The following is a 56345-nucleotide window of genomic DNA, read 5'->3' as shown; positions in this document are numbered from 1 at the left end:
CCGCCCGGGCGACCTGCACCGCATCGACCTGGCCGACCTCGCCGACCCCGCCGATCTGCCCGCCGCCTGACCACCCGTCCGTTTCACAGTGAGGACCACCATGGCACCCGACCACACCCCGAGCGTCGCCGTCATCGGCGCGGGCGTCTCCGGCATCTCCGCCGCCTACCATCTGCGCGACCGCGCCCGGATCACCCTCTTCGAACGGGAGGACCGGCTCGGCGGGCACGCGAACACCGTCGAGATCGAGGAAAACGGCCGCGTTCTCGGGATCGACACCGCCTTCGTCGTCTTCAACCGCCCCGCCTACCCCAACCTCTACGGCTTCTTCGACGAGCTGGGCGTGGACGCGGTGGAGCACCTCGGCGGCTTCAACTTCTTCGACCTGGACTCCGGCCTCGAGTACGGCACCGAGGAACTCGACCTCGGCGAGGACGAGGTGAGGGCCCGCTACGCCGGCTCCCCGGAGTTCCTCACCATCTGGCGGGAGGCCCGTCGCTTCCACACCGAGGGCCGCCGCGACTTCCTGCGCCGCCGCACCGACATCCCGCTCGGCGAGTACCTGGACCGCGGCGGCTACAGCCAGGAGTTCCGGCACTCCTACGTCATCCTGCTCTGCTCCGCCGTGTGGTCGGTCCCCGCAGAGCTGATCTGGGAGATCCCCGCCTCCACCGTGATCGCCTTCTACATGGGCCACGACGAGGGCGGCCTGGGCGGGCGCCGGGTGGACTGGCGCACGGTGGGCGGCGGCTCCATCTCCTACGTCCGCAAGGCGATCGCCGCCATCGGCCCCGACATCCGCACCGGCGCGCCGGTCACCGGTGTCCGCCAGGAACCGGACGGCGTCACGGTGACCACGGCCGGCGGCAGCGAGCGCTTCGACTACGCCGTGATCGGCGCGCACGCGGACGAGGCTCTGGCCATGCTGGAGAACCCCACCGAGCGGCAGCGGACCGTCCTGGGCACCGTGCGCTACAACTCCTCCGACGTGGTGCTGCACACCGACGACACGGTGATGCCCGCCGACCGCGAGCGCTGGGAGGCGTGGAACTACGGCAAGGTCTCCGTGGACGGCCGGGCCCACACCTACGTCGCGTACTACATGAACAAGCTGCACGGCTTCACCGCCGAGCAGGACTACTTCGTCACCCTCGACTACCCGCGCGAGGTACGTCCCGAGACGGTGATCGCCCGCTTCCCCTACACCCACCCGATCATCGACAACCAGGTCCGCGAGCTGCAGAAGGACATCTACGACGTCAACGAGGGCGTTCGGGTCAAGCTCTGCGGCTCCTACTTCCACTCCCGCAAGCTCGGCTGGGACCAGATCGGCTCGCACGAGGCCGGCTTCTCCTCCGGCGCGGAGGCGGCCCACCGGCTGCTGGAGGAGCTCGACGGCCCGGGCGCCTGAGCCTCACTCCTTGTGGCGCTGCGCGGACTCGTGCTCCTGGGCGAGCCTGCGCAGCGCCATCAGGGCGGGCTCCAGCAGGGTGGTGAGGACGACGGCGCGCTCGGCCAGCTCCAGGGGGTCCGTCACGCCCTCCAGGTGGTCGAGATCGAGCCGGGCCGTCTCCTCGGCCAGCCGGGCGTAGGGGAGCAGGGCGTGCCAGTCCAGGGCCATCCCGAACTGCTGGAGGCTGGCCAGTGTCTCGGCCAGCAGGCCGCGGGCGGGAGCATCGCCGTGCACCTGCCAGCCCAGCTCCTTGAGCAGCGCGTCCACCGCGGCAGGGTGCTCGGACTCGGCCGGGGACTCTTCGGTGAGCCGGATCGCGCCGAGGGCCAGACCGAGCACGAGGTGGGGGTGGGACTGCTCCTCGGACAGGGCCCCCAGCACCTGCCGCGTGGCGTCCACGGACAGCCCGCGCACCCCGATCAGAGCCCGGATCAGCCGCAGCCGGCGCAGATGCTGCTCGTCGTACTCGGCCTGGGTGGCCGAGGTGTGGCGGCCGGCGGGCAGCAGCTCTTCGCGGATGTAGTACTTGATCGTGGGCACGGACACCCCGCTCTTCCGGCTCAGTTCAGAAATGCGCATCGGCCCTGGCTCCTTCTGTTCATCTGGTAGCTTCACTGTCTATGGTGGATAGTGTCAGTATCCATAGTGGCACTATCCATTATGCCCGCGGGCGGCTTCCGCAGGTAGGCGGCCCTCTCAGGAAGAAGCACCGACATGCCCACACTCCCCTGGACCACCCCGAACGAGCCGCGGCCCGGCGTCACCACCGCGCTGGTGATGGCCTCGCGCCTGGAGGTGCGCTCACTCAAGGACGTGCCGCGGTTCTTCCTCCAGTCGCTCGCGGCCTGGAAGCAGGTGCGCGGCGCACAGGGCGCGCTCGGCGCCTCGCTGATCGCCGACCCGCTGCGCCGCACCTTCTGGACCCTGTCGGCCTGGGAGAGCCGTGAGCAGCTCTACGCCTACGCCAAGGCCGAACCGCACCACACGATCGTGAAGGGCCTGCGCTCCACCATGCGCCAGTCGGTCTTCACCTTCTGGGAAGTCCCCGTCGGTCAGCTGCCGATCACCTGGGCGGACGCCAAGCGCCGCATCGCCGAGCAGCAGGCCGCCGAGGCCCGTTCCTGAACACCGTCACCACCGACCGATCCGTTCCGTCCGCCCTTCCCCGACGAACCGCCGAGGAGACCCCCATGCCCAAGCCCGATACCCGGTCGGCGCCGCTGTGGCTGTCGATCGTGGCCTCCAGCGTCCCGATGTTCATGGTCGCGCTGGACAACCTGGTCGTCTCGACCGCGCTGCACACCCTGTCCACAGAGCTCGACGCCTCCACCCAGGACCTGCAGTGGTTCGTCAACGCGTACGTGCTCAGCTTCGCCTGCCTGCTGCTCACCGCCGCCGCGCTCGGTGACCGCTTCGGCCGCCGCCGGGTCTTCGTCCTCGGCATCACCCTCTTCACCGTCGCCTCCGTCTTCTGCGGCCTCGCCACCACCAGCGGTGAGCTGATCGCCGCCCGGGCCGTCCAGGGCATCGGAGCCGCGGCCGTGATGCCGCTCTCCCTCACCCTGCTCTCCCAGGCCGTGCCGGCCCGCAAGCGCGGCCTGGCACTCGGCCTGTGGTCCGGCATCAGCGGCCTGGCCGTGGCCATGGGCCCCGTGGTCGGCGGCGCCGTGGTGGACGGACTGGACTGGCAGTGGATCTTCTGGGTCAACGTGCCGGTCGGCATCGTCGCCGTCCCGCTGATCCGCTTCGTCCTGCGGGAGAGCCGCCTGGAAGGCGGGGGACTGGACCTGCTGGGCATGGTGCTCGCCTCGGCTGCCCTGTTCGCCGTCGTCTGGGCCATCGTGCACGCCTCCACCGACGGCTGGACCTCCGGCACCGTGCTCGCGGCCTTCACCGCCGGGGCCGTACTGCTCGTCCTCTTCCTGCTCTGGGAGCGCCGCGCCCCGCAGCCGATGCTGCCGCTCTCCTTCTACCGGGTGCGCGCCTTCACCCTCACCAACCTCGTCTCCGCCAGCATGTACTTCGGCGTCTTCGGCTCGCTCTTCCTGCTCGCCCAGTACCTGCAGATCGCCCCGCCGCGCACCCCCTTCGAGGCGGGCGTGCGCACGCTCGCCTGGACCCTGATGCCGATGTTCGTCGCCCCCGTCGCGGGTGTGCTGACCAACAAGGTCGGCGGCGGACGCCTGATGGCCCTCGGCCTCTTCCTGCAGGGCGCCGGCCTGGCCTGGATCAACGTGATCGCCGACACCGACACGTCCTACGCGACCCTGGTCGCCCCCATGGTGGTCGCCGGTATCGGCATGGGCTTCGTCTTCGCGCCCACCGCGGCCGTGGTGCTCGGCTCGGTCAGCCAGGAGCACGCGGGCAAGGCGTCCGGTGCCAACACCACCGTCCGCGAGGTGGGCGGCGCGCTCGGCATCGCCGTACTGAGCACCGTCTTCGCCGGCCACGGCAGCACCGCGTCGCCCACGGACTTCGTCGACGGCATGCACCCGGCCGTGTGGGTGGGCGTCGGCGTCGTACTCGCCGGCGCGCTGTGCGCCCTCGGCATCCCGCGCCGGCCGCAGGCCACCGCCGACGTCCCGGACACCGAGTCCGAGGCAGCGGCCTCCGACGTGGACCGCACCCCGGCAGCCACCGCCTGACCACCCACCCCCCGACCGGCGCGGGTGCCCGAACCCCCGCGGGCACCCGCGCCACCTCGTGCCAGGAGAAGTCATGGAACCCTCACTCGACGGCTGGGACATCGCCCGCACCGACGGCGACCACCAGCTCCCGTGGATCCCCTGGGGCAGCCAGGGCAAGGCGCGGGCCAGGATCGCCGCCCGCGCGGACGGCTACCACGTGGCCATCGTCGAGGCCGAGCCCGGCTACCGGACGGAACCGCACACGCACCGGCACGCCGAGTTCCTCTATGTCATCGAGGGCACGTGCACCAACCAGGGCCGCACCATGACCACCGGCGACGTCTTCGCCGCCGCGGCGGGCTCCGCACACACGCACTTCATCGCCGAAACACCCCTGAGGTACCTCTCGATCTTCAAAACCGAGGGTGACGAGGACAAGAACTGACACCGCGCACTCGGCACCCTCACCGAACCGAGGATTCCCATGATCGTCGAATCGTCGTCCGACAGCGCCCGCAAGATCTTCTTCCGAGTCCTGGGGCCGTTGCGGGTCTGTCTCGGGAAACGGGAGGCCGTCCTCCCGGAAAGTCGTCAACTCACCGTCCTGGCCGTGCTGGTGACGGAGGTCAACAAGGCGGTGCCGCTCGGCAGGCTGGTCGACGCGGTGTGGGGCGACACGCCGCCGGTCACCGCGGACAAACAGATACAGACCTGTGTGTGGCGGGTACGCAAGGCATTGGTCCAGGCCGGCTCGCGAGCCGACCTCATCGAGACCGTCCGCGGCGGCTACCGGCTGCGCCTGCCCGACGGATGCGTGGACACCCAGCTCTTCGAACAGCTCAGGGAGCGCGGCCGGGCCCGGGCACGGGCCGGTGATCCGGTGGGCGCCGTCGGCGACTACCGCGCCGCGCTGGCCCTGTTCCGGGGGGAGCCGCTGGCCGGGCTGGCGAGCCGGGTCCTCGAGCCGGTCGCGGCGTACTGGGCGGAGCGCCGGCTCACCTTGCTCGAGGAGTGCTTCGACGTGGAACTCGCCCTCGGCCACCACCGGGAACTGGTCGGTGAACTGAGCCTCCTGGTGGACGAGCACCCGTTGCGCGAACAGTTCCGCTGGCACCTGATGGCGGCGCTGTACCTGTCCGACCGCCGGGCCGACGCCCTCGCGGTCTACCACGCGGGCCGGGCCGCACTGATCAGCCACGTCGGCCTCGACCCCTGCGCGCGTCTGCAGGACCTGCACCAGCGGATCATCGCCGGCGACCCGGTCCTCCAGCCCGAGACCGTCGCGTATCCGGGGCTCGTCCTGCGGGGTGTGTCCTGAGCGATCGCCGGCGTCACCGGACACCGGCCGCTGCCGCCTCCTCAGGCTGTACGAGCTCCCCGGCGAGCGTCTCCAGCGCGTGCCGGAGCACCTCGACGGCCTTCGCGTACTCGGTGAGATCGATGTGCTCCCGGTCGGTGTGGTCGAGCGCGGAGTCGCCCGGGCCGTAGACGGCCATCGGCACGTTCCAGTGCGGCTCGACGATGTTGAGGTCCGCCGTGCCCGTCTTGAGCTTCAGCGTGGGACGCGCGCCCTGAGCGCGTATCGCGGAGCACAGGGCGCGCACCGCGGCGCCCCGGGTGTCGACGCGCACCGCCGGGGTCCGGTCGTCGATCTTCAGCACGGCGTCGCCGGCGGCGTCGGCCAGGAACCGTTCGAACTCCGCCAGGTCGAACCCCGGGGGAGTGCGGCAGGCGACGGTCATGCTCGCCTCCTCGATCGTGCCGCCCATCTCCGTCAGCGTCGGGACGGGCCGGTCGAAGGCGCGGGTCCCCTCCGCGCGCGCCTCGCAGTAGGCGACCACCTTGTTCCAGAAGGCGGCGGCCGCCTCGGTGGCCTTCTCCTCCGGGCTGGCCGTGTGCACGGCGGGACGGCGCACGTCGTACCGCACCACGACCCGTCCCTTGTAGCCGATGCCGACGCCGGACCACCCGTTGGGTTCCCCGACGAAGGCGACGTCGGGCCGGTGCCCCTCGAGGAGGTGCGTCGCACCCCGTCCGAAGGTCTCCTCCTCGACCACCCCCGCCACCACGAGGCGCACGGGGCCGACGTCGGCGGCCGCGGCGGCGCAGATCATGGTGGCCAGCGGTCCCTTGGCGTCCACCGTGCCACGCCCGTACAGCAGGGTGCCCTCCCGTCGCACCTCCACCTGGCTCGGCACGGTGTCCATGTGGCCGATCAGCATGATGGTGGGGCCGGAGTCCGGGCCGCGCCCGGCGATGACGTTGCCGACCTCGTCGAGGTGCGTCTCGAAGCCCCAGTCCTTCAGCTCGCGGGCCAGGAAAGCGGCCAGTTCGGCCTCCTCGCCCGACGGCGAGGGGATGTCGACCATGCGGCGCAGCAATGACTCGGCACGTGTACTCATCGAAACTCCTTGCGTGGAGAGTGGGGTCCCGCGAGGGGAGAGGACTTCCCGGCGTGCAGGGCGCAGCGCAGGCCTGCGGGCTCCCTGCACGGCGGGGAGCAGGTCAACGGGACCCGCGGACGAACGTCGTGCCGGCCCCGGCCCGCGCGGCGAGCACCGGGGAGTCCAGGCGGCCGTCGGCGAGGACGACATGCGGGACCCCGGCCTGGAAGGCCTCACCCGCGCTGCGGAGTTTCACCTTCATGCGCCCGCCCGCGCCGTCCAGGTAGGGGCCCAGCTCCTCGCCGGGCACCTCGGCCACCAGGCTGGCGGGATCCGCGGGGTCGCGCAGCAGCCCGGGCACGTTGGACAGGATGATCAGCCAGTCGGCCGCCAGGGCCACCGAGAGCCGTGCGGCGAACCGGTCGGCGTCGACGTTGAGCATGCCGTCGGCCGGATCCCGGGCCGGAGGCGACACCACGGGGACGAAACCGCCGTCCAGGAGCGTCAGCAGCAGCGCCGGATCGACCTCGTGGATCCGCCCGGAGAAGTCGTCCCGGACGACCCGCTCGACCCCGTCGACCACGGCCCTGGCCGGCGGGGTCCTGCGGGCGGTGACCAGGGATCCGTCGATCCCCGACAGGCCGACGGCGCGCAGTCCCGCCCCGGTCAGCTCCGCGACCAGCTTCGGTTTGACGCGGCCGAGCATCGCCATGACGAGCGCGTCCAGCGCGGGAGCGTCGGTGTAGCGGCTGTGCCGGCCGTTGGGCGCGGTCATGGTGCGGACGGGCCGGCCGAGTTCGGCGGCGAGCCGGTCGGCCTCGGCCCCGCCGCCGTGTACGACGACGACGTCGGCGCCCTGCTGGGCGAGACGGACGATGTCGGCGCACGCGCGGGCCATCTCCGCGCCGAGCGAACCGCCCACCTTGATCACGAAACGCTCAGGCCGGGTGGAGCCCGGCGAACCGCAGTCCCGCGGACTCGTCGTGGCCCGCGGCGATGTTGAAGCACTGGACGGCATTGCCGGCACCTCCCTTCACCAGGTTGTCGATGGCCGCCACGACGATGAGGTGATCTCCCTCCGCGTTGAGCGACAGGCCGATGTCGCAGTAGTTGGTGCCGCTGAGGATCTTCGGATCCGGTATCCGGCGCAGGGCGGACCGCTCCCTGACCAGTCGTACGAAGGGTTCGTCCTGGTAGGCGGCGCGGTAGAGCGCCCACAGCTCGCGCTCGGTGACGGTCCGCGACGGGGTGATGTGGCAGGCCACCTGGATGCCGCGCACGGCCTCGATGCCGGTCACCGTCATGTGCACGGGTACGTTGCAGGCCTGTTCGATCTCCGCGGTGTGCCGGTGACCGTGCGGTTTGGCCATGCGCAGGGCGCCGCTGCGCTCGGGATGGTGGCTGCCCTCGTCGGGGGTCCTGCCACCGCCGCTGGAGCCGGTACGGGCGTCCACCAGCGCCGTGCCCGCGACCAGCCCGGCCGCGGCGAGCGGATGCAGGGCGAGGATGGCGGCGTTGGCCATGCATCCGGGCACCGCGATGTGGCTCGCCCCGCGCAGCCGTTCGCGGTGCAGTTCGGGGATGCCCGGCTGGAAACGCGTCAGCCAGGACTCCTGCGGCGCGGGGCCGGAGTAGAAGCGTTCCCGCCGGACGGGGTCGTGGAGCCGGAAGTCGGCGCTCAGGTCCACCACCATCGGTGCGAGCGCGGACCAGGTGTCGATGCTCTTCGCCGACGCGCCGTGCGGCACCGCCAGGAAGACCACGTCGGATTCCGACAGGTCCTCCTCGGCCACGAAGGACAGGTCGCTCTGGCCGCGCAGATTGGGATGCGCGGCACTGAGGGGACGTCCGCGGTGGCGTGTCGAGGTGGCCTGGGTCAGCTCCACGTGCGGATGCTGAAGCAGCAGCCGCAGGAGTTCACCGCCGATGTAGCCGCCGGCGCCGATCACTGAGGCTCTCACGGGCCCACCGTTTCCAGGACGTGGTCGACGAGGAGACCGGCGATGTCCAGCCCGGTGGCCGAGGCGAGTCCGTGGAACTCCATGGTGTGGTTGACCTCGGTGACCAGTACTTCGCCGTCGGAGCGTTCGATCAGGTCGACCGCGAGCATGCCGCCGCCGACCGCCTCCGCCGCCCGCAGCGCGAGCTTGGCCAGATCCGGCGTGACCTCGCAGGGCTCCGTGCTGGCGCCGCGCGCCGTGTTGGTGATCCAGTGGTCCGATCTGCGGTAGACGGCCGCGACGACCTGGTCGCCGAGCACGATGGCCCGTATGTCGCGGCCGGGCTTGTCGATGAGTTCCTGGACGTAGAACACCGAGTGCCCCGGCGACCGCAGCGCCTGCTTGTGCTCGACGAGCGTCTCCGCCGCGTCCCGGTCGTTGACCTTCGACAGCAGCCGGCCCCACGACCCGACGGCGGGCTTGACCACCGCCGGGTACCCGATCTCCTCGATGGCCTCAAGCGCCGCGTCGGGGGTCACCGCGACGACGGTCCGCGGGGTCGGCAACCCGGCGCGCACCAGGGCCAGCGACGTGAGGATCTTGTCGCCGCAGACCTCGATGACGCTGCTGGGGTTGAGGACCTGATGGCCCGTCGACTCGAACAGACGGGCCGCGTAGACGCTGCGGGTGTGCGACATGATCCGGTTCAGCACGCCCCCGTAGCGCACCGGGGGCGGTGCGTGGAGGTCGCTGATCAGCGTACGGTCGTCGACCGACACGTACGGGACGCCGCGTCGTTCGAGGGCGGCGAAGATCAGCCGCTCCTCCAGACGGACGCGGGTGGTCAGGACGGCCAGGAGGCCGTCCTGCGACACGCTCGTGGTCACCCGTTACTCCCCGAAGTCTTCCTCGATCTCCGGGGCGAGCGCGAACTCGACCGGGTCGAGGCAGATGATCTCGAGCTCGACCTGGCAGGCCGGGCACACGACGATCGACGTCACGCGCATGTCCGGCGCCGTCGGTACCGTCTCGGTGCACTCGGGGCAGATGTTCGTCGTGGCGGTGGTCATGACGCGCTCTCCTTCGTGGTGTGACTGTGGTGAGGAACGGTTGTCGTGCGGGGCCGGCCGCTCAGGACGGCCCGGGCGGCGTCGACGACGTGACGCGGGCTCACGCCGGCGGCGCCGAGTTGGGTGCGGTGATCGCCCGGCCGGGAAGCGAAGGCGTCGCTCACCCCGACCCGCGCCACCCGGGCCGGGCGGTGTTCGGCGACGGCCTCGGCGACTGCGCCGCCCAGCCCGCCGAGCACCGAGTGGTCCTCGACGGTCACGATGCCGGCGGTGCTGTCGGCGGCCCGCACCACCGCCGCGACGTCGAGCGGCTTGATGGTGTGCATGTTCAGCACGGCCGCCTCGATGCCCTGCCCGGCGAGCTGGTCGGCCGCCTCCAGCGCGAAGAGGACGGGGTAGGAGCCGGCCGCGATGATCGTCACGTCCCCTCCGGGGCGCAGCTCCACGGCCTTGCCGACGGTGAAGCCGCTCTCGCCGTGGCGGACGGGCGCGGTCGGGCCGCGGCCGAGCCGGATGTACACCGGGCCCGGCAGATACGCCGCAGCGTTGACCATCCGTACCGTCTCGTCGGCGTCCGCGGGCGTCATCACCGTCATATGAGGCAGCGACCGCATCACGGCGAGGTCCTGCTGGGCGTGGTGGGTCGGCCCCAGGTGGCCTGCGGACAGGCCGGAATGCGTGGCGACGATACGGACCGGCAGCCGGTGGTAGGCGATGTCGATCTTGACTTGTTCCAGGGCCCGCGCGGAGGCGAAGGCGGCCATGGTGTTGACGAAGGGCAGCAGGCCGGTGCTGGCCAGAGCGGCCCCGACGGACATCAGATTGGCCTCGGCGATACCGAGGTCCACGTACTGTTCCGGCAGTACGGCCTCGAACTGCTTCTCCAGGCCGCCCATGTCGGAGTCGAGGCACCAGATCCGCCGGTCCGCCTGCGCCAGTTCGAGCAGGGTGGCGCGGTAGGCGGCCCGGTCGGAGCCGTCCTGCCGTTGGCCGGCGGCCTGCCGCGCCGTGCTCACCGCGGCCGGCGTGCCGCTCATGACGCGCCCCGCAGAGCGGCGAGGGCTCGCTCGTACGCGGCCTCACCGAGCTTGGCGAAGTGGCTCTGCTTGCGGTGCTCCAGATGGCGCACACCGCGTCCCTTGACCGTCTCGGCGATCAGTACGGTCGGGCGCCCCGGGACCGGGGCGGACCGCAGCGCCGGAACGAGTTCGGAGAAGTCGTGGCCGTTCACCTCCGCCACCTGCCAGCCGAAGGCCCGCCACTTGTCGACGAGCGGCTCCAACCCCATCCGGCCCTCGGTCGGACCACTGATCTGCAGACGGTTGCGGTCCACCACGGCGGTGAGGTTGTCCAGCTGCAGGTGGGAGGCCGCCATGGCAGCCTCCCAGACCGACCCCTCCTGCAGCTCGCCGTCGCCCATCAGGCAGAAGACCCGGTTGGGGCGTGCGGCGCGGCGGGCGGCCAGAGCCAGTCCGGTGGCCAGCGACAGACCGTGGCCGAGGGAGCCGGTCGCGAACTCCACGCCCGGCACCGCGGGCGTGGGGTGCGCCATCAGCCGCCCGCTGGGGGAGCCGTAGGTGTCCAGCTCCGAGGGGGCGATGAACCCCCGCTCGGCGAGTGTCGCGTAGAGCGCGGCGCTCGCATGGCCCTTGCTGAGCACGAAGTGGTCGCGCCCCGCCCAGTCCGGCTCCTCAGGCCGCAGCCGCAGAACCGCGAAATACAGCGCCACGAGGATGTCGGTCGCCGACAGGGAGCCGCCCACGTGCGTGCCGATCGCACCGGCCCCGATCCTGAGCACGTGCTCGCGGACCGCCGTCGCCCGGTACCGCAGGTCGTCCCAGTGCGCGGCCTCGCCCGTGACCGCCTCGGCGATCTGAACGCTCACGCCGGCACACCGGCCTTCTGGCTGTACCCCTTGACGGCGGCCCACGGCGGCTCGTAGTCGAGCGAGCGAGCGAAGCGTGCGATGACGTCGAGATTCTCCCAGACCCGCTCGAAGGCGGCCGCGTACTCCTCCAGCGCGGGGCCGGCGTCGGGGTTGAGGTGCATGCGCCGCAGGCAGAGGGAGTCCTCGATGACCTGGCAGGTCACCGGGTAGTCGGCCAGGTCGTAACGCTGCGGATTGGCCCCCGGCAGCGACCACGGAAAGCCGTTGCCGTAGGCGTTCTGCTCCTGGAACACCGGCTGGCCGGGCAGCGGGATGATCTGGTAGTGCGTCAGCGGCACACCCTCCGCGAGCAGCGCCCGGCGCAGCGCCTGGCGGAACCGCCCCGGGGTGACCCCGTCCAGGCCCGCCGCCTGCGGGTCGAAGCGGAAGCGCAGCATGTGCCACATGTGGGTACGGTCGTCCGGGACGGTCGGGACGACGATGCCCGGCAGCGCCGCGAGCCGGTCCAGGAAGAGGGGGATGTTCTTGTCGCGGCGCTCCTGGTACTCCCAGAACCTCGCCAGCTGCGACCGGGTGAAGGCGGCCAGCACGGAGCTGAGCTTGAGGTTCGATCCGCGGGTGGCGGACACGTACAGCCGTTCCTCCGTGCTGAGGTCCTCACCGAGGATGCGCAGGCTCCGGCAGCGCTCGGCGACGCTCTCGTCGTCCGTGACGATCAGGCCGCCCTCGCCGCAGGTCGGGACGGACTTCTCCACGTTGAGGCTGAAGACCGAGGCGGCGCCCATGGAGCCGGCGGTCTCACCGCGGTACTTGCCGCCCTGCGCCTGCACGGCGTCCTCGACCACCAGCAGGTCGTACTTGCGGGCCAGCGCCCGGATCTCGTCCATGTCGGCGGGCAGACCGCCGAGATGGACCGGGACGATCGCCCGAGTGCGGGAGGTGATCTTGGCCTCGATCTGCGTCACGTCGATGTTGAACGTGACCGGGTCGATGTCCACGAACACCGGGATCGCCAGCTGGTACAGGGGCGCCATCGCGGTCGCCACATAGCTGAGCGCCGGGACGATCACCTCGTCCCCGGGCTGGAGGCCGAGGGCGGTCAGCGCCAGCTCCAGAGCCACCGTGCCGCTGTTGACGGCCACCGCGTACCGGGTGTCGCAGAACTCGGCCCATTCGCTCTCGAGCCCGCTGATCTCCTGCTCGTTCTTCGCGCCGACCGTGAACTTGCGGCTGTCCAGGGCCCGCAGCACGGCGTCCTTGTCCGCCTGCGTCACCACCGGCCACTCCAGCCGCCGATGTTCCGGACGAACCACGGGCTTGCTGCCGAACATCGCCAGCTGCGCCTTCATGTCTCTCCCCCTTGTGAGCGGAACAGGGCTCACCTGCTCCGTATCGCCGGAATGCATGAATCCCGAATGTGCGCGCACCACACCGTGTGCCTCGCCATGTCGCAGGAGCCGTTCGCGGCGCTGTGGCCGCCGGCCCCGCCGTGGACGCTAGGGCCCGCCGCTCTTGTCGCGTTCTCACCGCGAACTCCGGCCGGTCACTCCCCCCCCGGTGAGCGCTGGGATGCGCGTCGGTGCCCTCGGTGGTCGCGGACCGGAGGCGCGGGGGACGAGATCGGCGTGAGACCACCGCGAGAGAGGCCGTCCCTACCCTGTCCCCGTCCCGACCTGATGGCCCGAACAGGAGGTGTGCGGGGTGGACACCACACAAACCGGCCAGTGCGTGGTAACCGCGGACGGCTGGCGGCTGTCCGACGAGGTGCCGGAGCGGGTGGCCGCCAGCTGCCTCTACGACTCCGCGGACTGGCTGCGCGCCTGGGAGGGCATCGGCATCGAGAAACGCTCCCGGCACGCGTATGTGCACACCGACCCCGAGGGCCCCGACGGGGCTTCGGTTCTCCCGCTCTACGCCGTGCACGAGTCGCCGTTCTGGGACGGATACGAGCGGCAGGTCGGCCTGGTGGGCCGGTTCGGCAACCCCGTGATCTTCGCCGGCTCCCCGTACTCCATGTACGGCAAGCGCGGGCACGTGCCCGCCGCGCTCGTCAGGGGCGCGTACGACACCGCGATGGAATGGATCGCGTCGGGAGCGGCCGAGACGCTCGTGGTGCCCAACCTCACCGAAGAGGGCGTGGCCGACTGGCTGACGGTGGCCGGCCCCCCGGTCGGCCGCATCCTGCTCGAACGCACCTACAGCTGCGACCTGTCCGGCGACTTCGACGAACACATGTACCGCGTCACCAACAAGATCAGGCGGGATGTGCAGAGGCGGCTGCGCCGGGCCGACGAGCGCGGCCTGCGGATCCGGATGGTCGAGGGGGCGCAGGCGCACGCGCTGGTGGCCGCCGCGTACCCGCTGACCGTCGACACCAGTGACAAGAACGACTGGCCGGCGCTGTTCGACGAGGACGCGCTGCACGGCATGCTGCGGGTGCCCGGCGCGATGCTCGTCGCCGCCGAGGTGGACGACCGGCTCGTCGGGGCCTTCTTCGCCTTCCGGCGCGGGACGGAAGTGACCTTCATGTGCGGCGGCGTCGACTACGCCACGCTTCCCGACCTGAGCACCTACGTGTCCCTGATGTACCGCAGCACCGAGTGGGCGTACCGGCAGGGCATGCGGCGCCTGGAGTGGGGACGCGACAACTACCGGTTCAAGGAGCGGCACGCCCTGACCGGTACCGACCTGTGGGCACTGGTGTACGCCCCCGAGCACCGTGCCGACCTCGAACCGGCGCTGGCCCACATGCACCAGGTGCTGTCCGCCTACATCAGGGGAGAGTGACATGGGAGCGGGCCGAGGCCGCATCGCGCTGCTTCTGGCAGCCGTCATCAGCGTCAACGCGTCCTACACGGTGATGATCCCGTTCGTGCCGGACCTGGAGCACCGGGCCGGGGCCGGGCCGGTCGTCGTCGCCCTGACCTTCGCGCTGTTCGCGGGGGCCAAGGCGCTCACCCAGCCGCTCGGCGGATGGTGGGTCGACAAGTGGCGCGCCGACCGCGTCGCGATGCTGTCCATGCTCATCGCCGCGGTCGGCATCGCGCTCACGGCGCTGGCCCGGGACAGTTTCACCCTGCTGTCCGCGCGGGTGTGCTGGGGGATCGGCGAGGGACTGGTGTCCCCGGCGCTCTACGCCGGCATGACGGCGCTGTGCCGGCAGCACGGTATCCCCACGAGCCGGATGATGGGCAACTTCGGGTCGGCCGCGGTGGCCGGGTTTCTCCTCGGGCCGCTGATCGCCGGAGTGGCCGTGCCGGTCGGCTTGACGGGCCTGTTCCTGGCGGGCGCCGCGATCACCGCCGCGACGGCTGTCGGACTTGTGCTGGCCATTCCCGGGCAGGAGCCCGCAGAGCCCAGGGAGGAAGAGGATTCGGCCCCCGGGCCGGACACCCCCGCGGCCGGCCCGGCGCCGGTCCGATGGTGGGTGTGGGCCCTTCTGCTGGGCGGGCTCGACATGTTCACCTTCCTCGTGTACTCGGCACTCGAACCTCTCCTGCCGGTCTACCTGAGCTCGGGAGGGCACACGTCGGCCCGCACGGCGATCTCGGCGGTCTTCGTCGCCGGACTGGCCGTCTCGGGTCTGACGATGTGGCTGCTGGGCCGTCACACCCTGCCCCTGCGGACGCTCGCGGCGACCGGACTGGCCCTCACGGCCGTCGGCCTGCTCGCCATGGCCGCCAGCGCCCAAGTCATGGCCGTCGGCGGAAGCTTCATGGTCTACATGTTCGGTTACGCGACGCTCTTCCTCACCGCCCGGCGCGGGATCGTGGAACTGAAGGCCGCCACGGCGAACGACGGCAAGGCCTTCGGGCTGTTCGGCCTGGTCTCGGACCTCGGCAACGTCCTCGGCCCCGTCATCGGCGTCGCCCTGTACGCGGTGACCGACCGCCTGCCGTTCCTCGTGCTGGGCGGAGTGAGCGGCCTGGTGCTGCTGGCCGTCGCTCTTGTGGGCCGGCGCCGAAGCACCGTGCCGGGCACCACTCCGGCAGCGCCCGTGAGGACGGCGCAGGCGGCCGGAGCACGCGACGCCGGCGACACGGCGGCGGTACCGGCCGCTGCCGCAGTGGATCGAGACGGCTGATGAGGTGCGAACCCGTCCGGCGAAGACCGCGGCGTCCCGGGCGAAAGGACCCACCCGGGCGCAGGGGCCGGCCCCCGGGACAGCACGGACGAACCGCGGGCCGGACACGATGGGCGACGACTGATACTGCGCAGTGCGCGAGGGCCCCTGAACCTGCCCGTGACGCACAGGCCCGGCCCCGACCGTGAACGAACGGTCAGCCCCGGCTCACCGGCGGCCGCCTGCCGCTCGCCGCAGCGCGCCGGTCCTGCCCAGAAGCCAGACGCCGAGCGCCGCCAGGAGGGCGGCCGCCAACGCGTACACGGGCAGCCAGAGCGTCGTCGTGGACGCCAGGCAGTCGTTGACGGCGTGCTCGCCCTGGTCGTTCTGGGCGTACGCCAGCGCGGCCCTGTCGTGGCTGCTCAGATCGCTCACGGCGGCCTGCGCCTGGAGCGCCGCGTAGCTGCCGAGGTGGGCGCATTTGGTGCGGGTGCCCGGCATCGGGAAGAACCAGGCCCAGCGCTGCATGGCGGGGGCCACCGCGAGGGCCGTGCACAGGCCGACGACCAGCGCATAGGCCAGCAGGCTCCGCACGTACGCGAACGTCGCGCCGGGCGCGGGGGCCGGCGGGCGGGCGAAGGAGAGGATCAGTGCGAGCAGCGTGACGCCGAGGTAGGTGGAGAACCACTGCCACGAGCCGGAGGAAAGCGCGAACGCGAGCACGCCGGCGAGCGAGGTGCCCAGAACGGCGGCCCGATCGCCGGCTCCCCGGTCCGCTCCGGTGCTCACGGAGCCCCGGGCGCCTGGGCGGCTGCGGTCGTCCATGCTCTCTCTCCTGCCTGGCTCCGGGCCGCCAGTCTCCGGCCGCAGCCCCCTTGGGGCACTCGCACCATGCCGCTCCGCCCGCCCCGCTCGCCCAGTTGGCGGGCGCGCCGCGTCGGACCCGTGCGCTCCGCGCCACGGGCCAGGTGGCGAGAAGGAGCGCGGTCGGGGCGCCGAGCGCGGTCTCCGTCCTACCGGACTGGACGGGGCACCGATCCTGCGCAGGCGGGCCGGCTGCCCGGTTCATCGGTCGCCCTGACCGGTGACCGGGGACCTGGCCTTGCGGCCGAGACTGCTCCACGGGGCGTGACCGCAGGCATGATGTAAGCCATGACCCATACCGCCCGCCGCATGTTCGAGCTCCTGGAGCCGATCTGCCTGGTCACCTACTTCGCCGACGAGTGCAACGAGGAGCTGGCCGCACTCGGCCACCGCACCTACTGGGACGGCTACTTCGCCAGCCGCGCCGCGCCGCTGGGGCGGGTGCCTGCGCAGGTCGTGCACGCGGCCTTCTACAGCTTCGCCGACGGGGAGGCCGCGCGGCACATTCCGAGCGCGTGGGAGACGATCCCGCCCGAGGCGTCCGTCGCCGCGCGGGAGCGGGGCAGCGCGGCCTCCCTGCGGCGGATCCTCGGCGACGAACTGGCCGACTCCCCGGGCCTGGTGCGCGCCGCCGACCTGACCACCAAAGCCGCGACGAACGCGCCCACAGAAGGCCGGGTGATGTACGCCGGGATGCGCACCCTTCCGGTGCCGAGCGACCCGGTCGCCCGGCTGTGGCATTCCGCGACCATGCTGCGCGAGCACCGCGGTGACGGGCACGTCGCCGCTCTCGTCGGCGCGCGCATCGGCGGCACGGAGGCCCACGTGCTGTCCGCGCTGGCGCAGGGCATCCACCCGCCGGAGTCGTTCGGGCGCATCCATCACCTGCCGGAGAAGCGGCTGGCCGCGGTCATGGACGGCTTGCGCGAGCGCGGGCTCGTCGACACCGACGGCCGGTTCACCGACGCCGGCCGCGAGACTAGGCAACGCATCGAAGCCCTTACCGACGAGCTCGCCGCCCCGCCGTACGACGCCCTGTCTCCCGCCGAGCTCGACGAGTTGGTCACCGAGCTCGAACCCATCACCGCGACGCTGGTGGCCGCGGGGTCACAGTGACGAGCAGCGATTGACGGGACGAGACTCCGCCGTCCGGTACGCCGAGGCCTCGGTCCGGTGTTCGCGTGGAGGGTCACCCAACGGCTTGGGAGCCCCGTTCATCAGTCCGGCAGGCAGGAGCGAAATCTGCGAAGCAGTTCGAGCGCGGCAGGGCTCTCCGCATCGAAAGTCTGACCTCGTTGTCCGGCAGGAATACCCGGCCCCCAGACGCGGGCACCGTGAGCTCAGTCGTCCAGGGACGGCCGTAAGGCAGGACTTTGCGGCTCAGGTGGGCAGCCGGCGGTAGCAGATGCGCATGGCCGGCGCCCTCTTCGCAACGTACTCAAGCTCTTCGCCGCGTAGGCAGTCAGCCGCCCGCGCCCACGGCGCGCCGCGTGTCGCGGTGCGCCGTGGGCCGGGCGGTCAGGGGCGGTCGGCGGTCAGGGGAACTGGACCACCTTCGACGGGACGGTGCTCGTGCCCGAGGTGGGGGCGCCGGTGTCGTTGACGACGTGGGCGTACTGGCCCATGCCGCCCAGGGAGATCACCTGGAGGTCGTGCAGCTTGATCCCGGGCTTGACGGGGACCTGGAAGCCGTGGGCCTGCACGATCGACGGGTCGGCCGTGTAGTTGCAGTAGCTGCCCAGACCCCACGCCTCGTGGGTGGTGACGGTGTCGGCGACCTTGTAGGCCGCGTAGCCGACGATGCCGTCGTGGGTGATGGCGGCGGCGTTCGGGGCGTCGTACGCCTTCTCGTTCTGGAAGAAGATCGTGCGGCCGCGCTCTCCACTCCAGTAGACGTCGTACTTGTTGAAGTGCTCCACGAACAGACCGGTGGCGAGTACGTCGTTGCCGTTGACGCGCAGGCCGTAGTCGGCGCGGTTGGTGTTCCAGCCGACGCCGCTGCCGTGGTCGGCGCGCCACAGCCAGGTGTGGTCGATGACCACGTTGTTGCTGTTGACGACCACGGAGTTGGTGGCGAGGCCGGGGCCGGCGCCGCCGATGCGGACGAACACGTCCTGCAGGGTGGTGGGGTTCGTGGAGTGGTCGGCGCTCGAGCCGGGGGTGCCGATACGCAGGAGCGTGTCGGAGTTGACCGGGCCCGCGTCGATGAGGAATCCGGCGAGCTTCACGCCGTCGACGTCGGCCACATGCATCGCGTCGACGCCGTTGTCCGGGACGAGGGTGGCCAGGCCGAGACCGAGGACGACGGTGTTCGCGCGGGTGACGTCGATGGTCCGGTCGAGGTGGTAGACGCCCGGGGGGAACAGGAGGTTGAGGCCCTGGGCGAGAGCCTGGTTGATGGTGGCCGAGGTTGCGCCCGGCTTGACGACGTAGAACTGGTCGAGCGGCAGGGACGTGCCCGCGTTCGCCGGCCAGGAGACTCCCCGGGCGTTCGTGCGCTTGGCCGGGACGAACACCTTGTACGCGGAGCCGTCCAGGTACAGGAAGGGCTTCTCACGCGAGACGGGCGTGGTGTCCAGGGTGGTGTACGGGCCGCTGTCGAAGTTGGTGGCCGGGGCGCCCTGGACGCCGGTGAAGGTCATGTTCCACACGCCGTTGGTCCAGCCGCCGACCGAGCTGTCGCGGGTGTACCACTGCTGCTGGGAGTACGGACCGACCGTGCCGTCGATCCTGGAGTCGGCGATGTAGCCGCCGGAGGCCCAACCGTAGCCGTTGGGCGCCAGGTTGAGGCCGCCCTTGACGTGGATGCGGCGGAACGGTGCGGCCTGCGCCACGGCCCAGCGGTCGGTGCCGTTGGACGGAGTGATGGCGAGGTTCTCCGCCGAGCGCCAGAAGTTCTGGGTGGCGTTGCCGTTGAACCAGCCCGCGTCGACGGTGACGTCACCGTTGATCTGGGTGTCGTCGGGGTTCGGACCGAGGCCGGAGATGGAGGTGTAGAAGCCGATCTGGGCGTTGATGCCGTTGTAGGTGCCCGGCTTGAGCAGGAACTGGTAACGGCCGGTGCCGAACTGGTTCGACTCCTGCTGGGCGAAGACGTCGTCGAACTTCTGCTGCAGGTTGGGCGTGGAGGGGTCGACGACGATGACGTTCGGGCCCAGGTCGCCGCCGCCCTGCACGGGCGGGACGCCCGTGGTGCCGGTGTGCACCGCGACCTCCCACAGGGAGTACCCGTAACCGGTGCCGCGCGCGGTGCCGTAGACGCGCACATACCGGCCGGAGCCGCTGACGTCGTACGAGGCCGTGCCGCCGCTCGCGCCGGTGACACTCTTGAGCGTGGTCCAGCTCTGCCCGTCGGAGGAGGCCTGGATCTGGAAGTCCTTGCCGTAGGCGGCCTCCCAGTTCAGGTCCACCTCGCACAGGTCCTGCACGGATCCGAGATCGACCTGGATCCACTGCGGGTCGGCGGACCGGCTGGACCAGCGGGTCGAGGTGCTGCCGTCGAAGGCCGCCGAGGCGGGGGTGCCGGCGTTCTCCGTGGAGGACGCCGAAGCGGGCTTGCCCTGCGCGGAGTTGGCCGTGCCGCAGCCGGGCTGGGCGCTGCTCGCGGAACCGAACACCTGGAACTCCCAGAGGGAGTAGCCGTACGGGGTCGCGCGGTGCACGCCGAGCATGCGCACGTAGCGGCCCTGCCCGGACACGGCGAGGGTGTCGAGCCCTCCGTCGCCACCGGTGACGGACTTCAGGTCGGTCCAGGTGCTGTTGTCGTTCGAGATCTGGACCTTGTAGTCCTTGCCGTAGGCCGCCTCCCAGTTCAGCACCACCTGGCTGACCGAGGTGGTGGCCCCGAGGTCGACTTCGAGCCACTGGTCGTCGGTGGCGGCCGAGGACCAGCGTGTTCCGGTGTTTCCGTCGACCGCGTAGGCGGCGGGGGTGCCGCTGTTCTCCTGGGAGGAGGCGGTGACCGTCTTCCCTTGTGACAAGGGCGTCTCGGCCGCGGAGGCCGTGGTGTGGGCGAGGGGCAGGGCGCTCAACGCGGCCGTGGTGGCGAGCGCGACGCCCAGGGATCTGAGTCTCATACGAGTCCCTGCGGGTGGGGGTGGACGAGGGTGGGGCTGAAGTGCACGGGCGCACGCGGGCACAGCGGGGAGGCGTTGCCGCGCGCGCTTAGTTCAAGGCTTGAGTTAACTAGTGATTTCCTCCGGATGACAAGCCCCCGGCGCTGAAAGGGTGTTGGGATCTCGAACAGTCCCTGGGTGCGTACAAGAAGTGATGCCCCGTCACCTTGCCTCGCCGCCGCGATAGATCAGCTCTTGAATCAAGGCCTGAGAAAACGTGCCCCGCTTCTTGACGGGCGTATGGCCGCCGGGCATGGTTCGGAGAGCGCTCTCCCAGGGCTGTGCTCTCCACGGTCCGCCCCGGCAACCGCCCCCGGCCGACCGGCCGCCGTCACCGTCGAACGGGACCACCCGGGCCGGCGAAGCACATGGCTCCCTCGCTGGACGCGGTGGAGCGCCCCGCGCGCTGGTTCGCCGGATACACCGCCGTGCGCGCCGAGCCGGGGCAGCGGGCCACCGTGGATGTTGTGGTGGAACCTCACTTGCTGCGGCACTGGTCGCCTCAGGACCACGTGTGGCGCACGGAGGCCGGGACCTACCGGCTGATGGTGGGCCGCTCGGCGGGGCACATCCGCTGGGAGGGCCCGGTGACGCTACACGGCTCCTTGAGCCGTCGCCCGGCGGCCTCCAGCACGGGCGCGGGCGCCGGCCGCCGGAACGCATCCGGTGGCCGGGGCCCGAGTGGGGACGGCGGGGATGGTCAGCCGGTGGCGGCCCCCTGACGGTGCGCCCGGATCAGCTCCGCGTACCGTCGGCCGCTCGCCTTGACGGTGCGCTTCTGCGTCGCGTAGTCGACGTGCACCAGACCGAAGCGCTTGTCGTAGCCGTAGGCCCACTCGAAGTTGTCGAGCAGGGACCAGGCGTAGTAGCCGGCGAGCGGGGCGCCCTTGCGCAGGGCCCGCGCGCACGCCGCCACATGCTGCTCCAGATAGGCCACCCGGCCCGGGTCGTCGACGGTGCCGTCGGGGCCGACGGTGTCGGGGAACGCCGAGCCGTTCTCGGTGACGTACAGCCGGCGGATGCCGTAGTCGTCGGTGAGCCGCATCAGCAGGCTCTCCAGCCCGTCGGCGTCGATCAGCCAGTCCATGCCGGTGCGCGGGACGCCGGGCAGCCGGACCTCGCGGGCGTGGGGGACCGGCCCGTCCGGGTCGTCGGCGACCGTGGCCGGGAAGTAGTAGTTCAGCCCGTGCCAGTCCAGGGGTGCGGCGATGGTCTGCAGGTCGCCCGTGCGCTCCGGGAGGTCGACGCCGTACAGCTCGCGCATGTCGGCCGGGAAGCCGCGGCCGTAGACGGGGTCCAGCCACCAGCGGTTGGTGTGGCCGTCCATCCGGGTGGCCGCGGCGATGTCCTCCGGCCGCGTGGAGGCCGCCGCGACGGGGGAGTGGTTGGTGACGAGGCCGATGCGGGCACCGGGGACGGCCGCCCGGATGGCCTGCGTGGCCAGGCCGTGGCCGAGCAGCAGGTGGTAGGAGGCGCGGACGGCTGCGGTCAGGTCGGTCAGGCCGGGCGCCATCCGGCCCTCCAAATGGCCGATCCAGGCCGAGCAGAGGGGTTCGTTGAGGGTCGACCATTGCGTGACCCGGTCGCCCAGCCGCTCGGCGACGAGCGAGGCGTAGCGGGCGAGATGCTCGGCGGTGGCGCGTTCGGTCCAGCCGCCGCGGTCCTGCAGCACCTGGGGCAGATCCCAGTGATAGACGGTCACGTTCGGGGTGATGCCCGCCGCGAGCAGGCCGTCGATCAGCCGGTCGTAGAAGTCCAGGCCCTTGGCGTTGACGGCGCCGTCGCCGTCCGGCACCACCCGGGGCCAGGCCAGGGACAGGCGGTAGGTGTCCGTGCCCAGCTCTCGCATGAGGGAGACGTCTTCGGGCCAGCGGTGGTAGTGGTCGCAGGCGACATCGCCGTGGTCGTCGCCCGCGATCTTCCCCGGGGTGTGGGAGAAGGTGTCCCAGATGGACGGCGAGCGGCCGTCCTCGGCGACGGCTCCCTCGACCTGGTAGGCGGACGTGGCGGTGCCCCAGACGAAGTCGCGCGGAAAGGCGGCGAGGTCGATCGAGTCGGACACGGAGAACCTTTCGGAGGGGAACGAGGGAGGGGGCTACTTGACCGCGCCCGCGGTGAGACCGGCGACGAGGTAGCGCTGGAGCAGGAGGAAGCCGGCTACCACGGGGACGCTGACCACCAGCGAGGCGGCCATGATCTGGTTCCAGTAGACGTCGTTGAGCGTGGAGTAGCCCTGCAGGCCCACGGCGAGCGTGCGGGTGGTGTCGTTGGTCATGACGGAGGCGAAGAGGACCTCGCCCCAGGCGGTCATGAAGGCGTAGACGGCCACCGCGACGATGCCGGGGATCGCGGCCGGCACCACGACCCGCAGCAGCGCGCGCAGCGGACCGCAGCCGTCGACCAGCGCCGCCTCGTCCAGCTCACGCGGAACGGAGTCGAAGTAGCCGATCAGCATCCAGATGGAGAACGGCAACGAGAACGTGAGGTACGTCAGGATCAGGCCGCCGCGCGAGCCGAACAGGGCGAGGCCGGTCGCGTTGCCGAGGTTGACGTAGATCAGGAACAGCGGCAGCAGGAAGAGGATGCCCGGGAACATCTGCGTGGACAGCACGGTCACCGTGAACACGCGCTTGCCGCGGAAGTCGTAGCGGCTGACCGCGTACGCGGCGAACACCGCGATGACCACCGAGCAGACCGTGGCCGCCCCCGCCACGATCAGCGAGTTGGTGAAGTAGCGGGCGAGCGGGACCGTGGACCAGATGTCGATGTACGGCCGGATCGTCAGCCCGCTGGGCAGCCAGCGGAACTTCCCGGAGACGTCCTGCAAGGGCTTGAGCGAGCTGGAGACCATGACGTACACGGGCAGCAGCACGAACGCGGTCAGCAGAGTCAGGAAGATGCGCCGGGACCACAGGAAGGAGCGCGGCGGCGCCATGGGCGAGCGCGGCGGGGACGAGGTGCTAGACATCGGCCGTCTTCCTCCCTCGGGAAGTGAACAGCAGGTACGCACCCGTCACCACGAGCAGGAAGAGCAGCAGCAGGACGGACATGGCCGATCCGGTGCCGAAGTTCCAGGTGACGAACGACGACTGGTAGATGTGGATGGAGATGAGGTCGGCGGCCTCCGGGGCGGCCTTGCCGAACAGGACGTACGGGGTGTTGAAGTCGTTGAACGTCCACAGGAACAGCACCAGCACCAGCACCTGGTTGACGGGGCGCAGGGAGGGCAGCGTGATACGGCGGATCTGCTGCCACATCCCGGCGCCGTCGAGGGCGGCCGCCTCGTACAGCTCGCCGGGGATGTTCTGCAGCCCGGCCATCACGATGAGGAAGGCGAACGGCCAGCCCTTCCACACCGAGACGATCAGCAGGGCGTAGAAGCTGTTGTCGCCGATGAGCCAGAAGGAGGGCTGGTCGGTGAGGTGCAGCTGGTCGTGCAGGATGTGGTTCACCGCGCCGTTGTCGTGCTGGAACATGAACGCCCAGGTGATGACGGCCGCGTAGACGGGCAGCGCGTACGGCACCAGGAAGACGGTGCGCAGCAGGCCCCGGCCGCGGAAGGTGTCCTGCATGCAGATCGCGGCGGCCGTCCCGAGGAGCCAGCACAGGCCCACCGACAGCAGGGTGTAGCCGCACGTGACGAGGAAGGAATGCAGCAGCGCCTCGCCGACGGGACCGTCGAAGTCGACCGAGAGACGGTAGTTGTCGAAGCCGGACCAGGGCGCGCTGCTCCAGTCGCGGATGAAGAACTGGGTGAGCTGCTTGAAGCTCATGGCGATGCCGATGACCATCGGCACCAGATGCACCAGCAGTTCGAGCAGCAGAGCGGGCAGCAGGAGCAGGTACGGTAGTCCGACGCGGCGGATCCGCCCGGTGCGGCGGCGGGGGCCGCGCGCCGCACCGGAGGAGCTCTTGAGCACCGCCCGGGTGCCCGACTCGGGGACAGTGGTCGTCATCAGGGTGTCCCGGCTCACTTCGCGGGCATCTGCTGCTGCGCCTTGGCCAGCTTGGCCTTCACCGACTCGGTGGTCACCGCGCGTCCGGCCGCCGCGTCCGCGAAGAGTTCCTTGACGGCCGTGCCCACCGCCGTCTCGAACTGCGACTCGTCGGCCACCTGGGGCAGCGCCTGCGCGCTGGTCGCCAGGGTCTGCCGCAGGACCGCGGTCCCCTGGGAGTTGAACGCGGGGTCGGACTGGGCGGACTTGACCGGCGGGATGGATCCGTAGGCGGTGTTGAGGATCTTCTGCTCGGTGTCGCTGGTCATGAACTTCACGAACTGCGTGGCACCGTCGAGGTTGTGGGTGTTCTTGAAGACCGCCATGTTGATGCCGGCGACCATGGAGTTGACCTGGGTGTCCGTGCCGGGGGCGCCGGACTGCACGGGCGCGGGGGCCACGCCCCAGTCGGAGTCCTTCATCCCCAGCGTCTTGAAGGTGGCGGAGGCGGTCTGCCACAGCACCATCGCCGTCTTGCCCTTGGCGAAGTCGCTCAGCGACTGGTTCTGCGCGTACTCGGCGTTGCCGGGGCTGACGATTCCGTCCTTGGCCATCAGGTCGACGTACTGCTTGACCGCCGCGACCGCGCCGTCGCTGGTGAAGTCGGGCTTGCCGTCCTGGGTGAAGAAGTCGGCGCCGTGCTGCTTGCCGAGGACGAAGACCTGGTGGATGTTGTTCGACAGGTTCGAGCCCTCGGCGCCCAGTCCGTTCTTGCCCTTGGCCTCGATCTTCTTGCCGTCGGCGACCAGTTGGCCCCAGGTGGCCGGCGGCTTGGTGATGCCGGCCTCCGCGAAGAGCTGCTTGTTGTAGTAGAGGGCGTACGCCATCGAGTACAGCGGCACCGCCGCCGGGTCCTTGCCCGCCACGCCGGTGGAACCCAGGGCCGAGTCGACGAAGCGGTCCCGGCCGCCGATCTTGCCGAAGTTCTGCGCGTCCCAGGGCAGCAGCGCGCCGGTCGCCTGCAGCGAGGCCGACCAGGTGTTGCCGATGTTCAGCACATCGGGGCCCTGGCCGGAGGTGGTGGCGGTGAGGATGCGGTTGAGCAGGTCGGACCAGGGGACGACCTCCAGCTTGACCTTGATGCCGGTCTGCTTCTCGAACTTGTCGAGTTCGGGCTGGAGGACCTTCTTGTCGACCTCGATGCTCGCGCCCTGGTTGGAGGCCCAGTAGGTGAGTGTCTTCGGCGAGTCGTTGGACCCGCCACCGGTGGACGAACCGCCGCCGCAGGCCGTGGCGGTGAGAGCGAGAGACAGCGTGACGGCGCTGAGGGCCGCGGCTCTGATGTTGCGCATGGCTCCTGGTGTCCCTTTCCGGGAGGCGAGAGCCGTGAAGGTGTCACCGGAGCCGACCCCGTTCGGCACCGAAGCCCCCCCCATGGCTTAATTTAGAACGTGAGTTAAGCCATGGGGTGAGGGCGTCGTCAAGAGTCCGGCGCAGCACTTGTCCCGACGGCGGCGGCACACGAGGAGGCCCAGGTGGCAGCGCACGGTGGTCGCCCAGTACGTGACCTGCGAAGAGAGAATCGGACGGCCGTATTGCAACAGTTGTATTTCGGCGGGCCGATGAGCCGGTTCCAGCTCATCCCCGCGACCGGTCTGAGCTCGGGCACGATCAGCAACGTCGTGGCCGAACTGATCGCCGACGGACTGCTGGAGGACTGCGGCGGCACCGGCAATCACGGCGGCCGGCCCCGCACTCTCGTACGCATCGCCGCCGGCAGCGCTCACATGATCGGCGTCGACGTCGGCGAAACCCGGGTACGCGTCGAGCTGTTCGACCTCTCCCTCGCCGAGCTCGCCCGAACCGAACGGCCCCTCACCCAGCCCGGCGAGTACGACGTCGGCGTCGTCCTCGGCCACATCCACGACGGTGTCGCCGAGGCCCTGCGGACGTCCGGCATCGAGGCGGACAGCCTGCTCGGCGTCGGCGTCGGAGTGCCGGGGATCGTCCAGTCCACCTCCACGGACGGCACGGTCGTACACGGACAGACGATCGGCTGGGACGCCGTCCCGCTGGAACGGCTCCTGCGTGCCTCGGGCCATCTGCCGCCCGGCGTGCCGTACTTCATCGACAATGGAGCCAAGACCGTGGGGCAGGCCGAGATGTGGTTCGGCGCCGGACGCGGCGCCCGCTCCGCGGTGGTCGTGCTCTTCGGATCCGGTGTCGGCGCCTGCCTGGTCACCGACGACGCCGCCCACGGCCAGGCGGTCGAATGGGGCCACCTCACCGTACGGGTGCGGGGGCGGCGCTGCCGGTGCGGGGCGCTCGGCTGTCTGGAGGCGTACGCGGGAGCCGAAGCACTTGTCGACCGCTGGCGTGAGGCGGGCGGCAGCCCCTCACCGGGAGCCGATCAGGAGGCCGCGCTGACGCAACTCCTCGCCGCGGCCCACCCGGTCGACGGCGGCGCGCCCGACCGGGTGGCCACGGCCGTGCTCGCCGAGACCGCCGCGTACCTGGGTGCCGGCCTGTCCGACCTCATCAACCTCTTCCAGGCCGAGCGTATCCTCGTCGGCCGCTGGGCCCGTCTTCAACTCGGCGCCCGATTCCTGGAGTCGGTGCGCCACCACGCCCTGTCCCGCGCCCTGAGGCATCCCGCCGCAAGCCCGGCCTCGGCCAGTTGGGCGGGCAGCGGATCGTCGGGATGCGTCGAGACGACGAGCGCACCATCGGCGCGGCCCTGCCGCAGATAGGTCAGCACCTCCTGCCGGTCTTCCGCCGACTCGGCGAACATCAGCACCGGATGCATCGAGCGCGGCCGCAGAAACCCCACGACTCCACCGACCACCCGACCGAAGAAGGGGTCCGTGAAGACCCGGGTGGCAAAGGCGTTCCGGGTGTCGTCGTCCGCGGCGTCCCCCACCCCCGACACCACGAGGGCCACCGTCTCGGCACGCCGGATCACCAGCGACCGAGCGGCCCGGTTGGGGGCGTAACCGGTCAGCTCGATCGCCCGCCGCACCATCTCCTGAAGCGCGGGATCGACATTGCGCACGCCGTTCACGACCCGCGAGACCGTCGCCCGTGACACCCCCGCCTCACGTGCGACGTCCTCCAGGGTCGGTGTCCGCCTGCTCATGTCCGCACCCTAACGGCACGCCGAAAACACCGCCTGGAGTGCGGCGGTGGCACAGCTTCGCCTGCTGCGGGGCGGGCCCGGGCCCCACTCAGGGCACGCAGGGCGGGCCGCCGGCAGTGGCACAGCCGGCGGCCCGCCGAGCTCGCTCAACTGCCGGGGACGGTGTCGGCCCGCTCGTCGTAGGAGCGGGCCTGCTCGGGCGACATCAGTCGGCGGGCTCGCCGAACCAGCGGGAGAGGTGGGCGTCCAGGTCCTGCTGATCGTCGCCGATCCAGGCGACGTGGCCGTCCGGGCGTAGCAGGACGCACGGAACGTCCAGTGCCGCAGTGGGATCCGCGAGGTGATCGACCCGGTCCGACCAGCCGCCGACGGTCAGGCGTTCGGTGCGGTCCAGCAGCAGGCCCCGGCCGCGGTGCAGCAGACCGTAGAGGCGGCCGTGTTCCACGTCGATGTCGGGCAGGCGGCGGCCGAGCAGGTCGGGGCCCTCGCCGAAGTCGTAACGGATGCCGATCGCGGTGATCTTCTCGATGAGATGGCGGTTCACCTCGTCGAAGTCCATCAGTTCGGCGAGCAGCCTGCGCACGGCCTGCGCGCCCGGTTCGGTGGAGTGCAGTTCCATCTGGGCGCGGGTGTTGTCCAGCACGTCCGCCGCGACCGGATGACGTTCCGCCTGGTAGGTGTCCAGCAGCGTTTCGGGCGCCCAGCCGCGGATCTGCGCGGCCAGTTTCCAGCCGAGGTTGAACGCGTCCTGAACGCCCAGGTTGAGGCCCTGTCCACCGGTGGGTGGATGGATGTGTGCCGCATCGCCGGCCAGCAGCACCCGGCCGACCCGATAACGGTCGGCCAGCCGTGTGGCATCCCCGAAGCGGGACAGCCGGCGCGGGGAGTGCACGCCGAAATCGGTTCCGGCGATGGCGCGCAACTGGTGTCTGAAATCCTCGAGGGTGGGCGGTTCCGCGCGGTCGCTGACTCCCGCGGCGGGAACCATGACGCTGTAGACCCGTTCGCCGAAGGGCCTGAGCCAGAATCTCGGGTGGGCCTGGCGGACTTCGGCCACCTTGGCGGCGATCTCCTCCTGGGGCACGCCCACTTCCATCTCGCCCATCAGCGTCTCGGTCCGCGAGGGCTCGCCGGGGAAGGCGACGCCGAGCAGTTTGCGCACCGTACTGCGCCCGCCGTCACAGGCGACGAGATAGCGCGAACGCAGATGCCGGCCGTCGGCCGCCTCGACGGTCACACCCTCGTCGTCCTGCTCGAGACCGGTCACCGCGCAACCGCGCCGGACCTGCGCACCCAGGTCGATCGCATGCTCCTCGAGCAGGCGAACGATGACCGGCTGCGGGATGCCCAGCAGATAGGCATACGCGGAATCCAGGCCCTGGGGGGCGGGTTTGTCGATGGCGGCGAAGAGCCCGCCGGCCGGACGCTGTCTTCCGTGTTCGCGCAGGCGATCCAGCAGTCCGCGCATTGCCATCAGCTCGAGACTGCGCATGTGCAGACCGACGATGCGGGCGAACGACGTAGGCTCGGTGTCCTTTTCCAGGACGAGTACCCGCACGTCGTGCAGCCGCAGCTCGGCGGCCAGCACCGCGCCGGTCGGCCCGCACCCGGCAATGATCACGTCGAACATGAGGGGCGCGCGATCGGCGCCGGAGGCCGGCGACGACGGCTCGGTGGTGAACTGCGGAGAGTCCATGGGTGTTGCCTTTCGGGAGTGCCTTGTCGTGGAGGCGCTCCCGGCGATACCTACGCCAATCGCCGGCCGTGACGGGAAGGGGGGAGCACCCACGTCGATACTGCGTTCATGGGTCTCACCTCCTCGGGCGGTGTCACGGTCCACGGCAAGCTACAAGCGCGAGCATCACCCCGTCCAACACTTTTCCAGCTGCTGATCCGCTGTCATCGACGGTCACCGTGCCAGTCCAGGATGAGGACAGTGGCGTCGTCCTTGAGGTTTCCCCGGCAGGCCTCCAGCACGGCGGTCGTCAGGGTGCGGACTGCCTCCCTGGGATGGCAGGTGCGGGTGTCGCGCACAAGAGAGGCCAGATCCACAGCCGCGGCACCGCGTTCCTGCATGCCGTCGGTGAGCAGGATCAGACGGTCGCCGGGGTGAAGCTGGACCTTCTGGAGTTCGTAGGAGGTGGGCGCCGCCACGCCGAAGGGCATGTTGACGGCGAGCTTGACTTCCTCCACCTCGGCGGCGCCTTCCCGCAGGCGCAGCGGCCAGGGGTGCCCTGCGTTGACCAGTTCGCAGGTGCCCGTCTCGAGCCGGATGCACAGCAGCTGGCCGGTGGCCAGGCCACGGCTGTGGGTCAGCAGGGCCTCGTGGGCTCTGTGGGCCTGCTGAAGCGCGTCGCACCCGCTTCGGCGGGCGCCGCGCAACGCACCCATGACCAACGTGGCCAGGAGGGCGGAGTTGGTGTCGTGGCCCATGGCGTCGGTGATCGACAGATGCAGCGTGTCGCGATCGAGCGTGTAGTCGTAGGTGTCGCCGCCGATGTCGTCGGCCGGGACCAGCCCTGCGGCCAGGGTGAACTGGGGTGCCTCGCAGCACGGGGCCGAGGGAAGCAGCTGGTGCTGGATCTCCGCGGCCAGGCTGGTCCGGGTGGTGCGCTGGCCCGCGTGGTAGAGGTCGGTGAAGCGGCGGTCCGTGACGATGATGTACGCCAGCGCGTGGGCCGCGTCGCCGATCTGCCGGAGCACGGTGTCGTCGGTGTACTGCAGCGTCACCTCCAGCACACCGACGCAGTCGCCGCGATTGGTCACCGGCGAGATCACGCGTCTGCCGTCCTGGCCGTCCGGTTCCACGTGCTGGCGCTGGCTGCGCAGCACCGTGTCGTACACGCTGCCCTGCAGATCGATCCGCTCGGTGGTGTCCGCGCTGCCGCCCTCGGCGGGCACGGTCAGGCGCAGCAGCCGCTGCCCCAGGAGATCGACGAAAAGGAAGGACACACGGTCCGCCCCGAAGCGCTCGCGCAGATCGCGCGCGATCACGCCGACGGACTCCCCGGGCGGCGCGGCTTCCGCGGCGGCCAGAAGCTCGCCGAGTTCCAGGCCTCCACCATCCATCGCAACCTCCCATCCGATGTCGCCACTCTTTCCCCGAGCTGCGCCGATCTCACGTGGTACGTGCATCACACCCGGGCATCGCGTCTTTCCTGCCGGCCGGTCCCTCCGATCCGCCGCGCTCTCCCCAGCACCTCCACCACCACAGGCACTGCCCGTCGCCGCAGCCCCGGCACGCGAGCCGGTCGGCCATGTCCACGCCTGCGCGTGCGCCGGCGCGGCACGGGGTGAGGACGTTGACTTCGCCCCCTCCTTCGGAGGCAACCGATCACGCTGTCGACGGAGGAATGGGGTCGAAAGCACCATTACGGTGCACACTACTGGGGTGGATCACTTTTCCGCTCGGACCCGGCACCCGTCACACGTGTCCTGCGCCCAAGCGCCGGGGGTGCCCGGGGCATGACAGCAGACGGAGGCGCGGAGGAGAGGCGTGTCGCGGATCGGTCGCAGTCCTTCGGGGAGGAGGTCCTGGGGACCCTGCTGGACCGTGCGCATCTGCTGCCGCCGGACCGCGTCGGCCCGATCGTCGCGGAAGCGGTCGCCCGGCTCGGCGGGCGGGACATCTCACTGCTCCTGCAGGACCACGGGCAGTGGGTCCTGGTGCCGTTCTCCGCGCCCGGCCTGGCCGCCGGAGACCCGGAGCTGATCGACGCGTCCGACGCCGGCACGGCCTTCCTCGAAGCGCGCTCGGTCGAAGTCCCGCAGGCCGACGGGGTACGGCTCTACATCCCGCTGCTGGACGGCGGGGACCAGGTGGGCGTCCTCGCCGTCACCCTGGCCGCCATCGACGACGACGACCGGCGGCTGCTGCGCCGGATCGCCTGCGTGGTGGCCGACATGCTGGTCACCAAGCACAGCTACACCGACCAGTTCTTCCTCACCCGGCGCCGTCAGCACATGAGTGTGGCCGCGGAGATCCAGGGCGCGCTGCTCCCGCCGCTGGCGATGAACATGCCGCGGGTGGCGGTCGCGGGCATCCTCGAGCCCGCCTACGACGTGGCAGGCGACAGCTTCGACTACGCCCTGAACGGCGATGTTCTCCACGTGGCGATGATCGACGCGATGGGCCACGGCCTGGGCGCCGCCGTGATGGCCACCGTCGCCATCGGCGCCTACCGGCATGCCCGCCGCAGCGCCGTCGATCTGGCCGAGATCTATTTCTTCATGGACCAGGCGATCGGGGAGCAGTTCGGCGCCGACCACTTCGTCACCGCGCAGATGATGCGCCTCGACACCGTCACCGGGAACCTGCAGTGGGTCAATGCCGGACACCCCGCCCCCCTGCTGCTGCGCGACAAGCGGGTCGTGGCCCGCCTGGAGTCCCCCACCACCCTGCCGGTCGGGTTCGGCGGCCTGGAGCCGGTGGTCACCGAGTTCACGCTGGAGGCGGGAGACCGCATCCTCTGCTTCACCGACGGACTCGTGGAGGAGCACCAGAGCGGTGAGCAGCCGTTCGGCGAAGAACAGCTGATCGACTGGGTGAATCGGCTGGCCGGCACCCGGATGGGACCCCGAGCCATGGTCCGCGCGCTGTCCCATGCCCTCAAGGAAGCCCGCAAAGGACGCACCACCGACGACGCCACGCTCTTCCTCGTCGAATGGCCCGGACCGGCCCCCGCCGACATCGGCGGACCGTGAACTCCGGTACGCATCCACGGCGCCCGGGGCGTCCCCGCCGCTGTCCAGCCACCGAACAGACTGGCCGTCCACCCTTGTTGACGGTACGCGCCAAGCCGTGGGCCCAGGCGTCGCCCACCGGCCACGGCGGTACCCCTCGGACAGAGGGGCTGGTCAGCGGCCGGTGAAGACGGCGTCGCGCCGCTCGACGAAGGACTGGACGCCCTCGGCGCCGTCGGCGGTGGTGAGCAGCCGGGCGATGTCGGGGCGCAGGCGCTCGACGGCGGCCCGGTCGCCGTGCTCGTGAGCCAGGTGGGCGGAGTTCAGGACGGTGCGCACGCCCAGGGGAGCGGACTTCTCCACGATGAGGACGGCGATCTCCGTGGCCCGCGCCACGGCCGACGGGCCGTCGGCCGTGACCTCCTGCACCAGTCCGATGCGGTGCGCCTCCGCGGCGTCGAACTCCTCGCCGGTCAGGACCCAGCGCATGGCGTTGCCCCAACTCGCCTGCCGCGGGAAGCGGAACGTGGCGCCGCCGAAGGGGTAGATGCCGCGGCGGATCTCGTACTGCGCGAAGCGCGCGTCACCGGACGCCACACGGATGTCGGCGGCGAGCAGCAGCTCGATGCCGAGGGTCATCACCCAGCCGTGCGCGGCGGCGACGACGGGCTTGGTCCAGGGGCCGTCCAGCCGCCAGGGGTCGCGGCCGCCGTCGGGGAGGGGGAAGTGTCCGGAGGCGAGTTCGGCGCCGACGTCGGCCATGTCGAGACCGCCGGTGAAGTGGTCGCCGTGCGCGAAGAGAACCCCGCACCACAGATCGTCGTCGGATTCCAGCAGCCCGTAGGCAGCGGCCAGCTCGCCGAGCATGTCCCGGGTGAAGGCGTTGCGCTTGGCCGGGCGGTTCAGCCCCATGAGCAGCACGTGCCCCTTGCGTTCGACGGTGACGGTTTTCAGGCGCGCCTGGGCAGCACTCATCACTTCTCCTCGTCAGTTGCATGATGAGACTCAGTAGACGCTAGAGGGGCTACCGCGCCAGAAACAAGTCCATCTCATGATGAAACTGATAAGGTCGATGGGGTGAGAAGGACCTCGTTCGCCGGCTGGCCCTGTTCGATCGCCCGCACGGTCGACCTCCTGGGCGACGCGTGGACCCTGCTGGTGCTGCGCGAGATCTTCTACGGCGAGTCGCGCTTCGACGGCTTCATCGACTCGCTCGGCATCGCCCGCAACACCCTCACCGACCGGCTGCGGCGCCTGGAGGACGCGGGCCTCCTGGAACGCCGCGCCTACCAGACGGAACCGGTCCGCCATGCGTACCTGCCCACGCAGAAGGGCCGTGACTTCTTCGGCGTCCTCGCTGCCCTCAACGCGTGGGGCGACCGCTGGCTGGCGGACGACGAGGGCGTACCGGTGGTCATGCGGCACACCGTGTGCGGACACGACACACGGGCCCGGGTGGTGTGCTCCTCCTGCGGTGAGCCCCTGGACAGCGAGGACGTGACGGTACGCACCGGCCCCGGCTACCCGGCTCGGCTTCGCGACGACCCCGTGGTGAAGGCCCGCTTCGGAGCGGACGCCCCAGCCGGTGGCGACAGTTGCCGGCAGCCGTCCGACCGATCACCTACCTCACGCGGTCACCTCCGCTGAACGGCGCTCCGGTCCCGGCCGGTGGACCGGTGACGTACGGTGGGCGCATGGCCCCGCCTCTCCCGGGCCCGCTGGCCCACCTGGCGCCGCTGCTCAGTCACTACGGCTACTGGGCCGTCGGCGCCGTCGTCTTCGTGGAGGACTTCGGCATTCCCGCCCCCGGCGAGACGATCCTGATCGCTGCGGGGATCTATGCCGGGGCCGGGCGGCTGAACATCGTCGCCGTCGCGGCGCTCGCGTTCGTCGCGGCCGTCGCCGGGGACAACGTCGGCTATCTGATCGGGCGGACCGGCGGACGCGCCTTCGTCCACCGCTGGGGTCGCTACGTCTTCCTGACGCCCGAACGCTTCCACAGGGCCGAGGAGTTCTTCGCACGCAACGGCGCCAAGATCGTCACCGTTGCCCGCTTCGTCGAGGGACTGCGCCAGGCCAACGGCATCATCGCGGGCACCAGCGGCATGCCCTGGCGCCGCTTCCTCGTCTTCAACGCCCTCGGTGCCGCGCTCTGGGTCGGCCTGTGGGCCACTCTGGCCTACCTGGCCGGCACCCACATCACCGCCATCTACGACGAGATCACCCGCTACCAGCTCTACGCCCTCATCGCCCTGGGCGTCCTCGCCGCCGTGTTCCTCGGCAGGCACCTGCTGCGGCGCCGGCACCAGAACTGACGACGACGGCTCCGAGCCGCGCGGCGAACGGGCACAAGGCACCCAGCACCCCTGGTTCCGGGCCGCCCCCGGCGCCGGACCCGGCAGCCAGCAGCGGGAACTCTTCCACTTCCGCCCCGGCCGCGGCGCGCGCGGCGAACTCCCGCCCAACGACTGGCCCTCCCAGTTCGCCGGGCCCCCTGGACCCGGGTGGCCGACGGCGAGTGGTACCTGCACCTGTTCACGCCCGAGCAGCCCGACCTCAACTGGGCCCACCAGGCCGTGCGCCGGGAGCACGAGGACATCCTGCGCTTCTGGTTCGAACGCGGCGTGGCGGGCGTACGCATCGACTCCGCCGCCCTGCTCGTGAAGGACCCGGCGCTCGCCGACTTCACCGAGGGCGTCGACCCGCACTCCTACATATACCGGGACGAACTGCACGACATCTACCGCTCCTGGCGGGCGATCGCCGACGAGTACGGTGCGGTGTTCGTCGGCGAGGTCTGGCTCCCGGACACCGAACGCTTCGCCCGCTACCTGCGCCCCGACGAACTGCACACGGCCTTCAACTTCACCTTCCTCACCTGTCCCTGGGCGCCGGACCGGCTGCGCCGCTCGATCGACGACACGCTCGCCGAGCACACACCCCGGTCGGCGCCCCGGCCACCTGGGTGCTGTGCAACCACGACGTGCCCCGCACCGTCACCCGGTACGGCCGCCGCGACACCGCCTTCGACTTCGCGACCAAGGCCTTCGGCACACCCACCGACCTGGAACTCGGCCCCGACGCGCCCGCGCCGCCGCCCTGCTGACGCTGGCTCTGCCCGGATCCGTCCATCTCTACCAGGGGGAGGAACTGGGTTTGCCCGAGGCCGACGTGCCGCTCGACCGCATCCAGGACCCCATGCACTTCCGCTCCGGCGGCACCGACCCGGGGCGCGACGGCTGCCGCATCCCGCTGCCCTGGGAGGCCGACGCCTCCTACGCCGGGTTCGGCTCGCACGGCGAACCCTGGCTGCCGCAGCCCGCCGGCTGGGCCGCGTACGCCGTCGACCGGCAGAGCGGCGACCCGGAGTCGATGCTCACCTTCTACCGGCGGCCCCTGGCGGTGCGCCGCTGCGAGGACGGCCTCGGCGACTCCCCCCTGACCTGGCTTCCCACACAGGACGGCGTCCTCGCCTTCGCCCGGCCGGGCGGCCTGCGCTGCGTGGTCAACCTGGCGGCAGCCCCCGCGGACCTGCCGCCGCACGCACGGCTGCTCCTGGCCAGCGGCCCCCTCACCCCGGACGGCAGGCTCCCGCAGGACACGGCGGTGTGGCTGCGTACGGAGTCAGCGGTGAACATCGGTGCGGCCGGCCCCGTAGGCCCGGGCCAGGGCGTGGAAGGACTCCTTCGGTTCCCAGTGCCACGGGGAGTCCGGGTCGCCCGGGCGGTCCCGAACTGTCTTCACAAGGCTGTAGCTCGCCATGTCCAGGTCGAACTGGGGCTCGGCACGGTGCGGGGCGTCCGGGGTGACGAACGTGTAGGCCATGGCCGCGTGCAGACGCATCGACTCGAAGACGCGCAGCACCTCGGTGAGGTACGCGGCCTGGGTGCGTTCGCTGCGGACGAGGCCCGCCCTGACCTCGGGCGGCGTCGTCGTGTAGTCGACGACGTCCCACCCCATGCCGCCCAGTTCCGGTGCACCTTCGAACGTACAGGTGCCGAACTCGCTGATCGCGAGCGGCTTCCCGGGGCGCAGGTACCGGCGCAGTTCGCGGACGTGATCCCGGGCGGTGGGGTGGGAGCCGTAGTAGTCGAAGCAGACGAGGTCGAACAGGTCCCAGTCAACGTCCTCGTCCTGGGCGGCGGCGTACGACAACGGCCCGTGGAAGACGGACCGGCCCACGGCCGCGGCCCGTGCGGTGAACCGGCGGAGCCGCCGTGCCGTACGCACCGGGTCGTAGGCACCCTTGAGGAGGTTCTCGATGCGCTCCTGAGCCGTGGCACCGGGCACGATGCCGGGCACGAACAGCAGGAACTCGCACCCCACGTTCAGCTGCACCCGCACCCCCTGGCGGCGCAGCCGCTCGGCGAACCGGCCCGTCTGCGCGAGGTGGTCGAGGATGTCGGCGGCGGGCACGTCGCCCAGTGTCGGCTCCAGCCAGACGTTCAGGCCGAGTTCCGCCGCTTCGGTGGCGGTGACGGTGAGCCGCTCGACACCGTCGCCGGTGACCTTCACGGTGTCGGCGTGCAACTGGTGCCGTATCGCCCGTAAGTCCGCGGCGGCGCGGAGCGGGCTCCATGCCGTGGCCGGGGTTTCGCCCGCGCCGACCTCGTAGACGACGCCCCGGTGCCGCAGTTCGCCGCGCGAGACGGTGAGGCCGGCTGCGGCGGGCGCCGTCGGAAGTGCCGCTGCGGGCACTGGTGGAGGCGCCACCGAGGCGCCGGCCGCGCCGGCCGCGCCGGCCGCGAGGCCCAGGAAGCGTGCCCTGCTGATCCTGTCGTTCCTCATGACACCTCGCATCGACTAGCCGCGGCTGAAGGGGAGTTTGGTGGTGAGCCAGGTGACCAGCGCGGACGGATTGCGGCTCTGGGTCCACAACCGGCCGGGCCCGGTGAACTCGAAGACCAGGCCCTCGCCGGACTTCATGGTCTGCATCAGCCCCTGCGTCACCTTGCGGGTGCGGTACGACAGCCCGTCCTCGAAGGCGACCAGGTGCCCGGAGTCGAGGACGAGCGTCTGGCCGGGGCCCAGCTCGACGCGGTCCAGGGCGCCGTAGCAGGCGGCGGCCACCCGCCCCGTCCCTTCGGCCCGCACCAGGAAGCCGCCCTCGCCCCCGGCCAGGTTCTTGAACCCGCCCCATGTGGTGTCGAGGCCGATCCCGTCGGAGGAGCACAGCCACGCGCCGCGGGCGAGGCTCACCCCGCCGTCGACGTCGATGGCCGTCACGTCGCCCGGCAGCTGCGCGGCGAGATCCACCCAGCCGCCGCCGGCGTCCGCGGTGAACCGGGTGACGAACAGCGACTCACCGCCCAGGACGCTCCGCTTGAGCCCCTTGAACAGCCCGCCCTCCGCCTTCGCCGCGACGGCGATCCCACCGGAGGTCGCCATCATCGCCCCGGACTCGGCCCGCACCGACTCACCGGCGGCCAGGCGCACCCTGGCCACCGTGAACGACGGGCTGTGTCGTACGTCGATATCCATACCGGCCACGCTAGGAACGGCCTCGCCCCCGCCGCGTCGGCCGAAGGTAGCCGGAGTGTCCGACCATCGGATGTCCCTCGGCCCCGCCCACGCGACTTTCCTCCCGCCCGCGGTGGCTACTTGGCGGCCCAGTAGCCCAGGTCGTTGACGCCCAGGGCGTCCGCCTGCTGCAGCGCCTCGGGCGAGCCCAGCAGATCGGGCGGCAGATAGCCGGAGCGGACGCCGAGGTCCCAGCCGTGCACCTGGACCGCGAGGACGGCCAGGGCGAGCACGCCGAGCGGAAGGAGGGTCGCGGCGGAGGGATCGGCGCCGACGCCCTGCCGGTGCTCGACGAGCCGGTCCGCGAGTGCTTTCTCGAAGCGGGCCCGGTCGTCGTCCAGGAGTATCCGCAGCAGGCGCTGGTCGGGGGTCACAGGCCCCGCCGCATCCAGGCTCCGGGCGGCTTCGGCGCGTGCGTCGTCGTCCGGCTTGCACAGCGGTACGGTCGGCCAGTCCCGCGGCAGATGCCCCTCCGCCTCGGTCAAGTAGCCGCACAGGGCGTCCATGGCCGCGAGATCCGCCGGATCCGACACCGGGGTGAACCGCGAGTACGGCACCCCGTCCCGGACCGCCGACGCGCAGTCGCCGCGCAGCGTCAGGCCGATCGCGCGCTGCCAGTCCCACACCAGCCCGCTGACCAGGCACAACTCGAACGCGTCCAGCCATGTCCGGGCCGTCGGGGCGTGATCGACCACGTCGGTGAAGGCGACGTCCTCGCTGGTGAGCTCCTCGTCGATGAGCGGGAAGAAGACCTCCTGATCACCGTCGGGGAAACACCCGATGCTCAGCGCGCCCAGCGCGCACTCCGCCGCGGTCCGCAGAGCAGCCCGTGACGTCTCGTCGAGCAGGGGCTCCCGCACCGTGCGGGCCGCGACGTGCTCGACGAGTTCGTCGCCCATCTCCCGCAGTCTCAGCGGGGACGCGTCCTCGTACCGCAGCCCGTGCCGGCGCCCCCGGGCTCGTTGGTGGATGTCCTCGAGCGCCTCGGTCATACGCCGGCCGCTGACGGCATGACGCGTCACTTCGCGCACAGGCGCCGTCCTTTCATGATCTTCTCGACAGGGGGTGGCACGCTATCAGTGGGCACTGACAGCACCCCGGGTCGAGGGCGCAGGGGCGGCGCACGCCCATGGCCATACACCAAGGCCGGTCTTTCATTCAGTGAAACAAACCACGGTGCCGCCCCCTCTGCTCGGGCGACTGTGGCGGGTAGGTTCCTACGACCTGCGGCCATCCGGGGAACACGGTCCAGGGGACACCCATCGATCGTGGATACCCGTCACCCTCCTCCGAGGAGAGATCACGAGAATGTCTGCCCATGAACCCGCGCACCACCCACCGCAGCGGATCGGCGTCGTCGCCGAGTCCGCCTCCGGGGAGACGCGTGTCGCGGCGACCCCCGCCACGGTGCGTCAGCTGCTAGGCCTCGGCTACGAAGTCGTCGTGGAACCCGAGGCCGGGGCGGCCTCCGGCTTCACGGACCAGAGCTACCGCGACGCCGGCGCGGAGATCGGCGAGGCCTGGACCGCGGACGTCGCACTGAAGGTGAACGCCCCCTCCGACGCGGAGATCGCCCGGCTGCGGCCGGGCGCGACCGTGGTCGCCGTGCTGGCCCCGGCGCAGCGGCCCGAGCTGCTCCGGACGCTCGCCGAGGCCGGCATCACCGCGCTGGCGCTGGACGCGGTGCCCCGCATCTCGCGCGCCCAGTCGATGGACGTGCTGTCGTCGATGGCGAACATCGCCGGGTACCGGTCGGTCATCGAGGCCGCGCACGTCTTCGGCCGGTTCTTCACCGGCCAGGTCACCGCGGCGGGCAAGGTGCCGCCGGCGAAGGTGCTCGTCGCGGGCGTGGGCGTGGCCGGCCTCGCGGCGATCGGCGCCGCCTCCAGCCTCGGTGCCGTCGTACGGGCCACCGACCCGCGGCCCGAGGTCGCGGACCAGGTGAAGTCGCTGGGCGGCGAGTACCTGGCGGTGGACGTCGCCCAGGAGGCGAGCACCGACGGGTACGCCAAGGCGACCTCCGCCGACTACGACCGCGCCGCCGCCGAGCTCTACCACGAGCAGGCGAAGGACGTGGACATCGTGATCACGACCGCGCTGATCCCGGGCCGGCCGGCGCCGCGCCTGCTGACGGCCCGGGACGTGGCCGCGATGAAGCCGGGCAGCGTGATCGTCGACATGGCGGCCGCCCAGGGCGGCAACGTCGAGGGCACGGTCGCCGGCCGGGCCGTGGTCACCGACAACGGCGTCACCATCATCGGTTACACCGACCTCGCCTCCCGGCTGCCCGCCCAGGCCTCGCAGCTGTTCGGCACCAACCTGGTGAACCTGATCAAGCTGCTCACGCCCGGCAAGGACGGCCGGCTGACGATCGACTTCGACGACGTCGTGCAGCGGGCCGTGACCGTGGTGCGCGACGGCGACGTCACCTGGCCGCCACCGCCCGTGTCGGTCTCGGCCGCGCCGGCCGCTGCCGCCGCGCAGCCCGTGACACCGCCCGAGCCGAAACGACCGAGACTGACCCCCGCGGGACGCTTCACCCTGATCGGGCTCGGCATGCTCGCGATGTTCCTGCTGGTCGCCTTCGCGCCCGCCCAACTCGCGGGGAACTTCACCGTGTTCGCCCTAGCGGTGGTGATCGGCTACTACGTCATCGGCAAGGTGCACCACGCGCTGCACACGCCGCTGATGTCGGTGACCAACGCGATCTCCGGCATCGTCGTGATCGGCGCGCTGCTGCAGATCGGGCACGAGAGCACGCTCGTCACCGCGCTGTCGGTCGTGGCGATCCTGCTGACGAGCGTCAATGTCTTCGGCGGTTTCGCCGTCACCCGCCGCATGCTGTCCATGTTCTCGAAAGGCTGAGCCGAGATGACCTCCCTGACAGCCTCCCACGCTGCCGACCTGGTCGCCGCGCTGCTGTTCATCCTGAGCCTGGCCGGCCTGTCCCAGCACCGCACCTCCCGCGCCGGCGTCGTCTACGGCATCGCCGGTATGGCCCTCGCGCTGGTCGCCACCGTCGTGGTGGCGGCACAGAGCATCACCGCCGCGGCGGTGGCCCTGATCGTGGTGGCGATGGCGCTCGGCGCCGCGATCGGACTGTGGCGGGCCCGGCGCGTCGAGATGACGCAGATGCCGGAACTGATCGCCGTGCTGCACAGCTTCGTCGGCCTCGCCGCGGTGCTGGTCGGCTGGAACAGCTACCTGGAGGTGGAGGCCCACGGCGCCGCCCAGACCCGGATCGGCGACGACCTGCTCGGCATCCACCACGCCGAGGTGTTCATCGGCATCTTCATCGGCGCCGTCACCTTCACCGGCTCGATCGTCGCGTTCCTGAAGTTGTCGGCGCGCATCAAGTCCCGCCCGCTGATGCTGCCCGGCAAGAACGCGCTCAACATCGGTGCGCTGGTCGCGTTCGTCGGTCTGACCGTGTGGTTCACCATCACCCCGAACCTGGGGCTGATGATCGCGGTGACCGTGCTGGCGCTGGCCCTGGGCTGGCATCTGGTCGCCTCCATCGGCGGCGGCGACATGCCCGTCGTCGTCTCCATGCTGAACAGCTACTCGGGCTGGGCGGCGGCCGCGGCCGGCTTCCTGCTCGACAACAACCTGCTGATCGTCACGGGTGCGCTGGTCGGCTCCTCCGGTGCCTACCTGTCGTACATCATGTGCAAGGCGATGAACCGGTCCTTCCTCTCCGTCATCGCGGGCGGCTTCGGCATCGAGGCGCCCTCCGGCGGCGACGAGGAGCAGGGCGAGTACCGCGAGGTGCGGGCCGCGGAAGTGGCCGAGACGCTCGCCGAAGCCCGCTCGGTGATCATCACCCCCGGCTACGGCATGGCCGTCGCGCAGGCCCAGCATCCCGTCGCGGAACTGACGCGTCAGCTGCGCGAGCGGGGAGTGGAGGTCCGCTTCGGCGTCCACCCGGTGGCCGGGCGCCTGCCGGGGCACATGAACGTGCTGCTGGCCGAGGCGAAGGTGCCGTACGACATCGTCCTGGAGATGGACGAGATCAACGACGACTTCGCCGGTACCTCGGTCGTCCTGGTCATCGGAGCGAACGACACCGTCAACCCCGCCGCGACCGAGGACCCGTCCAGCCCGATCGCCGGCATGCCGGTGCTGCGGGTTTGGGAGGCCGAACAGGTCATCGTCTTCAAGCGCTCCATGGCCTCCGGCTACGCCGGTGTGCAGAATCCGCTGTTCTTCCGCGAGAACAGCAGCATGCTCTTCGGCGACGCCAAGCAGAGCGTCGATGAGATCCTGCACGCGCTGGGCACCGACGCGCCGAATCCCGGCACACGCGAGGCGACGGCGGCGGGCCGCTGACCCGGCGCTCCGGGTAGCCGCTTCACGGACGGTCGGCACCGACGGGCTCGTCCCCCGTTCGTCCGCCGGTGCCGACCGTCCGGCGATGACACGGACCGCTCGCAGATCCTCCGGCCTCAGGGTGCGGAAGGCGAGCGGGCCCGAGACCTATCGTGCGGGTCAGGGCTCCTCCTCCCGGGTGGCCCGAAGGAGGAGCCGCATGGCCGAGATCCAGGAACTGCTGGACGAGCTGCGAGGGCTTCCGTCCAGCTCCCCGAGGACCGCGCGGGAACTCGCCGAAACGGTCGGCAGGGTCAAGAGCGCCGCCGGTCGCTGGTCCGACGTCCTGGACGACGTACGGCGGTGGTCGGCGGCGCACGCGGGACCGCGCGCGGCGGCCGCGCTGGAGATCGCCTTCCGCAAGGCCGAGGAGTGCTTCGTCGAGTTGGAGATCGCCCACCAGGACCTCAAGCTGACCGGAGAACAGCGCTGACCGACGCCGTTCAGGCGCTCGTGTCCGTGCGTTCCGCTGTCTGGTCCGAGATCGCGGGGCTGCGTACACTCGCCGCAGCAGTGCGAGCCGGGGATCTTGGGGGTGCGGGATTGGGCGCGGACTCCGTCCCTCGGCGCGAGGTGGTCACCGGGGAGCCGGCGGCGACACGCAGCGCGGGCACGCGTCCGCATCCGGGGCCGGCCCGCGCGAGCGACGCCGGCGCCACCGAGGACGTCCCACCGGTCCGGGCGCTGATGCGCAACCAGGCCCGGCTCGCCCTGAGTGCGGTCGCGCTGCTCGTCACCCTGCTGGGGCTGCTGCCCCTGCTGCTTCGTCTGGTGCCGCCGCTCGATGCGCAGGGGCATGCCCCGCTCCTCGTATGGCTCGCCCTCGGCCTGGCGCCCTATCCGGTCCTGCTGTGCATCGGGCGCTGGTACGTCCGCCACGCGGAACGGCACGAGGACGAGTATGTCGCAGCAGCGCCGTCGAAGGAGCCGTGAGCCCGGCGCCCCGGACCGTTCGGGGTCTGGACGGACCCCGGCGGGTCGTGGCTATCGTCCTGCGGGAAGCCCACCGCACGGGGTGGGCCGCCTGACGGAACCTGGGGGACGGGTCGGATGGGTGACGGGACTGCGGCCGGCACACAGGGACGCGAGCAGGCCCAGCGGCGGGCGGGCTTGCGGGCGCTCGCGGTCGACGACGAGGCACCGGCCCTGGAGGAACTGCTGTACCTGCTGCGCGGCGACGCCCGCGTCGGCCACGCCGAAGGAGCCCGGGGCGCCACCGAGGCGCTGCGCCGGCTCGGCCGGGCCGTCGGGGAGGGGCAGGGCGCGGACGCCGGCATCGACGTGGTCTTCCTCGACATCAACATGCCCGGTCTCACCGGCCTCGACATGGCGCATCTGCTGGCGGGATTCGCGGCACCCCCGCTGATCGTGTTCGTGACCGCTCACGAGGACCACGCGGTGCGGGCCTTCGACCTGAAGGCCGTCGACTACCTGCTCAAACCGATCCGCAGGGAGCGGTTCTCGGAGGCGGTGCGGCGGGTGACCGAGACCCTCGCCGCCGCCGCGGGCCCCCATGCCGCGCACGCACGCCCGGGCACCCCGGCCACCGCACCCGAGCGGACCGGCGCCCTCCCGGCCCGTACCCCCGCCGTGGAGGTCGCCCACATCCCCGTGGAACTCGGTGGAGTGACGCGTTTCGTCGACATCGACGACATCACCCATGTCGAGGCGCAGGGCGACTACGCCCGCGTCCACACCCGCCAGGGCGGCGGTCACCTGATCCGCAATTCCCTGACCGCCCTGGAGGAGAGCTGGCGCCCCCGCGGCTTCGTCCGTATCCACCGGCGGTACCTGGTCCGTCTGTCGAGCATCGAGGAACTCCGTCTCGACGGCGGCGGCCTGAGCGTACGCATCGGCGACCGGATCCTCGCGGTGAGCCGGCGCAACGCCCGTGAACTGCGCGATCTGCTCGTCCGGCGGGCGAACGCAGCCCCGCGGCGCGGCCGTTGACCCCGCCGGGCGCCGGCCTTCCCCGGCCCCCCGCCGCCGTCCGGGAAGAAGGTACGGCACCTGTTCCACCACAGCACCGCTGCGTACACTCACCGCCACGTGTGATCAACGCCAGGGCGGCGAGCACGACCAGCGGAGCCCCGGTGCCGGACCCCTCGTGAGGCGGCGCGGGCCGGTCCACACGACGCGCAGGGGGCGAGCGGTTGAACCAGGCCTACGCGATAGCCGCGGTGTCGGTGGTCGTGACGCTCACCCTGCTCGTCGGCGCGCTCGGGCTGCGCATCTCCCGCACCACGTCCGACTTCTACGTCGCCTCCCGCAGCGTCCCACCGCGGCTGAACGCCTACGCCATCAGCGGCGAGTACCTGTCGGCCGCGTCGTTCCTGGGGGTCGCCGGGCTGGTGCTCGCCCAGGGCGTCGACATGCTGTGGTACCCGATCGGCTACACGGCCGGGTTCCTCGTCCTGCTGATCTTCGTCGCGGCCCCGCTGCGCCGCTCGGGCGCCTACACCCTGCCCGACTTCGCCGAGGCACGGATGGAATCCCAGGCGGTGCGGCGCATCGCCTCCGTGCTCGTCGTCGGCATCGGCTGGCTCTACCTGCTGCCCCAGCTGCGCGGCGCCGGACTCACCCTGCGCCTGCTCACCGGCGCCCCCCAGTGGTGCGGCGGTCTGCTGGTCGCCGCGGTGGTGACGACAGCGGTGGCGGCCGGGGGCATGCGCAGCATCACCTTCGTCCAGGCCTTCCAGTACTGGCTGAAACTGACCGCGCTGCTTATCCCGGTGGTCTTCCTGCTCGCCGCCTGGCGGGCCGACCACACCCCGCAGCCGTCCTGGGACCGCCCGGCCACCTTCCACCGGCCCACGCTCGTCAGCCTGGGCACGCCGCAGGACATCGCGATCGACCGGCCCGTCCGCGTCACCGCGCAGGGCACGATCGACGGCACGTACCACGACCGGGACGAGCTGCTGCTCGCCCCGGGCGCGCACCGCCTCGCGGCCGGCAGCTCGCTGAGCTTTCCCGCCGGAGCGGGCGTACCCCGGCCGGTGACCGGGGAGCGGGCCCGCACGCTGCCCGCCGGCTGGGCGCGACCGGTGGCGCAGAGCCGCGAGGAACACGGCCTGTACGCGACCTACGGCCTCATCCTGGCCACGTTCCTCGGCACCATGGGGCTGCCGCACGTCGTGGTGCGGTTCTACACCAACCCGGACGGACGCGCCGCCCGCCGCACCACCGTCATCGTCCTCGGACTGCTCGGCGTCTTCTACCTCCTCATGCCCGTCTACGGCGCGCTCGGCCGCCTGTACGCCCCCGATCTGATGCTGTCGGGCGACACCGACGCGGCGGTGCTCCTGCTGCCCCAGCGGCTCATCGGCGGCATGGCCGGCGACCTGGTCGGTGCGCTGGTCGCCGGCGGGGCGTTCGCGGCGTTCCTGTCCACCACCTCCGGGCTCGCCCTGTCGGTCGCCGGCGTGCTCGCCCAGGACGTCCTGCCCACCCTCGGCGTACGGCACTTCCGGCTCGCCACGCTGCTCGGCATCGCGGTACCGGTCGCCGCCTCGCTCGCCCTGCCGGACCTGCCCGCCGCAGGCGCCGTCGGGCTGGCCTTCGCCGTCTCCGCCTCGTCGTTCTGCCCGCTGCTGGTGCTCGGGATCTGGTGGCGGGGCCTCACCCCGCCCGGTGCCGCGGCCGGACTGGTGGTGGGCGGGGGCTGCGCGCTGGCCGCGGTCGCCGCGGCGATGGGCGGCACGCCCCGCTCCGGGTGGCTGCACGTGCTGTGCGCCTGGCCCGCGGTGTGGTCGGTGCCGCTGGGCTTCGCCACCATGATCGTGGTCTCCCTCGCCACCCGGCACCGCGTCCCGCGCAGCACCGCCGCGATCATGGCCCGGCTGCACCTCCCCGAGACGGGCGGTACGCGCTCCTCGTCACCATGACGGGCCCGTCCTCCCCGTCCTCCCGTCGGTAAGGAAAGCAGCATGAGTACTCTGGCCACCGCGCTCGTCACCGCCGGCGGCGCGGCGCTGTTCGCCCTCGGTGCGGGCGCGGGTTACCTGACCGCCCGCCAGGGCCGCCGGGAGCCGCCCGGGCTCGGTTCCCCGGTGGAGCGCGCCACGTTCCACACCCTGCACACCGCCTCGCTCGCCGCGCGTCCGCTGCGCGCCGGACTCACCCCCGACACCGCCCGCAAGGCGGCCCGGCGGCTGAGACCTCTGCTGGGCGAGGCGTCCATGACCCTGACGGACGAGGGGACGGTGCTCGCCTGGGAGGGGCCGGGCGCCCACCACCGGGACCTGGTGGAGCGGCTGCTGCCCGAAGTGGTGGGCAAGGGCGGCACCCGGGCCGTCAAGGTCGACTGCGACCGTCCGGACTGCACCGTGCGCTGGGGTGTCGTCACCCCTCTCGCCGTCGACGGCCGCCGGAGCGGGGCGCTGGGAGCCTTCGGGCCCGAGGAGTCCGCCGCCCTGGCCCGGGCCGCCGACGAGGTGGCCCGCTGGGTCTCCGTGCAGCTGGAACTGGTCGACCTCGAGCGCAGCCGCTCCGACGTCATCGAGGCGGAGATCCGGGCGCTGCGGGCGCAGATATCGCCGCACTTCATCTACAACTCCCTCGCGTCCATCGCCTCCTTCGTCCGCACCGACCCCGACCGGGCCCGCGAACTGCTCCTTGAATTCGCCGACTTCACCCGCTACAGCTTCCGCAAGCACGGCGACTTCACCACGCTCGCCGATGAGCTGCGCTCCATCGAGCAGTACCTGGAGCTGGCCCGGGCGCGCTTCGGCGACCGGCTGGAGGTGAACCTGCGGATCGCGCCCGAGGTGCTGTCCGTGTCGCTGCCGTTCCTGTGTCTGCAGCCGCTGGTGGAGAACGCCCTCAAGCACGGACTCGAGGACAGCATGGAGCGCAGCTCCATCACCATCCTCGCGGAGGACGACGGCCCCGAGGCCCGGGTGATCATCGAGGACAACGGGGTCGGTGTGGAACCGGAACGGCTGCGCCGGATCCTGCAGGGAAGGGGCGGGCCGGCCACGGGCATCGGGCTGCGCAACGTGGACACGCGGCTGCGCCAGGTGTACGGCGATGACTACGGGCTTGTCATCGAGACCGCCGTCGGAGCGGGGACGAAGGTCACCGTACGCATCCCCAAGTTCCGCGCGGGCGTCCGCTCCTCGCCGCCGGGCCGGTGAGCTACGTGCCGTCCGCGGTGCCGAGGGCCTGGAAGTCGACCATCCCGTACGCGTCGTCGACGTAGACGTTGGTCAGCCGCGGGCTGCGGTAGTTGAGGGCCTTGTCGGCGACGATCGGCAGGTAGTAGGCGCCGTCGGTGACCTTGTGGTTGATCCGGCGGTACAGCTCGTTCGCCCCCGCCGGGTCGGTTTCCGACCGGGCCCGGTCCAGGAGGGCGTTGACCTCCGGGTCGTTCATCTGGGCGTAGTCGACGTTGTCGGCGGGCGTGATCAGGCGCCCGTCGGCCAGGGACGGAAGGAAGCCGGAGGCGTGGGGGTAGTCGGCGCCCCAGGCGAACAGCATGAGGCCGTAGCCCTTCTTCTTGACCTCGCCGGGCGAGCCCACGACCGAGAAGAAGTCCGAGACGTCCAGCCGTTCGGTCTGGACGGTGATCCCCACGGCCTTCAGGGACTGCTGCAGCGCCTGTGCGGTCTGCTCGTCCTGCGGCTTGCCCTCCCGCAGGACGAGCTTGGTGGTGAAGCCCTGCGCTCTGCCGCAGGCCCGCAGTTCCTCCCTGGCCTTCTCCGGCTGCGGCTTGCCGCCGGTCAGGTCGAACGGGTCGTAGTCGTCGGAGCCGGGCAGCGTCGGGGGCAGCATGTTGCCGTGCAGGGACCCGGCCGTCACTCCGCCGCGCGCGGTACGGAGCGCGGTGGTGTCGGCGGCGTAGAACACGGCCTTGCGGCAGTGCGGGTTGTCGAGCGGTGCCGTCTTCGACACCAGTGCCAGGCTGCGCAGGTAGCCGGTGAGCGGGGCGTCGGCGTGGGCCTTGAGCTTCGGGTCCTGCACCACCTTGCTCGCGGCGCTCTGCTCCAGGCCGGCCTGCTGGACGTCGAGGTCCGCGGTGCCGTCGAGGAGCCGCGCGGCCACGTCGCCGGCGGTCGTGACGGTCAGTTCGATCCGGTCCGGCAGCGCGCTGCGCAGCGGGTCGGTCGCCCGGCTCCAGTTCTCGTTGCGCACGAGGACGAGCGACCGTCCGGGCGTGTACGAGGCGAACCGGTACGGTCCGGAGGAGACGGGCCTGTCGGCGTAACCGGCGCCGGTGTCCCGTTTCTGCGGTACGGGGGAGGTGGCGCCCATGGCCAGCAGGTACGGAAAGCGCGAGTCGGCCTTGGCCAGCCGGAAGACGAGTGTCCGGTCGTCCGGCGTCTCGACGGACCGCAGACCGGAGCGCGCCGACGCCCCGTCCTTGTACGGTCCCGGGTAGTTCTGCCCCTGGTCCAGCGTCTCGATCAGATAGGTGGGGCCGCCGGTGACGACGTCCTGGGCGAAGACGCGCTCGATGCCGTACTTGACGTCCTTCGCGGTGATCGGCGTGCCGTCCTCGAACTTCAGACCGGACCTCAGCTTCACCGTGTACTTCCGGCCGTCCGCCGAGACCTGCGGCTGGGCCTCGGCCAGGTCCGGGACGAGCGTGCGGCCGCTCTTGCCGGGCTTGGGGGCGTAGGTGAGCAGCGTACGGGCGTAGAGGCGCTGCATGTTCCACACCCAGCCGTAGTAGGAGCGGCCCGGGTCCCAGGAGTCGGCGTCGGCGCCGCTCACCAGGCGCAGCGTGCCGCCCTTGCGGTCGGAGGCGTTGACCACGTGGCCGACGGCGGCGTCGAAGCCCGTGGGGGCGGCGGCGGAGGCACGCGGACCGCTGTGGGGTGTGTCGCCCTTGTCCCGGCCCTGCTGGGCGAGCAGGGCGGTGATGCCGCCACCGGTGACGAGCGCCGCCGCGAGAGCGATCGCCACGAGACGGCGGCGCCCGGCACGGCCGGGCCGCGGCGTGGGCGGGTCGGCGGGCGTGCCGGGGGAGAGGACGAAAGGCTCGTGGGCGGGCGGTGCCGGAGTGCGGGCCGGCACGGGCCGCCGTGTCCCTGGCCCGTCGACGACGGGTCGCGGTGAGGGCGTCGCTGAGGAGGGTTCCGGCGGTGCGGGGCTTTTCGCGAGGGAGACCCGGGGATCGGGGGTGGGGGCTGCCGTTCCCGAGCCCACCCCCGGGCCACCGTCCGGGTCGGCGGGGACCTGCCGTGCCGGGTCCGCAGGCCGCAGCGGGGGAGTGGCGGTGTTGCGCTCGGTGAGGGCGAGCGCCACCGCCTCGGGCAGCCAGTCGGTCTCCTTCGGCAACGGGCCCCCGGAGGCGTGTCCGTCCCCTTCAGTGAGCAACTGGGCGAATTCGGCCAGTAGTTCTGGGACGGTCGGCCGTCGGACCGGGTCCTTCTCGAGCAGGCGGGCGACGAAGTCCGTCCCCGCGGGCAGACCGCCAAGGTCGGGCTGCTCGTAGACGGCGCGGAAGTTCACCGAGTGCGGCGAGCCGGCTCCGAACGGGGCCGCCCCGGTGCCCGCGTAGGCCAGCACCGCGCCCAGGGAGAAGACGTCGCTGGCGGCGCCGATCGCTCTCCCCGTCACCTGCTCGGGCGACATGAAACCCGGCGTGCCGATCACCATGCCCGTCTGCGTCAGGACGCTCGCCTCCGTGGCGAGCGAGATGCCGAAGTCGATCACGCGGGGGCCGTCGGCCGCGAGCAGCACGTTCGAGGGCTTGAGGTCGCGGTGGATCAGCCCGGTGCCGTGGATGGCCTCCAGCGCCTCGGCCAGCCCGGCCCCCAGCACGAGCAGCGAACGCCGGGGCCACGCCCCGTGGACGCGGACCGCCTCGTCCAGCGGAATGCCGGGCACGTAGGCGGTGGCGAGCCAGGCGGGTGAGCCCTCGGGCTCGGCGTCGACGACGGCCGCGGTGAAGAACCCCGTCACACGCCGGGCCGCATCCACCTCGCGTGCGAACCGGCGCCGGAACTCGGGATCCTCCGCCAGTTCGGAGCGCACCACCTTCACCGCGACCATCCGGCCGCTGGTGGAGCGGCCCAGGAACACGCGGCCCATCCCGCCCGCTCCCAGCCGCGCGAGGATCCGGTAGCGCCCCACCTGCCGTGGGTCGGCCGCCGTCAGCTCTTCCAAACCCGCCCCCCAGTGACACCCCCGCCCCCGGGGGATCTTCCGGCGACGATTACACCAGACCGCGGCGGTGCGAGGTGCGGTACGGACCGGCCAGCCACGCTCACGCGGCCATGCCGGACCGTGCACACAAAGGGGTCAACCTCCCCGTTTTCCAGGGTCGTTCGGGACATAGGCGAAGGAACGGACCCGCAGGTCAGCCTCCCTGCCGGGCCGTCATGGATCTTTCACAGCTTCCGGGCCGAAGCGTCGAACACATTGCTGGTTTGCCGATAAACTCCGGGCGGACCGGCAACGGCCACCGGGCGTCGCGGATGCGGCGCAGGACGACGAGACCGCGGACCCGAAAGGACACTGTGCCCGCCGCCTTCCCCGCCTTGGCCGGCAGGCCCGTTCACCTCGGCCGCAGCGCAGTCGGCACCGGTCGGATCCACGCCGTGTCCGCACCGGCGCAGGGCCGCCCTCGGGGGCGCGGGTTCACGAGGCTCCCGGCGTCCGGCCTGTCATGCCCGCATCCAGCCGGTGGTATCACCTCGCCCGGTCGCCATGCCCCGTGCCGGCCGGCTCACGGGCCGGACACCTTGGAGAGGACTCGATGACCGACCTGTTACTGGCCGCCGGCGCCACGGTCGCCCTGGCGGCCACAGGGACCACCTGGCACTTCCGCCACGCGTACCGGCGGGAACGCGGCAGAGGCGAACACCTGCGGAGCCACACGCAGCAACTCACCGAGCAGCTGCGCGCCGCGGAGTACGCCCTCGGACAACTCACCGCGGCGATACCCGCGTTGGCCTCGGGCGACGCTTCCGGTGGCGACCTCCTCCCGCCTCCGTCGCTGGTCCACACGCCGCTCGCCGCCCGGTTGCGCGACCTGAACGGTCAGGTGACCGCCACCGTGACCCAGGTGCGCGAGACCGCGCAGGCCACCGCCGACGAGCACACCGCGCAGATCCGCTCCGCGGCCGACCGGGAGATCGAAAAGGCGCACCGTGACGCACGCGAGGCCACCCGCGCCGCCGTACGCAGCTTCGCCTCCAACGTCGTGGCCAAGGCGTCCCGGCTGAGCCGGGAGATCAGCCAGGGCGTGCGCTCCCACCAGGACGACGAGGCGTACGCGACCCTCGTGCACATTGACCACATCGCGCAGCAGATGCTCCTCACCGCGCAGGGCTACGCCGTTCTGGCCGGCGACAAGCTCTCCCGGCGCTGGCCGCGGACCACCCTGACCGATGTGATCCGCGCCGCGATGGGCCGGATCGAGGGCTACCAGCGCATCGAGCACCACGAGCTGGACACCGTCGCGGTGGAGAGCCGGGCGGTCGAGGCCGTCGTGCACACCCTCGCGCTGCTGCTGGACAACGCCCTGCGGTACTCCCCGCCGACCGCCCGCGTGCACGTCTCCGTCGAGGAGGGCCACCACGCCTGCTTCCTGATCGTGGACGACGCCGGTCTGCGCATGGACGACGAACGGCTGATGTGGGCCAGCGACATCATGTCCGGCAAGCACCGCGACGACATCACCCGGCTCGGCGCCCATCCGCAGACCGGTCTGCGGGTCGCCTCGCTGCTCGCGGACAACTACGGTTTCCGGGTCGAGCTCACCGCGCCGAACATCTACCAGGGCACCCGGGCCGTCCTGGTGCTGCCCAAGAGCCTCCTGGCCGCACCGGCCACCGCTCCACGGCCCGCCGCCGCGCAGCCCGCCGCACCCGAAGCGGCCGCCGTGCCCGCCCGGCAGGACGCCGCCGCACCCGCCGCGAGGGACACCGTCGCCGCGCCCGCTCCCGCTGCCGTCCGCGCCCCGCAGGAAGCCGTCGATCCGGCGCCTGCCCGGACCACCGCCAGCGGTCTGACGGTCCGCCAACGCCCGGCCCGGCCGCGCAGCACGCCCCCGCCACCGGCCGAGGACACCGTCGTGCCGGGCCGGCCCGGCGTCGCGGCCGCCTGGGCGGCAGGCAGCCGCCGCGGCCGCCGGATGCCGGAAGACAACGGACCCACCGAAGGACACTGACCATGCGCGACACGCACAGCAACAGCCTCGGATGGCTGCTCGACCAGGAACTCGGCTCCGTCGAGGGCGTCGAGTACGCCGTGCTGATGAGCGGCGACGGCCTCCTGCAGGCCCGTACGCAGACCATCGGCCAGGAGGACGCCGAGAAGCTCGCCGCCGTGACCGCGTCGCTGCGCGCCGCCGGCAAGGCATGGGACGAGCACGTCGGCGGCAAGGGCATGTGCCAGCTGCTGATCGAGTCGCAGGGCCGCATCGGGCTGACGACCGCGGCCGCGAGGAACACCATGCTCTCGGTCGTCACCACCGGCCCCGAGGCGGACGTCGGCCTGATCACCCATCACATGGTGCGCCTGGCGACCCGGCTCGGCCACGAGATGGACGTCGCCAGCCGCCGCCCGGCCGCGGAAGGCGGCACCGCGACGTGAGCGGTCCGCGGCACGACCCGGACATGATCAGGCCGTACGTCCGCACCGGCGGCCGCAACCGCCCCAGCCGCGACGTCCGCCTGGAGACGGTGCTCGTCGCCGCGTCCGGCTCCACCGACAGGCTGGGGCCGGACGCCCGCCGGGTGATGCGCCTGTTCGCCGGCGGGCGCGGCGGACTGGCCGTCGCCGACGTCGCCGCCGCCCTGGAACTGCCGCCGTCCACGGTCCGCATCCTCGTCTCCGCGCTCATGGACAGCGGCCATCTCACCGCACCGGCCCCCGCCGAGGAGGACCGGCCCGGACTCGACCTGCTACAGGAGGTGCTGCGTGGACTCCGCGAAATCGTCTGACCGGCCCGCCCTCTCCTACCTCGCCCCCGGCGTCACCCGGTCGGCGAAGATCGTCGTCGCCGGAGCGTTCGGCGTCGGCAAGACCACCTTCGTCGGCAGCGTCTCCGAAGTGGCACCGCTGCGCATGGAGGAGCCGATCACCGAGGCGAGCGTCGGCGTGGACGATCTGCGCGGCAAGCCGCACAAAACGGCCACCACGGTCGCCATGGACTTCGGCCGCATCCATCTGCTCGGCGACCGCCTGGTGCTCTACCTCTTCGGCACCCCGGGCCAGACCCGCTTCCGGCCCCTGTGGCAAGGGCTGACCGAAGGCGCGCTGGGCGCGGTGGTCCTCGCCGACACCCGCGACCTCGACGGCTGCCACGAGGTGCTGGGCCTGCTGGAGGACCAGAACACGCCGTACGCCGTCGTCATCAACGTCTTCCCCGACGCGCCCCGCTACCCCCTGCACGAGATCCGGCAGGCGCTCGCGCTGGACGACGACACACCGCTGACCGAGTGCGACGCGCGTGACCGCCGCTCCTGTGTGTACGCGCTCATCACCCTCCTCGAGTACCTGACCGCCCGTCAGGCCTTAGCCCCCTTGGTGGAGCCCCGCTCATGACGACGCACGCCCCTGGCAGCGCGAGCCCCGCGACGCGGATCGCGCTCTACGACGCCGAGTTCGCCGACGACCCCCACGCGGCCTACGAGCGCATGCGCCGCGAGGTCGGACCGCTGGTCCCCGTCGACCTCGCCCCCGGCGTCCCCGCGACCCTGGTCATCGGCTTCCACCAGGCCCGGCGCATCCTCAACGACCCACTGCACTTCCCCGCCGACCCGCGGATCTGGCAGCAGACGATCCCCGAGACCTGCCCCGTGAAGCCGATGATGGAGTGGCGCCCCAACGCGCTGCGCTCGTCCGGCGCCGAGCACACCCGCTACCGGGCGGCCAACACCGCGAGCCTGCAGGCCGTCGACCAGCACGCGCTGCGCGCCCTGGTGGAGCAGGTCGCCGCCGCGGCCCTCGGCGAGTTCCGCGCCCTCGGCCACGCCGACCTGCTCACCCAGTACTCCTATCCCATCGCCTTCCGCGTCCTGAGCGCCCTGCTGGGCTGCCCCGACGAGATCGGCCGGCGCATCGCCGACGGCATGGCCAAGATCTTCGAGGCGGAGGCCGAGACGGCCGCCCGGGGCAACGAGATCCTCGGCCGGGCCGTCGGCGACCTCGTCGCCCTGCGGCGCCGGCAGCCCGGTGACGACGTCACCTCCCGGCTGATCGCGCACTCCGCCCGCCTGGACGACGTCGAGATGGCCCACCAGCTCGTCACGCTGTACGGCGCGGGCATCGAACCGCTGACCAACCTGATCAGCAACACCGTGCTCAGGATCCTCACCGACGAGCAGTTCTCCGCGGGCCTGCACGCCGGCCAGCCCGTCCGCGACGCCCTCGACACCGTCCTGTACACCGACCCGCCCATGGCCAACTACTGCATCAGCTACCCGCCGTACCCGATCGACGTCGAGGGCGTGCTGCTCCCCGCCCACCAGCCCGTCGTCATCTCCATGGCCGCCTGCAACAACGACCCGGCCGTCACCGCCGGCCTCACCGCCGCACAGCTCGCAGGCAACCGCGCCCACCTGTCGTGGAGCATCGGCCCGCACACCTGCCCGGCCAGGACCCACGCCTACCTCATCGCCGAGACCGCCATCAGCTGCCTGCTGGACGCGCTGCCGGAGATCGACCTGGCCTGCCCCGAGTCCGAACTCACCTGGCGGCCCGGCCCGTTCCACCGCGCGCTGGAAGCCCTGCCCGTCCGCTTCCCTGCCGTCGTCTGAACCCGCCCGCTCCCCTGCCAGCCGCCCGAAGGAGACCAGCATGTCCCAGCACCCCCCGCTCGTCCTCGACCCGACCGGCGCCGCCGCCCACGAGGAGCAGCGGACCCTGCGCGAGCAGGGCCCGGCCGCACGCGTGGACATCCTCGGCGTCCAGGCCTGGGCCGTCACCGACCCCGCGCTGCTCAAGCAGCTGCTGACCAGCCCGGCGGTGTCCAAGGACGCACGCGCGCACTGGCCCGAGTTCGAACAGCGGGTCGCGACGTGGCCGCTCGCCCTGTGGGTCGCGGTCAAGAACATGTTCACCGCCTACGGCGCCGACCACCGCAGGCTGCGGCGCATGGTGGCCCCCGCCTTCAGTGCCCGGCGCATCGCCGAACTGCGCCCGGCGATCGAGGCCATGGTCACCGACCTGATCGACGCGCTCGCCGCACGGCCCGGCGGACAGGTCGTGGACCTGCGCGAGCACCTGGCCTACCCGCTGCCCATCTCCGTGATCGGCCACCTGATGGGCGTCCCCGAGGACCAGCGCGAGGGCTTTCGGCAGCTCGTCGACGGCGTCTTCGACACCACCCTCACGCAGGAGGAGTCCCAGACCAACACCGTCGCCCTGTACGGCGTCCTCGACGAACTGATCGCCACGAAGACCGCCACCCCGGGTGACGACATGACGTCCCTGCTCATCGCGGCCCGCGACGAGGAGACGGACGGCAGCGGCATGGCCGCCGAGGAACTGCGCGACACGCTGCTGCTGATGATCAGCGCGGGGTACGAGACCACCGTCAACGTCATCGACCAGGCCGTGGTCGCCCTGCTGACCCGCCCCGAGCAGCTGGAGCTCGTCCGCACCGGCAAGGCCGGCTGGGACGACGTCGTCGAGGAGACCCTGCGGCACTCACCCGCCGTCAAGCACCTGCCGCTGCGCTACGCCGTCACCGACGTCGAGCTGCCCGGCGGCGGCACGATCGCCCGCGGCGAGGCCATCCTCGCCTCCTACGGAGCCGCCAACCGCCACCCCGACTGGCACGGCGACGACGCCGACGCCTTCGACGTCACCCGCAGCCTCAAGGAGCACCTCGCCTTCGGCCACGGCGTGCACTTCTGCCTCGGCGCCCCGCTGGCCCGCCTGGAGGTCGTCGAAGTGCTGCGGCAGCTCTTCGACCGCTTCCCCGACCTGGCCCTCGCCGTGCCGGCCGATCAACTGCGGCCGGTGCCCTCCCTCATCAGCAACGGCCACCAGGAGGTGCCGGTGCGCCTGACACTGGCGTAAGGCATACGAACGCCCGGCGGGCCGCGGTGTCGCGGCCCGCCGGGCGTTTCGGTTTCGGTTTTCCCGGGGTGTCTCAGTCCGTGATCTCGCAGATGGCGGCGCCGCTGGTGAGGGAGGCGCCGGCCTCGGCGGTGAGGCCCTTGATGGTGCCGGACTTGTGGGCGTTGAGGGGCTGTTCCATCTTCATGGCCTCAAGGACGACGACGAGGTCGCCTTCCTTGACCTCCTGGCCCTCCTCGACGGCGATCTTGACGATGGTGCCCTGCATGGGGGAGGCGAGGGTGTCGCCGGAGGCGACGGGGCCGGACTTCTTCGCGGC

Annotated in this window: 50 protein-coding genes and 2 pseudogenes (1 of these 52 running past the window's edge); 28 read left to right on the top strand and 24 right to left on the bottom strand. The window is 71.6% G+C overall.

From position 1 onward, the window contains the following. Together AB0J12_RS32090 and AB0J12_RS32085 are read left to right on the top strand one after the other, a co-directional pair. Positions 1–70, top strand: partial view of a 4'-phosphopantetheinyl transferase superfamily protein gene (locus AB0J12_RS32090; RefSeq protein ID WP_363268101.1) — the final stretch only. It extends 668 nt beyond the left edge of the window; 70 of the gene's 738 nt are visible here — the last part of the coding sequence; its start codon lies off the left edge, out of view; its stop codon occupies positions 68–70. A 30-nt stretch (positions 71–100) separates the two neighbouring features. Continuing rightward, on the top strand, positions 101–1411 hold the full coding sequence (locus tag AB0J12_RS32085) for an FAD-dependent oxidoreductase (RefSeq protein WP_363268100.1): 1311 nt from the start codon (positions 101–103) through the stop codon (positions 1409–1411). Between the two features lie 3 nt (positions 1412–1414). On the opposite strand, the gene AB0J12_RS32080 is transcribed toward AB0J12_RS32085, so the two are convergent. Beyond that, on the bottom strand, positions 1415–2032 hold the full coding sequence (locus AB0J12_RS32080; protein WP_363268099.1) for a MerR family transcriptional regulator: 618 nt from the start codon (positions 2030–2032) through the stop codon (positions 1415–1417). Between the two features lie 135 nt (positions 2033–2167). Here AB0J12_RS32080 and AB0J12_RS32075 point away from each other — a divergent pair, with 135 nt between their 5' ends. The 4 genes from AB0J12_RS32075 (at position 2168) to AB0J12_RS32060 (ending at position 5398) form a co-directional block, all read left to right on the top strand. After that, positions 2168–2578 (top strand): DUF3291 domain-containing protein, encoded by a 411-nt coding sequence (locus tag AB0J12_RS32075; protein WP_363268098.1) that lies wholly within the window; start codon positions 2168–2170, stop codon positions 2576–2578. Between the two features lie 65 nt (positions 2579–2643). Beyond that, positions 2644–4098, top strand: a complete 1455-nt coding sequence (locus AB0J12_RS32070; protein WP_363268097.1) for an MFS transporter — start codon at positions 2644–2646, stop codon at positions 4096–4098. Positions 4099–4171: 73 nt separating this feature from the next. Then, positions 4172–4525 carry a cupin domain-containing protein gene (locus tag AB0J12_RS32065; RefSeq protein WP_363268096.1) on the top strand — a complete coding sequence of 118 codons (354 nt, stop codon included), beginning with the start codon at positions 4172–4174 and terminating at the stop codon, positions 4523–4525. A 39-nt stretch (positions 4526–4564) separates the two neighbouring features. Beyond that, positions 4565–5398, top strand: a complete 834-nt coding sequence (locus AB0J12_RS32060; protein WP_363268095.1) for an AfsR/SARP family transcriptional regulator — start codon at positions 4565–4567, stop codon at positions 5396–5398. Between the two features lie 13 nt (positions 5399–5411). Here the strand turns inward: AB0J12_RS32060 and AB0J12_RS32055 are convergent, their stop codons facing one another. The 8 genes from AB0J12_RS32055 to AB0J12_RS32020 form a co-directional block, all read right to left on the bottom strand. Continuing rightward, entirely contained in the window at positions 5412–6482 is a 1071-nt protein-coding gene (locus tag AB0J12_RS32055; RefSeq protein WP_363268094.1) for a [LysW]-lysine hydrolase, read from the bottom strand. A 103-nt stretch (positions 6483–6585) separates the two neighbouring features. Next, positions 6586–7395 (bottom strand): [LysW]-aminoadipate kinase, encoded by an 810-nt coding sequence (locus AB0J12_RS32050; protein ID WP_363268093.1) that lies wholly within the window; start codon positions 7393–7395, stop codon positions 6586–6588. A 7-nt stretch (positions 7396–7402) separates the two neighbouring features. Further along, entirely contained in the window at positions 7403–8425 is a 1023-nt protein-coding gene (gene argC / locus AB0J12_RS32045; RefSeq protein ID WP_363268091.1) for an N-acetyl-gamma-glutamyl-phosphate reductase, read from the bottom strand. Next, complete coding sequence (gene lysX / locus AB0J12_RS32040) at positions 8422–9291, bottom strand: lysine biosynthesis protein LysX (protein WP_363268090.1); 870 nt, start codon at positions 9289–9291, stop codon at positions 8422–8424. The genes argC and lysX overlap by 4 nt, the downstream gene beginning before the upstream one ends. A 3-nt stretch (positions 9292–9294) precedes the next feature. Further along, positions 9295–9474: a lysine biosynthesis protein LysW gene (locus AB0J12_RS32035; RefSeq protein ID WP_363268089.1), complete on the bottom strand. Its 180-nt coding sequence runs from the start codon at positions 9472–9474 to the stop codon at positions 9295–9297. Further along, positions 9471–10511: a transketolase C-terminal domain-containing protein gene (locus AB0J12_RS32030; RefSeq protein WP_363268088.1), complete on the bottom strand. Its 1041-nt coding sequence runs from the start codon at positions 10509–10511 to the stop codon at positions 9471–9473. Before AB0J12_RS32030 ends, AB0J12_RS32035 begins: the two co-directional genes overlap by 4 nt. Continuing rightward, positions 10508–11359 (bottom strand): transketolase, encoded by an 852-nt coding sequence (locus AB0J12_RS32025; RefSeq protein WP_363268087.1) that lies wholly within the window; start codon positions 11357–11359, stop codon positions 10508–10510. Before AB0J12_RS32025 ends, AB0J12_RS32030 begins: the two co-directional genes overlap by 4 nt. Then, entirely contained in the window at positions 11356–12711 is a 1356-nt protein-coding gene (locus AB0J12_RS32020; protein WP_363268086.1) for a DegT/DnrJ/EryC1/StrS family aminotransferase, read from the bottom strand. The genes AB0J12_RS32025 and AB0J12_RS32020 overlap by 4 nt, the downstream gene beginning before the upstream one ends. Positions 12712–13063: 352 nt before the next feature. On the opposite strand from AB0J12_RS32020, the gene AB0J12_RS32015 reads away from it, so the two are divergent. Continuing rightward, positions 13064–14149, top strand: a complete 1086-nt coding sequence (locus AB0J12_RS32015) for a GNAT family N-acetyltransferase (RefSeq protein ID WP_363268084.1) — start codon at positions 13064–13066, stop codon at positions 14147–14149. A 1-nt stretch (position 14150) separates the two neighbouring features. After that, positions 14151–15446 (top strand): MFS transporter, encoded by a 1296-nt coding sequence (locus tag AB0J12_RS32010; protein ID WP_363268082.1) that lies wholly within the window; start codon positions 14151–14153, stop codon positions 15444–15446. A 207-nt stretch (positions 15447–15653) separates the two neighbouring features. Here AB0J12_RS32010 and AB0J12_RS32005 read toward each other — a convergent pair whose 3' ends face one another. After that, a complete protein-coding gene (locus AB0J12_RS32005; RefSeq protein ID WP_363268081.1) occupies positions 15654–16250 on the bottom strand; it encodes a hypothetical protein in 597 nt (198 codons plus the stop codon). A gap of 327 nt (positions 16251–16577) precedes the next feature. Here AB0J12_RS32005 and AB0J12_RS32000 point away from each other — a divergent pair, with 327 nt between their 5' ends. Beyond that, complete coding sequence (locus AB0J12_RS32000) at positions 16578–17405, top strand: MarR family transcriptional regulator (RefSeq protein ID WP_363268080.1); 828 nt, start codon at positions 16578–16580, stop codon at positions 17403–17405. Positions 17406–17824: 419 nt separating this feature from the next. Here the strand turns inward: AB0J12_RS32000 and AB0J12_RS31995 are convergent, their stop codons facing one another. Continuing rightward, a complete protein-coding gene (locus AB0J12_RS31995) occupies positions 17825–20365 on the bottom strand; it encodes a discoidin domain-containing protein (protein ID WP_363268079.1) in 2541 nt (846 codons plus the stop codon). A 407-nt stretch (positions 20366–20772) separates the two neighbouring features. Between AB0J12_RS31995 and AB0J12_RS31990 the strand changes: the two genes are divergently transcribed. After that, a complete protein-coding gene (locus AB0J12_RS31990; protein ID WP_363268078.1) occupies positions 20773–21126 on the top strand; it encodes a fibronectin type III-like domain-contianing protein in 354 nt (117 codons plus the stop codon). Here AB0J12_RS31990 and AB0J12_RS31985 read toward each other — a convergent pair. The 4 genes from AB0J12_RS31985 to AB0J12_RS31970 are packed head-to-tail and all read right to left on the bottom strand — an operon-like array spanning position 21105 to position 25691. Further along, on the bottom strand, positions 21105–22466 hold the full coding sequence (locus AB0J12_RS31985; RefSeq protein ID WP_363268077.1) for a GH1 family beta-glucosidase: 1362 nt from the start codon (positions 22464–22466) through the stop codon (positions 21105–21107). The two genes, AB0J12_RS31990 and AB0J12_RS31985, sit on opposite strands and share 22 nt — an antisense overlap. Before the next feature lie 33 nt (positions 22467–22499). Beyond that, complete coding sequence (locus tag AB0J12_RS31980) at positions 22500–23372, bottom strand: carbohydrate ABC transporter permease (RefSeq protein ID WP_363268076.1); 873 nt, start codon at positions 23370–23372, stop codon at positions 22500–22502. Further along, positions 23365–24360 (bottom strand): sugar ABC transporter permease, encoded by a 996-nt coding sequence (locus AB0J12_RS31975; protein WP_363268075.1) that lies wholly within the window; start codon positions 24358–24360, stop codon positions 23365–23367. The genes AB0J12_RS31980 and AB0J12_RS31975 overlap by 8 nt, the downstream gene beginning before the upstream one ends. A gap of 14 nt (positions 24361–24374) precedes the next feature. Beyond that, positions 24375–25691, bottom strand: a complete 1317-nt coding sequence (locus AB0J12_RS31970) for an extracellular solute-binding protein (RefSeq protein WP_363268074.1) — start codon at positions 25689–25691, stop codon at positions 24375–24377. A 183-nt stretch (positions 25692–25874) separates the two neighbouring features. Here AB0J12_RS31970 and AB0J12_RS31965 point away from each other — a divergent pair, with 183 nt between their 5' ends. Next, positions 25875–27089: an ROK family protein gene (locus AB0J12_RS31965; protein ID WP_363268072.1), complete on the top strand. Its 1215-nt coding sequence runs from the start codon at positions 25875–25877 to the stop codon at positions 27087–27089. Here AB0J12_RS31965 and AB0J12_RS31960 read toward each other — a convergent pair. The 3 genes and pseudogenes from AB0J12_RS31960 to AB0J12_RS31950 all read right to left on the bottom strand — a co-directional run. Further along, a pseudogene (locus AB0J12_RS31960) lies at positions 26993–27475 on the bottom strand (LacI family DNA-binding transcriptional regulator); the annotation flags it as partial. The gene AB0J12_RS31965 and the pseudogene AB0J12_RS31960 sit on opposite strands and share 97 nt — an antisense overlap. 205 nt (positions 27476–27680) lie before the next feature. Continuing rightward, on the bottom strand, positions 27681–29171 hold the full coding sequence (gene rox, locus AB0J12_RS31955) for a rifampin monooxygenase (RefSeq protein WP_363268070.1): 1491 nt from the start codon (positions 29169–29171) through the stop codon (positions 27681–27683). Between the two features lie 203 nt (positions 29172–29374). Continuing rightward, positions 29375–30544, bottom strand: a complete 1170-nt coding sequence (locus AB0J12_RS31950) for a PP2C family protein-serine/threonine phosphatase (protein WP_363268068.1) — start codon at positions 30542–30544, stop codon at positions 29375–29377. 396 nt (positions 30545–30940) lie between these two features. On the opposite strand from AB0J12_RS31950, the gene AB0J12_RS31945 reads away from it, so the two are divergent. Further along, entirely contained in the window at positions 30941–32179 is a 1239-nt protein-coding gene (locus AB0J12_RS31945) for a PP2C family protein-serine/threonine phosphatase (RefSeq protein ID WP_363268067.1), read from the top strand. Positions 32180–32332: 153 nt separating this feature from the next. On the opposite strand, the gene AB0J12_RS31940 is transcribed toward AB0J12_RS31945, so the two are convergent. After that, positions 32333–33133, bottom strand: a complete 801-nt coding sequence (locus AB0J12_RS31940; protein WP_363268066.1) for a crotonase/enoyl-CoA hydratase family protein — start codon at positions 33131–33133, stop codon at positions 32333–32335. Positions 33134–33235: 102 nt separating this feature from the next. Between AB0J12_RS31940 and AB0J12_RS31935 the strand changes: the two genes are divergently transcribed. The 3 genes and pseudogenes from AB0J12_RS31935 to AB0J12_RS31925 form a co-directional block, all read left to right on the top strand. After that, positions 33236–33805 (top strand): helix-turn-helix domain-containing protein, encoded by a 570-nt coding sequence (locus AB0J12_RS31935; protein WP_363268065.1) that lies wholly within the window; start codon positions 33236–33238, stop codon positions 33803–33805. 47 nt (positions 33806–33852) lie between these two features. Then, complete coding sequence (locus tag AB0J12_RS31930; protein WP_363268064.1) at positions 33853–34473, top strand: DedA family protein; 621 nt, start codon at positions 33853–33855, stop codon at positions 34471–34473. 43 nt (positions 34474–34516) lie between these two features. Next, positions 34517–35776 (top strand): annotated as a pseudogene (locus tag AB0J12_RS31925) (alpha-amylase family glycosyl hydrolase); the annotation flags it as partial. Between the two features lie 6 nt (positions 35777–35782). On the opposite strand, the gene AB0J12_RS31920 reads toward AB0J12_RS31925, so the two are convergent. The 3 genes from AB0J12_RS31920 to AB0J12_RS31910 all read right to left on the bottom strand — a co-directional run bounded on the left by AB0J12_RS31920 (position 35783) and on the right by AB0J12_RS31910 (position 38670). Beyond that, a complete protein-coding gene (locus AB0J12_RS31920) occupies positions 35783–36946 on the bottom strand; it encodes an abortive phage infection protein (RefSeq protein WP_363268063.1) in 1164 nt (387 codons plus the stop codon). 15 nt (positions 36947–36961) lie between these two features. After that, complete coding sequence (locus tag AB0J12_RS31915; RefSeq protein WP_363268062.1) at positions 36962–37639, bottom strand: TIGR00266 family protein; 678 nt, start codon at positions 37637–37639, stop codon at positions 36962–36964. 116 nt (positions 37640–37755) lie between these two features. Beyond that, positions 37756–38670: an immunity 49 family protein gene (locus AB0J12_RS31910; RefSeq protein ID WP_363268061.1), complete on the bottom strand. Its 915-nt coding sequence runs from the start codon at positions 38668–38670 to the stop codon at positions 37756–37758. A 316-nt stretch (positions 38671–38986) separates the two neighbouring features. Here AB0J12_RS31910 and AB0J12_RS31905 point away from each other — a divergent pair, with 316 nt between their 5' ends. From AB0J12_RS31905 to AB0J12_RS31875, 7 genes are all read left to right on the top strand, one after another. Beyond that, a complete protein-coding gene (locus AB0J12_RS31905) occupies positions 38987–40543 on the top strand; it encodes a Re/Si-specific NAD(P)(+) transhydrogenase subunit alpha (protein ID WP_363268060.1) in 1557 nt (518 codons plus the stop codon). 6 nt (positions 40544–40549) lie between these two features. Next, positions 40550–42007, top strand: coding sequence for a Re/Si-specific NAD(P)(+) transhydrogenase subunit beta (pntB, locus tag AB0J12_RS31900; protein WP_363268059.1), 1458 nt, complete (start codon positions 40550–40552; stop codon positions 42005–42007). A gap of 199 nt (positions 42008–42206) precedes the next feature. Continuing rightward, on the top strand, positions 42207–42479 hold the full coding sequence (locus AB0J12_RS31895; protein ID WP_363268058.1) for a hypothetical protein: 273 nt from the start codon (positions 42207–42209) through the stop codon (positions 42477–42479). A gap of 110 nt (positions 42480–42589) precedes the next feature. Further along, a complete protein-coding gene (locus AB0J12_RS31890; RefSeq protein ID WP_363268057.1) occupies positions 42590–42979 on the top strand; it encodes a hypothetical protein in 390 nt (129 codons plus the stop codon). 117 nt (positions 42980–43096) lie between these two features. After that, positions 43097–43996, top strand: a complete 900-nt coding sequence (locus AB0J12_RS31885; RefSeq protein WP_363268056.1) for a LytTR family DNA-binding domain-containing protein — start codon at positions 43097–43099, stop codon at positions 43994–43996. Between the two features lie 203 nt (positions 43997–44199). Then, the gene (locus tag AB0J12_RS31880) at positions 44200–45930 is read left to right on the top strand and encodes a cation acetate symporter (RefSeq protein ID WP_363268055.1); all 1731 of its coding nucleotides are present in this window, start codon (positions 44200–44202) and stop codon (positions 45928–45930) included. Positions 45931–45972: 42 nt separating this feature from the next. After that, positions 45973–47181: a histidine kinase gene (locus AB0J12_RS31875; RefSeq protein ID WP_363268054.1), complete on the top strand. Its 1209-nt coding sequence runs from the start codon at positions 45973–45975 to the stop codon at positions 47179–47181. A 1-nt stretch (position 47182) separates the two neighbouring features. On the opposite strand, the gene AB0J12_RS31870 is transcribed toward AB0J12_RS31875, so the two are convergent. Beyond that, positions 47183–50158 (bottom strand): ABC transporter substrate-binding protein, encoded by a 2976-nt coding sequence (locus AB0J12_RS31870; RefSeq protein WP_363268053.1) that lies wholly within the window; start codon positions 50156–50158, stop codon positions 47183–47185. A 592-nt stretch (positions 50159–50750) separates the two neighbouring features. On the opposite strand from AB0J12_RS31870, the gene AB0J12_RS31865 reads away from it, so the two are divergent. From AB0J12_RS31865 to AB0J12_RS31840, 6 genes are read left to right on the top strand one after another with little or no spacing between them, the layout of a single operon-like run. Next, entirely contained in the window at positions 50751–52166 is a 1416-nt protein-coding gene (locus tag AB0J12_RS31865) for an ATP-binding protein (protein WP_363268052.1), read from the top strand. 2 nt (positions 52167–52168) lie between these two features. Then, complete coding sequence (locus AB0J12_RS31860) at positions 52169–52591, top strand: roadblock/LC7 domain-containing protein (protein WP_363268051.1); 423 nt, start codon at positions 52169–52171, stop codon at positions 52589–52591. A gap of 23 nt (positions 52592–52614) precedes the next feature. Beyond that, positions 52615–52941 (top strand): DUF742 domain-containing protein, encoded by a 327-nt coding sequence (locus AB0J12_RS31855; protein ID WP_363268128.1) that lies wholly within the window; start codon positions 52615–52617, stop codon positions 52939–52941. Further along, complete coding sequence (locus AB0J12_RS31850; protein WP_363268050.1) at positions 52919–53545, top strand: ATP/GTP-binding protein; 627 nt, start codon at positions 52919–52921, stop codon at positions 53543–53545. The genes AB0J12_RS31855 and AB0J12_RS31850 overlap by 23 nt, the downstream gene beginning before the upstream one ends. Continuing rightward, positions 53542–54759: a cytochrome P450 gene (locus AB0J12_RS31845; RefSeq protein WP_363268049.1), complete on the top strand. Its 1218-nt coding sequence runs from the start codon at positions 53542–53544 to the stop codon at positions 54757–54759. The genes AB0J12_RS31850 and AB0J12_RS31845 overlap by 4 nt, the downstream gene beginning before the upstream one ends. Before the next feature lie 40 nt (positions 54760–54799). Further along, complete coding sequence (locus AB0J12_RS31840) at positions 54800–56026, top strand: cytochrome P450 (protein WP_363268047.1); 1227 nt, start codon at positions 54800–54802, stop codon at positions 56024–56026. A 73-nt stretch (positions 56027–56099) separates the two neighbouring features. Here AB0J12_RS31840 and AB0J12_RS31835 read toward each other — a convergent pair. Next, positions 56100–56345: biotin/lipoyl-containing protein (locus AB0J12_RS31835; protein WP_363268046.1), on the bottom strand; the 246-nt coding region annotated here is incomplete at its 5' end.

The organism is Streptomyces sp. NPDC049915, assembly GCF_040656475.1.
Lineage (GTDB): Bacteria > Actinomycetota > Actinomycetes > Streptomycetales > Streptomycetaceae > Streptomyces.
Note: the sequence above shows the minus strand (reverse complement) of the source record. Positions and strands in the feature narration are given on the sequence as shown.

What these genes read in the sequence shown, in the direction of transcription:
- AB0J12_RS32005 (WP_363268081.1), bottom strand. Translation starts at nt 16,250, where the DNA reads ATGGACGACCGCAGCCGCCCAGGCGCCCGGGGCTCCGTGAGCACCGGA.
- pntB (WP_363268059.1), top strand. Translation starts at nt 40,550, where the DNA reads ATGACCTCCCTGACAGCCTCCCACGCTGCCGACCTGGTCGCCGCGCTG.
- AB0J12_RS32065 (WP_363268096.1), top strand. Translation starts at nt 4,172, where the DNA reads ATGGAACCCTCACTCGACGGCTGGGACATCGCCCGCACCGACGGCGAC.
- AB0J12_RS32075 (WP_363268098.1), top strand. Translation starts at nt 2,168, where the DNA reads ATGCCCACACTCCCCTGGACCACCCCGAACGAGCCGCGGCCCGGCGTC.
- AB0J12_RS31895 (WP_363268058.1), top strand. Translation starts at nt 42,207, where the DNA reads ATGGCCGAGATCCAGGAACTGCTGGACGAGCTGCGAGGGCTTCCGTCC.
- AB0J12_RS31865 (WP_363268052.1), top strand. Translation starts at nt 50,751, where the DNA reads ATGACCGACCTGTTACTGGCCGCCGGCGCCACGGTCGCCCTGGCGGCC.
- AB0J12_RS31915 (WP_363268062.1), bottom strand. Translation starts at nt 37,639, where the DNA reads ATGGATATCGACGTACGACACAGCCCGTCGTTCACGGTGGCCAGGGTG.
- AB0J12_RS32060 (WP_363268095.1), top strand. Translation starts at nt 4,565, where the DNA reads ATGATCGTCGAATCGTCGTCCGACAGCGCCCGCAAGATCTTCTTCCGA.
- AB0J12_RS31905 (WP_363268060.1), top strand. Translation starts at nt 38,987, where the DNA reads ATGTCTGCCCATGAACCCGCGCACCACCCACCGCAGCGGATCGGCGTC.
- AB0J12_RS31940 (WP_363268066.1), bottom strand. Translation starts at nt 33,133, where the DNA reads ATGAGTGCTGCCCAGGCGCGCCTGAAAACCGTCACCGTCGAACGCAAG.
- AB0J12_RS32010 (WP_363268082.1), top strand. Translation starts at nt 14,151, where the DNA reads ATGGGAGCGGGCCGAGGCCGCATCGCGCTGCTTCTGGCAGCCGTCATC.
- AB0J12_RS31860 (WP_363268051.1), top strand. Translation starts at nt 52,169, where the DNA reads ATGCGCGACACGCACAGCAACAGCCTCGGATGGCTGCTCGACCAGGAA.
- AB0J12_RS32000 (WP_363268080.1), top strand. Translation starts at nt 16,578, where the DNA reads ATGACCCATACCGCCCGCCGCATGTTCGAGCTCCTGGAGCCGATCTGC.
- AB0J12_RS31840 (WP_363268047.1), top strand. Translation starts at nt 54,800, where the DNA reads ATGTCCCAGCACCCCCCGCTCGTCCTCGACCCGACCGGCGCCGCCGCC.
- AB0J12_RS31995 (WP_363268079.1), bottom strand. Translation starts at nt 20,365, where the DNA reads ATGAGACTCAGATCCCTGGGCGTCGCGCTCGCCACCACGGCCGCGTTG.
- AB0J12_RS31950 (WP_363268068.1), bottom strand. Translation starts at nt 30,544, where the DNA reads ATGGATGGTGGAGGCCTGGAACTCGGCGAGCTTCTGGCCGCCGCGGAA.
- AB0J12_RS31885 (WP_363268056.1), top strand. Translation starts at nt 43,097, where the DNA reads ATGGGTGACGGGACTGCGGCCGGCACACAGGGACGCGAGCAGGCCCAG.
- AB0J12_RS31920 (WP_363268063.1), bottom strand. Translation starts at nt 36,946, where the DNA reads ATGAGGAACGACAGGATCAGCAGGGCACGCTTCCTGGGCCTCGCGGCC.
- AB0J12_RS31990 (WP_363268078.1), top strand. Translation starts at nt 20,773, where the DNA reads ATGGCTCCCTCGCTGGACGCGGTGGAGCGCCCCGCGCGCTGGTTCGCC.
- AB0J12_RS31845 (WP_363268049.1), top strand. Translation starts at nt 53,542, where the DNA reads ATGACGACGCACGCCCCTGGCAGCGCGAGCCCCGCGACGCGGATCGCG.
- rox (WP_363268070.1), bottom strand. Translation starts at nt 29,171, where the DNA reads ATGGACTCTCCGCAGTTCACCACCGAGCCGTCGTCGCCGGCCTCCGGC.
- AB0J12_RS32080 (WP_363268099.1), bottom strand. Translation starts at nt 2,032, where the DNA reads ATGCGCATTTCTGAACTGAGCCGGAAGAGCGGGGTGTCCGTGCCCACG.
- AB0J12_RS32030 (WP_363268088.1), bottom strand. Translation starts at nt 10,511, where the DNA reads ATGAGCGGCACGCCGGCCGCGGTGAGCACGGCGCGGCAGGCCGCCGGC.
- AB0J12_RS31945 (WP_363268067.1), top strand. Translation starts at nt 30,941, where the DNA reads ATGACAGCAGACGGAGGCGCGGAGGAGAGGCGTGTCGCGGATCGGTCG.
- AB0J12_RS31875 (WP_363268054.1), top strand. Translation starts at nt 45,973, where the DNA reads ATGAGTACTCTGGCCACCGCGCTCGTCACCGCCGGCGGCGCGGCGCTG.
- AB0J12_RS32035 (WP_363268089.1), bottom strand. Translation starts at nt 9,474, where the DNA reads ATGACCACCGCCACGACGAACATCTGCCCCGAGTGCACCGAGACGGTA.
- AB0J12_RS31975 (WP_363268075.1), bottom strand. Translation starts at nt 24,360, where the DNA reads ATGACGACCACTGTCCCCGAGTCGGGCACCCGGGCGGTGCTCAAGAGC.
- AB0J12_RS31930 (WP_363268064.1), top strand. Translation starts at nt 33,853, where the DNA reads ATGGCCCCGCCTCTCCCGGGCCCGCTGGCCCACCTGGCGCCGCTGCTC.
- AB0J12_RS31910 (WP_363268061.1), bottom strand. Translation starts at nt 38,670, where the DNA reads ATGACCGAGGCGCTCGAGGACATCCACCAACGAGCCCGGGGGCGCCGG.
- AB0J12_RS31970 (WP_363268074.1), bottom strand. Translation starts at nt 25,691, where the DNA reads ATGCGCAACATCAGAGCCGCGGCCCTCAGCGCCGTCACGCTGTCTCTC.
- AB0J12_RS31855 (WP_363268128.1), top strand. Translation starts at nt 52,615, where the DNA reads ATGATCAGGCCGTACGTCCGCACCGGCGGCCGCAACCGCCCCAGCCGC.
- AB0J12_RS31980 (WP_363268076.1), bottom strand. Translation starts at nt 23,372, where the DNA reads ATGTCTAGCACCTCGTCCCCGCCGCGCTCGCCCATGGCGCCGCCGCGC.
- AB0J12_RS32055 (WP_363268094.1), bottom strand. Translation starts at nt 6,482, where the DNA reads ATGAGTACACGTGCCGAGTCATTGCTGCGCCGCATGGTCGACATCCCC.
- AB0J12_RS32085 (WP_363268100.1), top strand. Translation starts at nt 101, where the DNA reads ATGGCACCCGACCACACCCCGAGCGTCGCCGTCATCGGCGCGGGCGTC.
- AB0J12_RS32070 (WP_363268097.1), top strand. Translation starts at nt 2,644, where the DNA reads ATGCCCAAGCCCGATACCCGGTCGGCGCCGCTGTGGCTGTCGATCGTG.
- AB0J12_RS32020 (WP_363268086.1), bottom strand. Translation starts at nt 12,711, where the DNA reads ATGAAGGCGCAGCTGGCGATGTTCGGCAGCAAGCCCGTGGTTCGTCCG.